Raw genomic sequence first — 46,398 nt, 5'->3', positions numbered from 1 at the left:
CCCGCCAGCCACGGCGGGCTCGACGCGGTCATCTCGGCGGTGACGGCGTCGAGTCCGTCGGCGCGCAGCCGGGACGCCGTGAAAACGGCACTCGCTGCCGCGGGAGCGCCCACGGGCGATCCCGTCCAGGCCGGCAGTGCCGCGAGCACGGCGCGAACCCGGTCGGGATTGTCGGCCACCCATTCGAGTGCGACGGCCGCGCCGATCGACACGCCCGCGACGACGATCGTCCCGTGCTCGTCGGCCGCGCGGTCCATGGCGTCGCGGTAGCTGCCCACCACCCGTCGCGGGTCCGGGTCCACCGCGATCGTCGCGACGCCTACCTGGGACAACGCCGCCCGGAAGGCGCGATCGACGAAGGTCGCGTCGGAGCCCGTTCCGGGGAGTGCGACGGCCACCGGGGGCCACGGCTGCAGCTGCATGGTTCGATCTTGCACTGTCCGTTTCACAGGGGATCAGGACGGCTGTGGTTGTCAGGTCACTTTAGGGTTACAGTGACCCTCATGGACCCCGCTCGGGTCCCTCACGGGACTCGGGCAGGATTCGTGCAAGACAAGCGTTATACCCAGATACAACCCTTCGTGCGACGTTCGGATACGTCGCCATTTGCTCCAGGAGCGCGCTATGGCACCCGCCGCGGCAGGCTACTTTCGCAGGCTGACTCGCCGACTCACCGAGGATCTCGAGCAGCTCGATGCCGAGGAGATGGTCGAGACCGCCCAGGCATCCGGCGCTACCCGCGCTTGCGACTGCACCAGGGGCGAAGAGGTCACCATGTTCGGCCGGCTCCGCAGTGTGGAGGCGTGTCCCAAGTCGGCCAATGCGAGTGTCCGTGCCGAGTTCTTCGACGGCACCGATCCGGTCACCCTGGTGTGGATCGGCCGCCGCCGCATCCCCGGCATCGAACCGGGCAAGACTCTGATGGTTCGCGGCCGGGTGGGTGATCGCGACGGTCAGAAGGTGATCTTCAACCCGTACTACGAGCTCCGTGGCGACTCCTGACCGACGTCGCTCTCCGGGCCCCGTTCTCCGTGCCGACGGCGGCTCGCCGACCGAATGTGGCACTCTCGTCGCGTGACCGAAACGAAGCAGCAGACGATCCTCGAGCAGCTCGGTGGACTCAGCGGGCTGATCTACTCGTCGTTGCCCATCGTCGTCTTCGTGCCGGCGAACAGTCTGTGGGGTCTGGCGCCGGCGGTCTGGACCGCGCTCGGTGTCGCCGCCGCGATCCTCGTGTGGCGCCTGGTCAAGCGGGGTCCGATCCAACCGGCAATCTCCGGCTTCCTCGGGGTCGGTGTCTGCGCCTTCATCGCCTACCGAACCGGGGATGCCAAGGGCTACTTCCTCTTCGGCATCTACACGAGCCTGCTGTACGCGGCTGTGTTCCTGGTCTCGATCCTGGTGCGCTGGCCGCTCGTGGGTGTCGCATGGGGCTATCTGAACGGTCACCGGAACATCTGGAAGGCCCACAAGGGTGCGGTACGCGCCTACGACGTCGCGACGGCGGCGTGGGCGCTGGTGTTCGGGGCGCGGTACCTCGTCCAGTCCGAGTTGTACGACGCGGATCAGACGGGCTGGCTCGCAGCTGCGCGCATCGGCATGGGATGGCCGCTCACCGGACTCGTACTCCTCGTGACGATCTGGGCGGTGCGCCGGGCGGACCGGCTGGTCGAGCCGGCGCCTGAGCAGCCGGACGCGGCCGCCGAACCGGAGGACGGGAAGCCCGCCTCGGCAGGTGAAGCGGGTCCGTCCTCGGGCTCAGATGTCGATCGCGGCGCGTAGCTCGTCCTCGACCTCCACCGCGGCGACGAACAGCAGCTCGTCGCCGCCCTCCACCGGATCGTCCGGCTGCGGGACGATGACCCGGCCGCCGCGCAGAATCGTCACCAGCGCCGCATCGCGCGGGAGCTTGATCTTGCGCACCGGCTTGCCGGCAAGCGGCGTGTCGTCGGGCAGTGTGATCTCGACGAGGTTGGCCTGTCCCTGACGGAACGTCATCAGGCGCACCAGGTCGCCCACCGTCACGGCTTCCTCGACCAGCGAGGCGAGCATGCGCGGCGTCGACACCGCCACGTCCACGCCCCAGGACTCGTCGAACAGCCACTCGTTGCGCGGATCGTTGACGCGGGCGACCACGCGGGGCGCCCCGAACTCCGTCTTCGCGAGCAGACTCACCACGATGTTGGCCTTGTCGTCGCCGGTCGCAGCGATGACGACGTCGTACGTCTCGAGTCGCGCGGCCTCGAGGAGGCTGAGCTCACACGCGTCCGCGTGCACCCACTCGGCTTCCGGGATCACGTCGGGTTCGACGTGCTCGAGCTTGCGTTCGAGCAGCATCACGTGGTGCTTGCTGCGGACGAGTTCACGGGCGATGGAGCGGCCGACAGCGCCGGCCCCTGCGATGGCGACTCTCATCAGGGACATCCAATCGGGTCGAACGGCAAGGGGGTCATGTCCGGGCTCACTCGTCCGACGGGGGCGGGTTGCCGGCCAGCGCGACCGCTTCCGCGACGGTCCCGGACACGGCGGCCACGTACACCTGGTCCTGGGCCTGGATGACGGTCTTGCGGTCCGGAAGGATCCCCGACCCGAATCGGATGATGAACGACACACGCGAACTCGTCGCCGTCTCGAGGTCGGTGATGCTGCGGCCCACCCAGTCCTCGTGCAGCGGCAGTTCGGTGACCACGACCGTGCCCGACGGATCGCGCCACTTCGAGATCTGGTCGTCCTGGGCGAGGGCGAGCATGAAGCGATCGGTGGTCCAGGGGACGGTCGCGATGGTCGGGATGCCGAGACGCTCGTAGACCGCGGCGCGTTTGGCGTCGTAGATGCGTGCGACGACCCGTTCGACACCGAACGTCTCGCGTGCGACGCGCGCGGAAATGATGTTCGAGTTGTCGCCGGAGGAGACCGCGGCGAACGCCTCGGCGCGTTCGATCCCGGCGCGAATCAGCACGTCGCGGTCGAATCCCATGCCGACGACCGTGTGACCCGAGAAGTCGGGCCCGAGGCGGAGGAAGGCGCTCTCGTCGCGGTCGATGACCGCCACTTCGTGGCCGATCCGGCTCAGTGCTGTAGCGAGGGACGAGCCGACCCGGCCACACCCCATGACGACTACGTACACCCGTCCACTCCGTTCATCTCACGTCAGACCCGACGGGTTGCCGCCGGCGTCGAATCGAACCGTACAGCGCGCCTGGGGAAGAGCAAGTATTCGCGGTCGTGCGGGGCGGGAGGGCGAGTGTCACAGCAGTTCGGGCGCAGAGTAATGTCGATGAAACGCCCAGAGCGCCGCCCCCGTGTCACGGAACTGTTCGGACGGCTTACGCTTTGGCGGTGTCGAAGGTTTCCACAGCCGCAAAACGGCTGATCCTGGGGCGGCCGTTCCGAAGCGACAAGCTTGGGCACACGCTACTGCCCAAGCGCATCGCGCTACCGGTTTTCGCCTCGGATGCAATGTCTTCGGTCGCGTACGCGCCCGAGGAGATCTTCCTGGTCCTCTCCGTCGCGGGCATCTCCGCGTACGCCTACACTCCCTGGATCGGTCTGGCCGTCGCAGTGGTGATGGCGGTCGTGGTGGCCAGCTATCGGCAGAACGTGCACGCCTACCCGTCGGGTGGTGGCGACTACGAGGTCGCGACGACCAACCTGGGACCCAATGCGGGCTTGACGGTCGGCAGTGCGCTCATGGTCGACTACGTGCTCACGGTCGCCGTGTCGATCTCGTCCGCGGCGTCGAACATCGGTTCGGCGGTACCGTTCGTCGCGCAGCACAAGGTTCTGTTCGCGATCGCGGCGATCGCGTTGCTGACCGCCGTGAACCTGCGCGGAATCCGCGAGTCGGGTTCCGCCTTCGCGCTTCCCACCTACGCCTTCATCGTCGGCATGCTGATCATGCTCGGATGGGGTTTCGCGCGGATCTACCTCTTCGGCGACGACGTCCACGCCGAGTCGTCGGCCTTCGATCTGCAGGCCGAGGATTCCCATCTGTACGGCATCGCCTTCGCCTTCCTCATCGCGCGCGCCTTCTCGTCCGGTTGCGCCGCGCTGACAGGCGTCGAGGCGATCAGCAACGGCGTGCCGGCGTTCCAGAAGCCCAAGTCGCGCAACGCTGCCACCACGCTGCTCCTGCTCGGCACGTTCGCGATCGTGCTGCTGATGGGCATCATCATGCTGGCCCAGAAGATCGGCATCGTCTACGCGCACGATCCGGACACCCAGCTCGTCGGGGCACCGGAGGGCTATCACCAGAAGACGCTGATCGCGCAGCTGGCCGAGGCAGTGTTCTCCGGGTTCCCGGTCGGCTTCTACTTCATGGCGATCGTCACGGCCCTGATCCTCGTTCTCGCGGCCAACACCGCCTTCAACGGCTTTCCCGTGCTCGGGTCGGTGCTGGCGCAGGACCGCTACCTGCCGCGTCAGCTGCACACCCGTGGCGATCGACTCGCCTTCAGCAACGGCATCCTGTTCCTCTCGGGCGCGGCCATCGCCTTCGTCGTGGTGTTCGGCGCCGAGGTGACCAAGCTCATCCAGCTCTACATCGTCGGCGTGTTCGTCTCGTTCGTGCTCAGCCAGACCGGCATGATCCGGCACTGGACCCGGCACCTGCGGGCCGAGACGGATCCGACGCAGCGTCGGCGCATGCAGCGTTCGCGGGTGATCAACTCGATCGGCCTCGCGATGACGGGTGCCGTGCTGATCATCGTGCTGCTGACGAAGTTCGCCGCCGGCGCCTGGATCGCCATCGTCGCCATGATCCTGATCTTCATCGTGATGAAGTCGATCCGGCGGCACTACGACAGCGTCGCCGCGGAACTCGAGGAACAGGAGTGGGACGGCGTCCTGCCGAGCCGCACCCATTCGATCGTCCTGGTGTCGAAGATGCACATGCCGACGATGCGGGCCCTCGCGTACGCGCGGGCCACTCGGCCCGACACCATCGAGGCGGTCACGGTCAACGTCGACGAGCCCGACACCCGCGCACTGGTGCGAGAGTGGGAGAAGAGCGACATCACGGTGCCGCTCAAGGTGATCGAGTCGCCGTACCGCGAGATCACCAAGCCGGTGCTCGACTATGTGCGCCGGGTCCGCAGGGACTCGCCACGCGACGTCGTGACCGTGTTCATCCCCGAGTACGTCGTCGGCCACTGGTGGGAACAGATCCTGCACAACCAGAGCGCGCTGCGTCTGAAGAGCCGACTGCTGTTCCAGCCGGGCGTGATGGTCACCAGCGTGCCCTGGCAGCTGAGCTCGTCGGAGAAGGTCAAGCGCGAACGGGTGGACAATGCTCCCGGCGCAATTCGGCGTGGATTCGAGACGGAAGACAAGTGATGGGCGGTTCGTGGTGAGTGAGGACTGGACGGGACGTCGACTCGAGGTCGAGTTGGGCAATCCCGGCCACGGCGGGTTCTGCGTCGCCCGGCACGAGGGTCGCGTGCTCTTCGTCAGGCACGGCCTGCCCGGCGAAAAGGTGGTCGCCCTGGTGACGGAGGATCGCGGTGGTTCGTTCTGCCGCGCCGACGCCGTCGAGATCCTCGCGCCGTCCCCGGACCGGATCGAATCGCTGTGCCCCATCGCGGGACCGGGCGGTGCCGGGTGCTGCGACTACTCGCACGCCACGCTCGACGCGGGCCGGTCGATGAAGGCGTTCGTCGTCGCCGAGCAGCTGCGCCGGATCGCGGGCGTCGAGCAGGACGTCGCCGTCGAGCCGCTTCCCGGAACCGGCAACGGAACCGGTTGGCGGTCTCGTGTGCGGCTCGCGGTCGACGCGTCGGGGCGTCCCGGCTTCCATCGCTACCGCAGCCTCGAGATCGAGACGTTCCTGGCGTGCCCGCAGATCGACCTGTCCGCGTACGCGGGACTCTCCGAGCGGTCGTGGCAGCCCGGCGGCGAGGTTCAGGTGGTGCTCGATGCGGACGGCGACCGGCACGTGGTGGAGATCGCTCCGGCCAAGGTGTCGCGCACGGGCCGACGCAGTCCGGGACGGCGCGGTGCGACGGCGCGACGAGCGGCGTCGTCGGGTACCCGGGCCGAGCGGGTCGTCATCGGCTCCGGCCGACCCGTCGAGCGGGTCGGCGACCGGGAGTGGCACCTCGCGGCCACCGGCTTCTGGCAGGCGCACCGCGGTGCGGCCGAGACGTATGCACAGGTCGTGGGGGAGTGGACGCAGCCCTCCGCGGGTGACAACGTGTGGGATCTCTACGGCGGCGTGGGAGTGTTCGCGGCCACCCTCGCCGACCAGGTCGGGGTGACCGGACGTGTCGATTCGGTGGAGTTCTCGAAGCAGGCCGTGGCCGACGGCGGCGAGGCGTTGGCCGACCTTCCGCAGGTCCGTCTGCATGCGGCGCGCGTCGAGCGGGCCCTGCACGATCTGCCCACCCCCGACGTCGTGGTGCTCGACCCGCCGCGGACCGGTGCCGGCCGCGAGGTGGTCGACACGATCGTCGCGGCGGCCCCGCAGCGGATCGTGCACATCGGGTGCGATCCGGCGTCGTTCGCGCGGGACGTCTCCCACTTCCGTGCGGGCGGTTATCGGCTCGAACAGGTTCGCGCTTTCGATGCTTTCCCCCTCACCCATCACGTCGAGAGCCTCGCGCTACTCACTCGATGACGTGGCGCCGGACACGGACCGGCCGCCCTGTTTTTACAAAAGCGCTGGTAGGGACCCTGAAATGCGGTATGTCGCATTTGGGAAGTAATTGCTTGAGGCACGCAACTATGCATATAGTTGCGCTCTGCAAGTAATTATGAGGGATGCGGGGTGTACGGATGGCGGTGCAGGCGGACACAGCGCAGGCCTTGGTCGATGCGATCTTCCTGTTCGGCCGTTCGCTGAAGAACGCGATCGCCGGTACAGCGGACGATCCGATGGCCCCGGCACTGGTCGCCGTGCTCGTCGCGCTGTCGGCCCGGGGACCGTGCCGGCAGAACGAACTGGCGTCGATTCTGTGTCTGAGCCAGTCGGGGCTCAGCCGGCAGATGACCGAACTGGTCGACGCCGGCCTGGTCGAGCGTCACCCGGACCCGGACGACAGGCGGGCTTTCCGCGTCCAGGTCTCCGAAAAGGGCGACGAGGTGTTGCAGACCACCAAGGAACGCAGGTCCGCGCGATTGCGTGCCCTGCTCGGTGAGTGGAGCCAGGAGGAGGCGACGGCGGCGTTGACCGCTGTCGAACGACTCACCGACTCGCTGACCACGCGTCCCGACCCCTCGCCTCTAGTAGCCGATCAATGTGGGAGAGCACTTCGATGACGACACCAGTGGGGGAGAGCCGGGCAGGTACCGGTGAAGAGGCGATGACCCATCGCCAGATTCTCGAGGTCCTGGCAGGCCTCATCGCAGCGCTGTTCACGGCACTGCTCAGTTCGACCATCGTCTCGACGGCGTTGCCGACGATCATCGGTGACCTGAAGGGCAACCAGACCCAGTACGCGTGGGTCATCACCACCGCGCTGCTGGCCAACGCGGCGTCGACCCCGATCTGGGGCAAGCTCGCCGACCTGTTCAACAAGAAGATCCTGGTCCAGACCTCGATCGTGATCTTCGTGATCGGTTCGGTCATCGCCGGCTTCGCGCACAACGTGCCGGTGCTGCTGGCGGCGCGCGTCGTGCAGGGCATCGGCATGGGCGGTCTGACCGCGTTGGTCGTCGCGATCATCGGCAGCATCATTCCGCCCCGCGACCGCGGTCGCTACTCGGGCTACATGGGTGCCGCAATGGCGGTCTCGATGTCCGGTGGCCCGATCCTGGGCGGCGTGATCGTCGACAGCCCGCTCGGCTGGCGCTGGTGCTTCTTCGTCTGTGTGCCGATCGCGGTCGTCGCGCTGTTCCTGCTCCAGCGCACGCTGCACATCGCGACCGAACGCAAGGACGACGTCTCCATCGACTGGTTGGGCGCGACGCTCCTCACCGCCGGCGTCAGCATCCTGCTCATCTGGGTGTCGTTCGCGGGTAAGGCGGACTACTACGCGTGGATCTCGAAGGAGTCGGCGATCTACGTCGGCGTCGGCGTGCTGCTGCTGATCGCGACCGTGATCGTGGAATCGAAGGTCAAGTCGCCGATCATTCCGCTTGCCATCATCACCGAGAAGACCACCGGTCTGGCGATCGTCGCGTCCATCGCGGTCGGTGTCGGGATGTTCGGTGCCACGACGTTCCTCGGCCAGTACTTCCAGACTGCGCGCGGGCACTCCCCGACGATCGCGGGTGTGCTGACCATCCCGATGGTGATGGGCATGCTGATCTCGTCGGTGGTCTCCGGCCAGCTGATCACCCGATTCGGCAAGTGGAAGCCCTTCATCGTGGGCGGCGCGGTGCTGCTGGTGATCGGTTTCGGACTGCTCGGCACGATCGACCACGAGACCAGCCTGTGGCTGATCGGCGTGTACATCGCGATCGTCGGTATCGGCGTCGGCAGCCTGATGCAGAACCTGGTGCTCGCCGTCCAGAACACCGTGAGTGTGCAGAACATCGGCTCCGCCAGCAGTTCGGTGGCGTTCTTCCGGACGTTCGGCGGTGCGATCGGTGTGTCGGTTCTCGGTTCGGTGCTCGCCACCCGCGTGACGACCCTGTCGGCCGACGGATTCGCGAAGCTCGGTATCGACACGCACGCTCCGGGTAGCGGCGGCAATCTGGACCTGAACGCGCTGCCGGGCCCGATCGCGGACATCATCCGCGGCGCCTACGGTGACGCCACCGGACTGCTGTTCCTGATCGCGGCGGCGGTCGCGCTGATCACGCTCGTGTGCGTGATCTTCATCCCGAACACTCCGCTGCGCCGGACCATCGACATCCAGAAGCCTGCCGATGCGGACGAGGCCGCGGAGACCGCGGACATCCGGGCCTGACGCACGCTCCCAGGCGGTCGAGAACAACCGAGAACAACGAAAGAGAGCGGCCCGCAACCGATACCGGTTGCGGGCCGCTCTGTTTCGTGGGTCGAATCCCGGGTCTACGTCTTGCGGTTGTACAGGCGCATCGTCAGCGGTCCGAAGATGACGATGAACCCGGCGCACCAGATCAGCACGCCCGACATCTGGCCGAACTCGAACGAGCCTTCGCACAGCGCGCGAAGAGTCGTGACGAGGTGACTGATCGGGTTGACCTCGACGAACGCCTGCAGCCAGCCGGGCATCGTAGACGGGTCGACGAAGATGTTGCTGGCGAACGTGAGCGGGAACAGGATGAACATCGACACGCCCATGACGGCCTGTTCGGTGCGCAGCAGCATCGCGAACATCGTCCACACCCACGACAGGCTGAACGAGAACAGCAGCAACAGCAGGACCGACAGCACCACTCCGACGACGCCGCCGGCCGGCCGGAACCCGAGGATCAGGCCCAGGATCAGCACGATCACGGATGCGATCGTGTAGCGGACGATGTCGCCGAACAGGGCGCCCACCAGCGGTGACGGCCGCCAGATCGGCAGGGAGCGGAAGCGGTCGAAGACGCCCTTCTCGATGTCCTTGTTGAGCGTGAGACCGGTGTACATCGTGATCATGACGACGGTCTGCACGAGGATGCCCGGAATGAGGAACTGGACGTAGGCCCCGGTCGAACCGGCGAGCGCACCGCCGAACAGGAACGTGAACATCAGCGTGAACATGATCGGGAACATGGTCACGTCGAACAGCTGTTCCGGCACGTGCTTGATCTTGAGCAGGGCGCGCCACCCGAACGACATCGACGTCGACAGCGCGTTCGGCCGTGCCGGGCGCGGCCCGGGCATCTGCAGGACGTTGCCGACCGCCTGCGCAGAGGTGGTGATGGTGTCGGTCATGACGCGGTCCCCTCGAGGGTGTCGGAGTCTGCGGTGGTCTCGGCGCCGTGCCCGGTCAGGGCGAGGAACACCTCGTCGAGGCTGGGCTGGCCGAGCGCGAACGTCGTGACGGCGAGATTCTCGTCGTCGAGTGCGGCGAGAGCGCGAGCCACCCGCTGCGGGTCGTCGATGCGTGCCGTCAGCGCGGCGGGATCGGATTCGAGGTTGACGGGCACGCCGAGCGTGCGTTCGAGTGTCACGGCGGCGTCGGCCCGCCGGGAAGGCTCGGCGACGCGGACGTGCAGGGCTCCGGAGCCCACCGAGGCCTTGAGCTGGCCGGTGGTGCCCTCGGCGATGACCTTGCCGTGGTCGATCACGGCGATCCGGTCGGCCAGCTGGTCCGCCTCGTCCAGGTACTGGGTGGTGAGCAGTACGGTGGTGCCTCCCGCCACCAGGGCGCGGACGATCTCCCACACCTGGTTGCGGCTGCGTGGATCGAGGCCGGTCGTCGGTTCGTCGAGGAAGATCAGTTCGGGGGTCACGATGATGCTGGCAGCGATGTCGATGCGCCTGCGCATGCCACCCGAATAGGTCTTGACCTGACGGCCGCCGGCGTCCTGGAGTCCGAACGCGTCGAGGAGCTGGTCGCAGCGGGAGCGGGCCGCGGCCCGCGAGTACCCGTACAGCCGGCCCAGCAGCATGAGATTCTCGGTGCCGGTCAGATCCTCGTCGAGCGACGCGAACTGCCCCGTCAGGGACACCTTGGCGCGCACCGTCTCGGCCTCTTTCGCGACGTCGTGGCCCAGCACCCGGGCCGAGCCGCCGTCGATCGGCAGCAACGTCGCGAGCATGCGGATCGTCGTCGTCTTCCCGGCGCCGTTCGGACCCAGCACCCCGTACACACCCCCCGTGGGGACAGCGAGGTCGACGCCGTCGACGGCGGTGTTGGAGCCGAAACGTTTGATCAATCCAGTGGTCTCGATGGCCAGTGCGGTGCCGGATCTCATGTGGTCCCCATGGTCTCGTGTGAGCGATGTCGCAACTCGGTCGTCGTCCAGCCTGTCGGATACCGGGTGCCCGCGCAATCGAATTCCGTGGTCTCGCGAGACCGGACGGCCGCGCACGCGCCCACGGTGCCCGGCGCGAATCGGACCAGCCGGTGCGTTCGGTGCGGCGTCAGCTCCGTCCGTGGTGTTCGAACGTTCGCAGCAGCACTTCCAGCTGTCCGTACGCCATGGCGGCAAGGCGCTCGAGAAGGGCCGCCTTGATCTCGGGTGCACTGCCGGTGAGCCGCGCGAACCCGTCCGGAGGCAGGACGGCGAGGGTGAGCGGGGTGTCGGCGCGGACGTCGTTGAGATAGGTGGAACCGAGCAGCGTCGGCATCTCTCCGAACGACATTCCGGCGGACAGCGTGGTGATCGGGTGGATCACGCCGTCCTCGGTCGTCACGGTGGTACTGGCCCGCCCGGACAGGATGAGATGGATGCCCGACGCCGGCTGGCCGCGCCGCGCGACGACCTCGCCGCGTGCGCTGGTCCGCAGTTCCAGTTCGTCGACGAAGCGCTCGAACTGGGCGTCGGTCAGGTCGGCCAGGAGGGGGTGGGCCTCGAGCTCGATCGACTCCGGTTGCCTGCCGACGCCGCAATGCCGGTCCAACAGGACTTCCTCGCACCAACGGGTCGCCGAGTCGAGATCTGCGAACACCCGCCCGCGTGGATCGTCGGGGGTCAGGCTCGACGTGGCATGGCCGAACAGGCCGTCGGGGTCGACGAGGGCCGTGCGGCAATCGCCGGTGGCGAGGTCGGCGCGCAGGGCCTCGATCATCCGGCGGGCGACGCCGCTGACGTCGTCGACCCGGCGCACATCGACCACGACCACCTCGAGGTCCGCCCGTTCGGCCTCGATCTCCCGGACGGCGGTCTCGGCGCCGGCGAACAGCAGGTCGCCGTGCAACTCGTAGATCCGCCCGCGATCGCCGAAGGCCTCCAGCGACTGCTGCTCGGCCTCGGTGCGCCGCGTGCGCGAGGGCGCCTGGGAGACGCTGTACCGCGCCCTGATCGACGACCGGGCCGCGCGGGTGACGTGCAGGAAGTGCAGTTCGAGGTCGGCGGACAGTGCGCGGCAGGCCTGTACGCCCCGCACGCTGTTGCCGTGCCGGTCCAGCCGGGGCGAGTAGACCGCGATCCCCAGTTGGCCGGGCAGCACGGCCAGGACACCGCCCCCGACGCCGCTCTTGGCGGGCATGCCGACCTCCGTCACCCACTCGCCGGCGGCGTCGTACATCCCGCACGTCGTCATGACGCTCAGCACCCGCTCGACCAGCGCGGGGTTGAGCACCCGGTCCCGGGTGAGGGGGTTGACGCCGTTGTTCGCGAGCGTCGCCGCCATCAGTGCCAGATCTCGGCACGTGACCTCGATCGAGCACTGCCGGAAGTACACGTCGACGGCGTCGTCGGGGTCGTCCGTGATGACGCCGAACGACCGAAGCATGTATCCGATCGCCCGGTTGCGGTGCCCGGTGCGGGCCTCGGAGTCGTAGACGGCCTCGTCGAGGGTCAGCGGACGTCCCGCGCAGCGCGAGTACAGCGTGCGGATCCTCTCGAACCGTTCCGCCGGATTCGCGCCCGCGATGAGCGAGGCCGCGGTGATCGCACCGGCGTTGATCATGGGATTGCGCGGACGCTCGGTGTCCGGATCCAGGCTGATCTCGTTGAACGGTTCCCCGGAAGGCTCGACGTCGATCTTCTCGGCGACGGCGTCCACGCCGCGGTCGGCGAGCGCGAGCGCGTACGTGAAGGGTTTCGAGATGGACTGGATGGTGAACGGCACCGACGTGTCGCCGACCTGGTAGACGTGCCCGTCGGCGGTGGCCACGGCGATTCCGAGTCCGTCGGGCGCCACGGCCGCCAGTTCCGGGATGTAGTCGGCGACCTCGCCGCCCCGGTCGGTGCACACGACGTCGTACACGCGGGTGATGAACTCGTCGACCACGTTGCCCATGGAGCAACAGTAGGATGAGCGCACAGTCTTGGTTGTGTCATCCGGCACGGGTCGGCCGCGGCGGTGTCGTGGGAATCGATGCCGGACGTCGTCGTCTCCGGTGGCTCCGTAGACTTGGCGGGCTGTCGCGTGGCAGCCCGTGAACCAGCTGGAGGGAGCGATCTCGTTGGGTGTCCTTGCCCGCATCCAGACGCCTGACGACCTGCGTCGGCTCGACTCGGAGGAGCTCCGTGAGCTCGCCTCGGAGATCCGCGAGTTCCTGGTCCAGAAGGTTTCCGCGACAGGCGGCCATCTCGGCCCCAACCTCGGGGTCGTCGAACTGACGCTCGCGCTGCACCGGGTGTTCGAGTCCCCCTCCGACCCGATCATCTTCGACACCGGCCACCAGGCCTACGTCCACAAGATCCTCACCGGTCGTAAGGACGAGTTCGACTCGCTGCGCAAGCAGGGCGGTCTCTCCGGCTATCCGTCGCGGGCCGAGAGCGAACACGACTGGGTCGAGTCGTCGCACGCGTCGGCGGCGCTGTCCTACGCGGACGGGCTGGCGAAGGCGTTCGAGCTCTCGGCGCAGCGCGACCGGCACGTCGTGGCCGTGGTCGGCGACGGCGCCCTGACCGGCGGTATGTGTTGGGAGGCGCTCAACAACATCGCTGCCGGCAAGGACCGTTCGGTCGTGATCGTCGTCAACGACAACGGCCGCTCGTACGCGCCGACGATCGGTGGTCTCGCCGATCATCTCGCGTCGTTGCGCCTGCAGCCCGGCTACGAGCGGATGCTCGACAACGGCCGCCGGATGGTCAAGAAGATGCCGTGGGTCGGTCGCGCCGCCTACCAGTTGCTGCACGGGATGAAGGCGGGCCTCAAGGACGCCGTCAGCCCGCAGGTGATGTTCACCGATCTCGGGATCAAGTACCTCGGCCCGGTCGACGGGCACGACGAGGCCGCGATGGAGTCGGCGCTGCGCCGCGCGAAGGCGTTCGGTGGACCGGTCATCGTCCACGCGGTCACCCGGAAGGGCATGGGGTACGCGCCCGCCGAGAACCATCTCGCCGACCAGATGCACGCCACCGGCGTCATCGACCCTCTCACCGGCCGCGCTCGCGGCACCTCCGCACCCGACTGGACGTCGGTCTTCTCGTCGGAACTGATCGCGCAGGCGGAGCAACGGGACGACATCGTCGCGATCACCGCGGCGATGCCCGGGCCGACGGGGCTGGCGGGGTTCGGGGAGCGTTTCCCGGAGCGGATGTTCGACGTCGGGATCGCCGAGCAGCATGCGGTCACGTCCGCCGCCGGTCTCGCTCTCGGTGGCATGCATCCCGTCGTCGCGATCTACTCGACGTTTCTCAACCGCGCCTTCGACCAGCTGCTCATGGACGTCGCGCTGCTGAAGCAGCCCGTGACGATCGTCCTCGACCGGTCCGGGGTGACCGGCGCCGACGGTGCCAGCCACAACGGCATGTGGGATCTGTCGCTGCTCGGGATCGTGCCGGGCATCCGGGTGGCGGCCCCGCGTGATGCGGCGACGCTGCGCGAGGAGCTGGACGAGGCGCTGGCCGTGAACGACGGGCCCACCGTCATCCGGTTCCCGAAGGGCGCCGTCGGCGAGGATGTCCCGGCGATCCGTCGGCTGGACGGCGTCGTGGACGTACTGCAGATGCCGGAAGGCGAGCGCGGCGACGTGCTCCTCGTCGCGGTCGGCTCGTTCGCCGGTGTCGCGATCGAGGCGGCCGAACGGCTCGCGCAGCACGGCATCACCGCAGCGGTGATCGATCCGCGCTGGGTGCTGCCGGTGCCCGAGTCCTTGATCAAGCTCGCCGAGAACTTCCGGATGGTCGTGACCATCGAGGACAGCGGTCTGCACGGCGGTATCGGGTCCACGGTGTCGGCGGCGCTCCGCGCCGCCGGGGTCGACGTGCCGTGCCGCGATCTCGGCGTGCCGCAGCAGTTCCTCGACCATGCGTCGCGCGACCAGATCCATCGCGAGCTCGGCCTCACCGCGCAGGATGTCACTCGTCAGGTCACCGGGTGGGTGGTCGGGCTGGACCGGCTACGCACCGGTGGCGGGCTCGACGAGGACGCCGACAAGTCGAACCCGGCCATCGGCTGACGGGACCTACCGGAACGCCGCCTCGAGTGCCCTGACCCCGACCTTGGGGTCGAGCAGGCCGTGGTAGACGGGCGGGATGGGCTTGTCGACGGCGAACAGCGTGTAGACCGCGTGCATCGCGCCGTGCACCGAGTACTCGACGGTGAACACGACGTCCTCGGGTAGGGAGGTGAACTGCCCGAGGAACGCGAAGTTCTGCGCGCCGGCAGGAATCACCTCGGGGCGGTCCTCCGGGACTCGGCGGCTGAAAAGCGCTGAGGCGTACGGCATCATGACGGTCGTGACGTCGGTGGTGGCGAGCACCTCGTCGAGGATGTCCTCGAAGCCGTACTGGTGGATCAGTTCGGTGAGGATCTCCCGCCCGGTGGCCTGCGACATCTTCTTCCTGACGTAGTCGCCCTCGTTGTCGATGTCGAACCCGTACCCCCACAGCGTGTACACGCCCTCGGGTTGCTGCGGAAAGTGCGGCTGGTAGGCGACCACCGTCGACAGGTGCCAGCCGGACTCGAACCACGTGGTCAGGGCGCCGGTTCCGGGTTCGTTGCCGGTGTACTCGGTGATGCGGCGGAGCAGCTTGTTGCCGCGCATCGTGAGGGTGAACGACTCCCACTTGTTCTCGTCGATGTTGCCGTAGAAGGTGTTGGGCCGGCCGAAGTCCGAGGCCTTCTTCGCGATCTCTTCCCACAACGACCAGCTGCGGTCGACGCGGTCGCGGATCAGCGCGGGCACGTCGTCGTTGCCGCCGTAGGTGGTGTCGGCCGTGATCGATCCGAGTGTGGCGAACATGTAGTCGTTCTCGCCCAGTTCGATCGTCGACCGACCGTTCGCATCCTCGATGTGCAGCCGGATCGCGCGCCGCGGCTGTCCGTCCGCTGCGAAGTCGATGTCGACGACGCGGGTCGCGAATCGGACGTCGACCTCACGGGACCACATCCACCGCTGCAGCGGAACGACCATCGAGTCGTACTGGTTGTAGACGGTGCGCCGGACCCCGGACAGCGTGTGGATGCGGGGGAACTCCTGGACGAAGCGCAGGAAGTAGCGTCGCAGCTCGGCGGCGGAGTGCCACTTCTGGAAGGCGAACGTGGTCCGCCACATCTGCCAGAAGTTGGTGGTGAAGAAGTGGTCACCGAACATCTCGTCGATACGGCGGGCGCCGAGGGCGCGTTCGGGCAGGCCCAGCAGCCGCATCATCTCGAGTCGATCCCTGTTGTCGAGACCGAGTTGCGACGCGTCGACGATGTTGTGACGCGAATCGATCAGGCGCGCTTTGTCGTCCGTCCTGACCTTCTCGTTGAAGTCGCGGATTTCCTGCCGGACGCTGATGTCGGGATTCTCGAGTGAGGGGATCGACTCGAACAGATTCCACGTGCATCGGTACGCCTCCTCCTCGAGCATGCGTCCCCCGCGCGTGACCCACCCGTCGGTGACCGCGGGGGAACGGGCGCCGTCGAGCGAGCCGCCCTCGATGTCGAGTTGCTCGAGGATGTGCACGTTCTCGCCGGGCACGCCGGGGTCCCGGATGGCGAAGACTGCCGCTGCCATGCCGGCGATGCCACCGCCGACGATCCAGATGTGGGCCTGTTTCGGGTCGATGCTCATCGGGTTCCTCCCGCCGCGGCACGTCCGGTGGCACGGGCCCCGACGGCGCCGGGTGCCGCTCGGTGCAACGTCGCGGGGAGCCACGACCAGTGTCGGCCGGACCGTTCGCGCCCGTCAACCGGCGGCCGACGACGGAGGGGTCGAGTGACGCTGTCCGGCAAATGATTTGCACGCATGGTTCGGTTCGTGCGGAAATGGTGGTTCCCGATCCGTCAGGAGGTCTCGGTGCCGGAGCCGATCGCGTCGCCCGAGTTGGTCTCGGACTGTTCGAGCTGTTTCGGGCTGTGCTGTGTCGCGTTGCCTTTCGCGGCGTCGAGCGACTTCGCCGTGGACAAGGCCGGGGGAGTGCCGTGCCGCAACCTGCTGGACGACTTCCGCTGCGGTATCCACTCACAGTTGCGGGACAGAGGATTCGCCGGGTGCACCGTGTACGACTGCTTCGGTGCCGGCCAGCAGGTGTCACAGGTGACGTTCGGAGGCGTCGATTGGCGCGACTCGTCCGGCGTCGCGCGTGAGATGTTCGACGTGTTCCCGGTGATGCGCCAGCTGCACGAGCTCCTCTGGTACCTGGAGGAGTCGCTGCGACTGCGCGTTGCCGACCGGCTGCGTCCCGAGCTGACGGCTCTGCGAGACGAGACGCTGCGCCTGACCGAGCGACCGGCCGCCGAGCTGGTGGGCCTCGACGTCGGCGCTCGGCGCGACGCGGTCAACGTCGTGCTGCTGCAGGTGAGTGAACTCGTTCGCAACCAGGCCCCGGGCCGGGGTCTGAGCCGTCGCGGCGCCGATCTGATGGGGGCGAAGCTGGCGGGCCAGGATCTGCGGGGCGCCAACCTGCGTGGTGCCTGGCTGATCGGCGCGAACCTGCGCGGGGCGGACCTGCGGTGGGCTGATCTGATCGGCGCGGATCTGCGCGGTGCGGACCTGCGTGGAGCGAATCTGTCGAGTGCACTGTTCCTCAGCCGGTTCCAGATCAATGCGGCTCGCGGCGATGCCCGCACGATGCTCCCCGATGCGCTGCCCCGGCCGTCGCACTGGGCGTAGCGTCAGCCGGCCTGCTCGAGGGTGCGCCCGCGGGTCTCGGTGACGAACCTGCTCACCACGAAGATCGAGACCACTGCCATCACGGCGTAGCCCCCGTACGTGAGCGAGAGGTTCCAGTCGGCGAGCGACGGGAAGGTCGCGGACACCAGGAAGTTGGCGACCCAGTTGGAAGCGGTGGCGATGCCCACCGCGGCGGCGCGAATGCGGTTGGGGAACAGTTCGCTGATGAGTACCCAGACGACCGGCCCCCAGGACAGCGCGAAGAAGAAGACGAAGGCATTGGCGGCGACCAGCGCGACCGTGCCGGACGCCCCCTCGAGGGTGGCGACGGACTCGCCGATCTCGTTGGTCGTCACTGTTGCCGAATGGAAACACACTGCGGCGGTGCCGAGGGATACGGCCATGCCCACGGAGCCGATCAACAGCAGGGGCTTGCGTCCTATGCGGTCGATCACGGCGATCGCGACGAACGTGCCCACGATGTTGACGAGCGCGCTCACGACGCTGATCAGCAACGAGCGGTCCTCGCCGAAGCCCACTGCCTGCCAGAGGGTGCTCGAGTAGTAGAAGATCACGTTGATGCCGACGAACTGCTGAAGGGCCGCGAGCGCGATTCCGACCCAGACGAGCGCGGACACGCCGGTCGACTTGGCGAACAGGGCGCGCACGCCGACGCGCGCCCGCTCGGCACCGAGTGAGGTGCGGATCTCCTCGATGCGACTGCGGACGGCATCGTCGTCGCCGCCCTCGAGCACTCCGATGATCTTGCGGGCGGCGTTCTCGCGACCGCAGCGCACCAGGTGCCGCGGTGACTCCGGGATCGTGAACGTCATGACGAGATAGAGCAGGGCGGGTACGGATTCGACGGCGAGCATCCACTGCCACGCCTCGACACCGAACAGTTCGCCGCGACCACCGCCGGCGGCGTCGGAGATCGCGTAGTTCACGAGTTGCGAGACCGCGATCCCGAGGACGATGGCGAGTTGGTACATCGAACCGAGCCGGCCCCGGATCGCTGCCGGCGCGATCTCCGCGATGTAGGCGGGGGCGATCACCGAAGCGAAACCGACCGCGATCCCGCCGAGGATCCGCCAGAGCGTCAGGTCCACGATCCCGAACGGGAAGGCCGAGCCGAGGGCGCCGACGACGAACAGCACGGCCGCGATCTGCATGACCCGGATGCGGCCGAGTCGGTCCGCGATGCTCCCGGCCACCCAGGCGCCCAGCGCCGCGCCGAGTAGCGTCAGCGACACCGACAGCCCGGTCGCGCCGGCCCCGATGTCGTAGCGGTCGCGGATCGCGTTGACGGCCCCGTTGATGACGGCGGTGTCGTAACCGAACAGGAAGCCGCCGAGGGCGGCCGCGGCCGAGAACAGAACGGCCAGCCCGACGGCCGCGTGAGCGGCCGGGGGCTGGCCGGTGGTGTCGAGGTTCGACATGGCTCGCCTCCCGCCGAAGGAATCGTTCAGACGGGACGCTACGCCGAATTCGCTTGTCGCGGGGATCAACCGGACCGGGCGCTACGGCAGGTCGTCAGCCGACCTTCTCGGCGGCCTCGGACAGCTGCGGGGTGATCTTGTCGATGACCCACGGCGTCGCCAGGACGCCGGTGCGGCTCAGGCCGGCGACGACCTGGGTGTCGGACAGCGGCACGGCGCTGCCCCGCTGGACGGCACCGAGCGTGTTGTAGCCGGGGTTCTTCGCGGCCTCGGCCTGATCCGGGACGAAGGCGATCACGACGTCGGCGTCGACCTCGTTGATGCGCTCGGCGGAGATGCTGGCGAAGAAGCTGTCGGGGTCGCTCTCGGCGGCGATCTTCTCCACGCCGGGCGAGTTCACGAAACCGAGTTCGGTGAGAACCTGTACGCGCGGGTCGGTGGGCTTGTAGACGTTGACCTGACCGTTGGTGGTGTCGAGGTTGATCACCGAGAGGGTCTTGCCGGCGAACTCGGGATGCGCGGCGGCGGTGTCGGCGAGCATCTTGTCCATGCCGTCGATCAGCGCCGTGGCCTCGTCGGACTTGCCCATCGCCTGACCGACGATGGTGGTCTGGTCCTGCCATGTCGTCTGCCACGCCTTGCCGGGGTACCCGACGGTGGGCGCGAGCGCGGACAGTTGGCCGTAGGTGGCCTGGTCGAAGCCCTCGTAGGGCGCGAGGATCGCATCCGGTGCGAGCGTGGCGATCGCTTCGATCGGCGTCGACGTGGCGGTGTCGAGGAGGGTGGTCCTGCTCGCGTCGAACTTGTCGGACAGCCACGGCATGACGCCGTTCGCGTCGGCGCCGTAGGAGTTCTTCGGCATGCCGACGGGGGTGCCGCCGAGGGCGTACACGATGTCCTCGGCGTTCCAGCCGAGGGTGACGATCCGCTCGGGCGCGGCGTCGATGGTGGTGGAGCCGAACGTGTTCGCGATCGTGACGGGGAAGGCCCCGCCGGACTCCGTGCCGGCGGCGGTCGTGTCGTCGCCGGACGAGCAGCCGGCGACGAGTGTCGCTGCGCCGAGCGCGGCGATGGTGGCGGCGATCCGACGCCGCTTCGTGAACGCGAACACCTGGAGACTCCTTCGTTGGGGTGAAAGGGAGCCTAACCTACTGCCGGACACACGCGAAGGGCGCGCCCCGTATCGGGACGCGCCCTCCGCGCGTGGGTCGATCAGACGCTCGCGACGCCCTTGGCCAGGAACGTCTTGCCGTTCACGGCCTCCGACGTGCCGGTTCGGTCCAGGTACGGCGTGATGCCGCCGTTCCAGAAGCCGAACCCGCCACCGAGGATCAGGCACAGATCGATGTCCTCGGGGGCGGCGACGACGCCTTCCTCGAGCATGATCCGGATCTCCTCGGCGAACGCGCGCCGGGTGCGCTCGAGAACCTCCTCGGACGTCGACGGCTTGTCGCCCTGCTGCCACAGCGCGGCGACCTCCGGGTCGACGACCTGGCCCTTGTCGGTCCAGGTCCACACGCCGGGCTTGCGCGCCTCGACGATCGCCTCGAGTCCGGGCGACGGCTTGAACCGCTCCGGGTAGGCGGCGTTGAGGGTCTCGCCGGTGTGCAGCGCGATGGCCGGCCCGACCAGCGCGAGCAGCGTGAACGGCGTCATGGGCATGCCGAGTTCGGCGATCGCGTTGTCGGCGACATCGAACGGGGTGCCCTCGTCGACGGCGTTCATGACCTCACCGAGCGCCCGGATGAGCAGTCGGTTGAACACGAAGCCGGGCAGATCGGCCGAGCCGACGGCCGACTTCTTCAGCGCCTTCGCGGTAGCGAACGCCGTTGCCAGAGTGGCGTCGTCGGTCTTCTCGCCCTTGATGACCTCGAGCAGCGGAAGCACAGCGACCGGGTTGAAGAAGTGGAAGCCCACGACCCGCTCGGGGTGCTTCAGGTCCGCGGCCATCTCGGTGATCGACAGCGACGAGGTGTTGGTCGCCAGCACGGTCTCGGGGGAGATGTGCTCCTCGAGCTCGGCGAAGACCTTCTTCTTGACGTCCATGTTCTCGAAGACGGCCTCGATGACGAAGTCGGTGTTCGCGAACGCGGCCTTGTCCAGCGAACCCGTCACGAGCGCCTTGAGGCGGTTGGCGCCGTCCGGCGACAGACGGCCCTTGGCGAGCAGTTTGTCGATCTCGCCATGGACGTAGCCGACACCCTTGTCGATGCGCTCCTGATCGATGTCGGTGAGGATCACCGGCACCTTGAGCTGCTTGACGAACAGCATCGCCAGCTGGCTTGCCATCAGGCCGGCTCCGACGATGCCGACACCGGAGATCTTGCGCGCCAACGACTTGTCGGGGGCCCCGGCCGGGCGCTTCGCGCGGCGGTTCACCAGATCGAAGGCGTACAGGCCGGCGCGCAGTTCGTCGGTCATGAGCAGGTCGGCGAGCGCGTCGTCCTCCGCTGCGAACCCGGCGTCGAGCGACTTCGGGTCGGAGAGGTCGGTGGTGCGGGCCAGCTCGAGCAGCTCGACGGTGCGCACCGCGCCCGGCGCGTTGTTCTTGGTCTTGCCTTCGACGATCGCCTTGGCCCGAGCGATGGCCTCGTCCCAGCCTGCGCCGCGGTCGATCTCCGGCCGGGCCGGGGTGACGTCGCCCGCGATCACCTTCGCCGCCCACGCGAGGGACTGCTCGATGAAGTCGGCGGAGCCGAGCACGACGTCGGCGATGCCGAGTTCGAGCGCCTTCTTCGAGTTGATCACCTTGCCGTTGTTGAGCGGGTTCTCGATCGCGACGGTGACGGCGTTCGACGGCCCGATCAGGTTGGGCAGCAACTGGGTTCCGCCCCAGCCGGGAACCAGACCCAGCATGGCCTCGGGCAGGCCGAGTGCGCCGACGTTGTCGGCGTAGGTGCGGTAGTGGCAGTGCAGTCCGACCTCGAGGCCGCCGCCGAGCGCGACCCCGTTGACGAACGCGAACGTCGGCACGTCGGACTCGCGCAGGCGACGGAACACCTTGTGGCCCAAGCGGCCGAGCTCGAGGCCCTGCTCGCGGGAGCTGATGGACGGCACGCCCTTGAGGTCGGCGCCGGCCGCGAAGATGAACGGCTTGCCGGTGACGGCGATCGCGGCGGGCTTCGCCTCGAACGCCTCGTCCAGCGCCTTGTCGAACGAGAGCAGGCCGCGGGGGCCGAACGAGTTGGGCTTGGTGTGGTCGAAGCCGTTGTCGAGGGTGATCAGCGCGACCGGGCCGTCGATGCCCGGGACCGTGATCAGCTTCGTGTACGCCTCGGTCACGACCTCGTCGGCGAAAGCGTTTGCGATGTCGGTCATTTACTTGGCTCCGGCTTCGTAGGCTGCGTAGTCCTTGTGATTGGGGTTCTCCCAGATGACGGTGCCGCCCATGCCGAGCCCGATGCACATGGTCGTCAGGCCGTAGCGGACACCCGGGTTCTGCGCGAACTGCCGCGACAGCTGCGTCATCAGGCGCACACCGGACGATGCGAGCGGGTGGCCGCACGCGATGGCGCCGCCCCACTGGTTGACGCGCGGGTCGTCGTCGGCGATACCGAAGTGCTCGAGGAACGCGAGCACCTGGACGGCGAACGCCTCGTTGATCTCGAAGAGGCCGATGTCCTCGATCTTCAGGCCGGTCCGGGCCAACAGCTTCTCCGTGGCCGGGACGGGGCCGATGCCCATGACGGCCGGGTCGACGCCCTGGAACGCGAAGCCCACCATGCGCATCCCGATCGGCAGGCCCATCTCGGTGGCGGTGTCCTCGCCGGCGAGGATTGCGGCGGTGGCGCCGTCGTTGAGCCCCGCGGCGTTACCGGCGGTGATCCGTCCGGCGGGGCGGAACGGGGTCTTGAGCCTCGCGAGATCCTCGAGCGTGGTGCCCGGGCGCGGGGGCTCGTCCTCGGTGGCCAGGCCCCAGCCCGATGCCGAGCGGGTCGCGACGGGTACCAGCGTGTCGGCGATGTACCCGGCCTTCTTGGCGGCCTCGTACTTGTTCTGCGACGCGACGGCGTAGGCGTCGGTGCGCTCCTTGGTGATCGACGGGAACCGGTCGTGCAGGTTCTCGGCGGTGTTGCCCATGACCAGCGCGCTCGGGTCGACCAGGCGGTCGGCGAGGAAACGCGGGTTCGGGTCTGCGCCCTCGCCCATCGGGTGGCGGCCCATGTGCTCGACGCCGCCGGCGATGACGACGTCGTACTGGCCGAAGCCGATACCCGACGCGGTGGTGGTGACGGCGGTCATCGCGCCGGCACACATGCGATCGATCGCGAAGCCGGGAACCGTCTCGGGCAGGCCCGCGAGGATCGCGGACGTGCGCCCGATGGTCAGGCCCTGGTCGCCGGTCTGCGTGGTCGCGGCGATGGCGACCTCGTCGACCCGAGCGGGGTCGAGCTGAGGGTTGCGGCGCAGCAGTTCGCGGATGGCCTTGACGACCAGGTCGTCGGCGCGGGTCTCGGCGTAGATGCCCTTCGGTCCGGCCTTGCCGAACGGCGTGCGGATGCCGTCGACGAAGACGACGTTTCTGGAGTTGGCGGAAACAACCACGCTGGATTCCTCCTGGCGGGAACGATGCGGTCACGGCGGGTGCAATGACCCGACACGCACCACTGTAGCGCTAATTACCCGCCAGTAACATACGGGGCGGTGGGCGGCCCGTATGTGCTGGTCAGGCCTGTGCGCGGAGGGCCTCGACCAGGATCGGCACCATCAGATCGCGCTGCCACGGGCGGGCGCCGCCCGCCGCGAGCGCGGCGTCGACGGCGGCCGCGGCTTCGGCGTCCGGCGTCGTGGGGGTGGCCGGCGGCTCCCAGCAGACCCGGCGAACGAGGTCCGGGCTCAGCAGGTTCTCGACGGGTACCCCAACGCGTTCGCTCAGTTCGGCGATCCCGGTCTTCGCCGTGGCCAGTCGCGCCGCGGCGTCGGGATCGCGCTTGGCCCAGCGACTCGGTGGCGGCGGTCCGGTGAACGGCTGGTTGACCGGGGGCAGTTCGTTCTGGGGCAGGGCGCGAGCACGCTCGAGCGCGCCCAGCCAGATGCGTGACGACCTGCGCTGGCGGGGCCCGCCGAACACCGGCAAGGCCCGCAGTGTGTCGATGCTCTTGGGGTCGGCGCTCGCGGCGGTGACGATTGCCGAGTCCGGCAGGATGCGGCTGGGGGAGATGTCGCGTTTGCGCGCGATCTCGTCGCGGGTGGTCCACAGTTCCCGGACCGCGGCGAGCTGGCGCGGGCTCTTGAGGCTGTGGATCTGTGACGTCCGGCGCCAGCGGTCCGGCTTGGGTTGAGGCGGTCCGGCCAGCCGGACATGCTCGAATTCCTGTGCGGCCCATTCAGTCTTGCCCTGTGCGGCGAGTTCCGTCGCCATCGCCTCCCGCAGTTCCAGGAGTACCTCGACGTCGAGGGCCGCGTAATTGAGCCACGCATCGGGCAGTGGGCGGGTCGACCAGTCGGCGGCGCCGTGGCCCTTGCGAAGTTCGAGGCCCAGGGTGCGTTCGACGATCGCGGCCAGTCCGACGCGCTCGAAACCGGCCAGGCGTCCGGCCAGTTCGGTGTCGAACAGGGCGGCCGGTTCGAGGCCGAGTTCGGCCAGGCACGGCAGGTCCTGGTCGGCGGAGTGCAGAACCCATTCGAGGCCGTTGATCGCGTCGCGCAGCGGTTCGAGGTCCTCCGCGGTCGGAATCGGGTCGAGCAGGAACGATCCGGCCCCCGCCCGCCGCAGCTGCACGAGGTAGGCGCGCGACGAGTAACGGAAGCCGGAGGCGCGCTCGGCGTCGACGGCCAGCGGGCCCGTGCCGGCCGCGAGACGTTCGGCCGCGTCGCGGACCCCGGCAGCGGTCTCGATCACCGGTGGCACACCGTCGGCCGGAACCAGCAGGGGCACGGGTGTGGTGGGCTCGGTGCTGTCTGGCATAGGCCAGAACTCTACGTGGGCAGGAACGATTTCCACGTCGGCGGACGCGTGTCCGACGGGATTTCGACGCAAAGCTGGACGTGTGACCAAGACCACTACTGCGGGCTGATTGTGCCGGTGGACCCGCCTCCCGGCCGGAGGAAGCTTCGGTCGGAATGCCGGATTGCCCGGCAGCGCCCCCGACCATGAGGTAGAACAAGTTTCAGTTTTTCCGAATCGAGAGGTAGTTCGATGGTCAATCTTGCGGCCGCCGTCGCGCCCGTCGGCGAGATGCCGGTGGGATCGATGGTCGAGTTACCGGGTCGTGGCAGCACGTACGTGATCGACACCGGGACCACCGAACGGGACGCGGACTCGCCGACGCTCGTTCTCCTGCACGCGCTCGCGTGCACCGGCACGCTGACGTGGTACCCCGCGATCGCGAAGCTCGCCGAGAAGGCGCGGGTGGTGGTGCTCGACCAGCGGTGGCACGGCCGAGGCATCCGATCCGAGCGGTTCACCCTCGAGGACTGCGCCGACGACGTCGCGGCACTGGCGGACGTGCTCGCGCTGGATCGCGTCGTCCCGGTCGGGTACTCGATGGGTTCGCTTGTCTCGCAGCTGATGTGGAAGCGGCACCGCGATCGCGTCGCCGGTCTCGTGTTGTGCGCGGGCGCCGCGCATTTCAAGCGCAACTCGCGTGAACGGGTCGCACTCGAGTCCCTGAGCTACGGGCTGGGCGCCCTCAAACCACGCCCCGGCCCGGTGCCCGTCGGCGGGCCGAGGTTCGGTGGTGATCGAGTGTGGGCGTACTCCCAGTTCCGGGAGACGAGCTACGGCGCCATCGGCCGGGCGACCGCCGAGATCGGCAAGTTCGACTCCACGGCCTGGGTGGGCGACATCGACGTCCCGACCGCCGTCGTGGTGCCCACCAAAGACCTGATCATCCCGCCGCGGCGCCAGCGCTGGCTCGCCCGCCAGATCGCCGGCGCCGCGACGTACGAGGTGGACTGCGGTCATTCGTCCTGCGTCATGAACGCGGGTCCGTTCACCGAGGGGCTGCTGGCTGCTTCTTCTTCGGTGCTTGCGCGCGTGCGGCGCTGACCAGTTCGGCCAAGGCCTCGGGGAAGGCGTCCGCGAGGTCCCACAGCCGAGGTGCGAGCTCCTTGCACGAGACGAGACCCACGTCGAGCCGCCCCTCGAGTGACATCACGGTGACGTTCAGGCCGGCGCCGTGGAACACCGGTCCGAGCGGGTACATCTGCTTGATGCGAGCGCCCAGGAAGTAGAGCGGCATCGGCGGACCGGGCACGTTCGACACGACGAGGTTGTGCACGACGGGGTGTCGCTCGGCCAGCTTCAGCTTGGAGTACACGCGCATCGCGCTGCCGAACGTGGCCGGCGCGGCGAACTGCGCCCAGTCCTGCAGCAACGTGGCGCCCAGCGACTCGGCGTGATGGTTCTTGTTGATCTCGTTGTGCTCGGCGATGAAGTGCAGCCGCTCGACCGGGTCGGCGATCTCGGTGCCGAGCTGGGTGAACATCACCGAGATCTGGTTGGTGCCCGGGCGGTCGGACTTGTCGTGCACCGAGACCGGCACCGTCGCGACGAGCGAGGTGTCGGGAAGTTCGTTGCGGTCCTCGAGGTACTTGCGGAGCGCCCCCGCGCACAGCGTCAGCACGACGTCGTTGACCTTCACTCCGAAGGTGTTCTTCACGAGCTTCACGTCGTCGAGGCTCAACTCCTGGTAGGCGAGTGTCCGTCGGCCGGTGATCGCGCCGTTGAACGAGGTGCGGGGCGCGGTGAACGGTGTCGGCATCGCCTCGCCCTTGCGGGCCCGGCCGATCCAGCGGGGCAGCAGGGTGACGCTCTCCGGCAGCAGCTTCACCATCTTGAGGGGGCGGGACGCGAACGACATCAGCCCGCCCACGGCGATGTCGAGCGAGCTCGCGCGGCCGGCGCCCTCGGGGAGCTGATCGAAGTCGGGGCGGGGCGCGTCCGGCTCGAGGCCGCACAGCTGGGACATCAGATTGGAGCCCGTCACGCCGTCGACGTTGGCGTGGTGCATCTTCGACATGACGGCGACGGACCCGTCCTCGAGGCCCTCGATGACGAACATCTCCCACAGCGGCCGGGAACGGTCCATGGGCTGGCTGGCGATCGAACTGCACAGCTCGGACAGCTCGTCGCGGCCTCCGGGTGCGGGCACGGCGATCCGGTGGAAGTGCCGGTCGATGTCGAAGTCCGTGTCGTCGACCCACACCGGATGGTCCAGGTTGAAGCGGCTGTCCGCGAGCCGACGCTTGAAGCTGGGCATCGCCTTCACGCGAATCGCGAGTTCGTCGCGCAGTTTCGCGAAAGAATAGCCACCCGGCACGGTGGACCCGTCCAGAATGATGAGTCCGCACACGTGCAGCATCTGCGTCGGGGTTTCGAGGTAGAGGAAGCTGGCGTCCATTCCACTGAGTCTCTCCATGCATTCAACGGTAGAACCTGTTCCAGTTTCACGGGTGCGTTGTGACAAAGGTCATGGTTGAATGGGGTTTATGAGCATCAGTAACAGGTTCCTGTTGCGGCAGGTTGCAAACGCCGGACTCGCGGCGAATGCGCTTCGTCCGATTCCGGGCATGCCGCTGTCGGTGCCCACCTTTCTCGCCGGCTGGCTCACCGCAGAGCTTGCTCCGCAGTTGCTCGCGGCTGCCGTCGTCGATTCCGCGATCCACGTGGCGCGTCGCGGGGTGCGCACCAAGGCCGACGTGGTGGGACTCGCGGCCGCCGGACTGTCCACCGCGGGCCTGGCGGCCGTGATCGCGGCCGGGCGGGGCGCCCGTGTGGAGGTCGAGGCTGCGCTCACCTCGGCGCTCGGTTCCGACTATCGCTCCGCCGCGGGCGAATCGGTGCCGCCCGTCGGGGTGCCGTGGCGACAGCTGGCGCTGCCGTTCCGGATGCGGCGTGACGACGTGGTCAGGGTGCGCAACCTGGCGTACGCGCCGGGTGGCCGACGCTTCCGGATCGACGTCTACCACCGTCGGGACATTCCCACGGACGCGCCGGTGTTGCTCCAGGTCCACGGCGGCGGATGGGTGATCGGCAGCAAGGACCATCAAGGCGTCCCCCTCATGTTGGAGATGGCCTCGCGCGGGTGGGTGTGTGCGGCGGTCAACTATCCGCTGTCGCCCAGGGCGGTGTGGCCCGCGCACCTCGTCGCCGTCAAGCAGGCGGTGGCGTGGTTACGGGACAACGTGTCGAGCTATGGGGGCGACCCGGGATTCGTGGCCGTGACGGGCGGCTCCGCCGGCGGGCATCTGGCAGCGATGCTGGCGTTGACCGCCAACGAGCCGGGATTGCAACCGGGATTCGAGGATGCCGACACCTCCATCCAGGCGTGCGCCCCGCACTACGGCGTCTACGACTTCACCGGCGAGACCGGGATCAAAGCGACGCGGCTGCGTGTCGAGTCCGGTCTCATGCCGATGGTGCTGGGCAAGAAGGCGCGGTTCCCGGAGGACTACGAGGCCGCGTCACCGCTCGCTCACCTGCGGCCGGACGCCCCGCCGTTCTTCGTCGTGCACGGTGTGAGCGACTCGTTCATCCCGGTCGCCGAGGCGCGGGAGTTCGTCCGCCGGCTGCGCGAGGTGTCGCGCAATCCCGTCGCGTATGCGGAGCTGCGAGGGGCGCAGCACGCGTTCGATATCTTCCCGTCGATCCGGAGCGCTGCGGTCGTGCAGGGTGTTGCCGACTTCCTCGGGTGGGCGCGGGCGGCGCAGCGCGGGGAGGGCGGGCACGTGCGCGAGGACGCGGGTTAACGACTCCGCTTGCCGAGCTTGGTGACTCCGGCGGGAGGCAGGCCCGCCGCATACGCGAGGACGTCGCAGAACGCTTCGACGTGGGAGGCCAGCTGTGTCGAGGTGGCCGTCCAGGACGCACGCAACTCCAACTGGTGGGCCCGCGGCGGACCGGCGATGTCTCCGTACCGAACCGAACTGGTCGCGGTCACCGTCCCGCCCAAGGCGACGATCTCGTCCGCCTTCTCGTCGAGCGCGTCGACCAGCCAACTCCAGGCCACCTCGGGCAGTAGCGGGTCCGCGGCCAACGCGGGTTCGACGTCGGCCTGGATGTACGCGACCAGGCGCATCGTGCCGTTCCACGCCTCGTCACCGTCGGGGTCGTGGAGCAGGATCAGCCGCCCGAAGGCATCCCCCTCGGAGAACACCGGGTGCTCGCCGATCGCCTCGCCGTCGTCGTGTCGCACCTCGGCGCCGATCGCGTAGCTGTACGGGGCGAGGCGCTGCGGGGGGCGGATCGGGCCGAGCTCGATCTCCGGGCGAACCACGGCCGAATTCATCGCGTCGACGGCGGCGCGGAACTGGGCGGGCTCGTTGGGTAATCCCGGGGTCGTCACACCAGCGGACGTTAGACGGCTCACCTGGTAGCACGGTGGAGGCGCGCCGATTCTGCCCCGGCGCCGGGTCATGGCAGCATGGACCCCGATGAGCGGCTTGGAAGATACGAATGCAGGGATGACCGGGCGCGCCGAGTACCCCGCCAGGCGGGTTCTCGACGACGCACCGTTGTTGGCGGCGGCCACGGGCCGTCCGGTGAAGCATCGACCCGTGTGGTTCATGCGTCAGGCCGGACGCTCGTTGCCCGAGTACCGGGAGATCCGGGCAGGAATCGGGATGCTCGAGTCCTGCTTCGATCCGGAGCTGGTCTGCGAGATCACCATGCAGCCGGTCCGCCGGCACAAGGTCGACGCGGCAATCCTGTTCTCCGACATCGTCGTTCCGCTCAAGGCGGCCGGTATCGACCTCGACATCGTCGCCGGTGTCGGTCCCGTCGTCGCGAATCCCGTGCGGACGGTCGCCGACGTCGCCGCCCTGCCGAGGTTGGTGCCCGACGAGGTGGGCGCGGTTGCGCAGGCCGTCCGGCTGCTCACCGCCGAGCTCGGCGAGACGGCGCTGATCGGCTTCGCCGGCGCGCCGTTCACGCTCGCGTCGTACCTCGTCGAGGGTGGTCCCAGCCGTAACCACGAGCGCACCAAGGCGCTCATGCACGCCGATCCCAAGACGTGGCACGCGCTGCTCGGCCGCATCACCGACGTCACCATCGCGTTCCTGCAGGCCCAGTTGCACGCCGGCGTCGACGCGGTCCAGCTCTTCGATTCCTGGGCGGGCGCTCTCTCGCTGGCCGAGTACCGCGAGTTCGTGCTGCCGCACTCCGAGCGGGTGTTCGCCGAGGTCGAGTCCGCGCACGTGCCGCGCATCCACTTCGGTGTCGGCACGGGCGAGTTGCTGGGCGCGATGGGTGAGGCCGGTGCCGACGTCGTCGGCGTCGACTGGCGCATCCCGCTCGATGTGGCCGCACGCCGCGTCGGACCGGGCAAGGCGCTGCAGGGCAACCTGGACCCCGCGGTGTTGTTCGCCGGCTGGGACGCGGTCGAGAGGGAAGTTCGGCGCATCTGCCGCGAGGCGGACGCCGCGCTCGCCGCCGGCGCGACCGGACACATCTTCAACCTCGGTCACGGGGTGCTGCCGGACACCGATCCGGCAGTCCTGACCGATGTGGTGGAGCTGGTGCATTCGCTGTGACCGGAGGGCGAGTCTCGGTTGCGGTCGTCGGTGGCGGCGTCACCGGTCTCGTCGCGGCCTACCGGTTGCGGCAGCAACTCGGCCCCGACGCCGAGATCACCGTTCTGGAGGCGGGATCACGGCTCGGCGGCAAGCTGCGAACAGAGTCTCTCGGTGACGGCCCCGTCGACGTCGGCGCGGAAGCGTTCATCGCCCGCCGGCCCGAGGTGACCGAGCTGATCGTCGAGCTCGGCATCGAGGACCAGCTGGTCCATCCCGCGGGTCGCCAGCCGCTGATCTGGTCGGAGGGTGCGTTGCATCCGCTGCCCACCCGCACGCTCATGGGCATCCCGTCGACCGCGCAGTCCGTGGCCGGGCTCGTCGATGCCGACACCGTCGCGCGCATCGCGGCCGAGCCGACGATGCCGTTCGATTGGGATCGGTCCGCCGACGTCGATGTCGCGTCGCTCGTCGGGAGCCGGTTCGGTGAGCAGGTGGTGCGCCGATCCGTGGACCCGTTGCTCGGTGGGGTCTACTCGGGACTGGCCGACTCGATCGGTGTTCGGGCCGCGCTGCCGGCTCTCGCCGCTGCGCTCGACGCCGGGGCGACGAGCCTCTCGGCCGCCGTGGCGGCTGCTCTGCCGACACCGTCGCCAGGCCCGGTGTTCGGGACCCTGCGCGACGGCTACGGCACCCTGCTCGACGCGCTGCGCGACGCGGCCCGGCCGCACACCGTCCTCGACGCGTCCGTGACCGGCCTGCGCCGGGACGGCGACGGCTGGTGGCTCGACCCGGTCGGCCACGTGGACGGTGTGGTGCTCGCGCTGCCCGCGCCCGACATGGTTCGTCTCGTCGGCGCCTCGGCGCCCGCGCTCGCCGAGGCGGCGCGCGGTATCGAGCTCGCATCGTCCGCGGTCGTCGCGCTGGCGCTGCCGGACGACACCGGGGTCCCCGAGAACTCCGGAATCCTGGTCGCGACGGGGGAGTCGTTGGGCGCCAAGGCCTTCACCCTGTCGAGCCGCAAATGGCCGCACCTGGCCGAGCGGGAGGTCACGCTGGTGCGCGCGTCGTACGGCAGGTTCGGGGACGCCGCCGTCGTCGACAGCAGCGACGAGCAGCTCGTCGCGATGGCCCGCGCCGACCTCGAGACGGTGACAGGGGTCTCGACCGAACCGGTGGATGCGGTCGTCGCCCGCTGGCACAGCGGGCTGCCGCAGCTCGCGCCCGGGCACCTGGACCGGGTCGCCGCGATCGAGACCGCCGCGGCCGACATCGACGGAGTCGAGGTCGCGGGCGCCTACCTGTACGGGGTCGGGGTTCCGGCGTGCGTCGCGTCGGCGACGACGGCCGCGACACGGCTCGCGGCACGAGTGGCAGGATGAGGCCATGGCACGCCTCGATTTCGACAAGCTCAATTCCACCCTTCGCTACGCGATGTTCTCGGTCTTCCAGGTTCAGCCGGGTGTCCTCGGTGAGGACCGCGCCGCCGCGGTGAAGAACGCGCAGGACTTCTTCGCGTCCTACGAGGACACCGAGACCGTCGTGCGCGGCATCTACGACGTCGCGGGCGTCCGCGCCGACGCCGACTACATGATCTGGACGCACGCGGAGCGTCTCGAGGACCTGCAGAAGCTGTACGCCGACTTCCGCCGCACCACCGACCTGGGGCAGTCCAGCGATCCGGTGTGGTCCAACGTCGCGCTGCACCGTCCCGCCGAGTTCAACAAGAGCCACGTCCCGGCGTTCATCGCGGGCGAGGAGCCGGGCGACTACATCTGCGTGTACCCGTTCGTTCGTTCCTACGAGTGGTACCTGCTGCCCGACGCCGACCGCCGCAAGATGCTCGCCGATCACGGCATGGCCGGCCGCACCTACCCCGACGTCCGCGCAAACACGATCCCGGCGTTCGCGCTCGGCGACTACGAGTGGATCCTCGCGTTCGAGGCCCCGAAGCTGGACCGCATCGTCGACCTCATGCGCGACCTGCGCGCCACCGAGGCCCGCATGCACGTGCGCGAGGAGACCCCGTTCTTCACGGGTCCACGCGTCAGCGTCGAGCAGTTGGTCAACTCGCTGCCCTGATCCCACTACGTAAACACCCCGCACCGGACAGGTGCGGGGTGTTCTCGCATTCGGGGCGGTGTGGTGGCGCACGACGAAGTACGGCGTCTTCCTCGTGCCCTGGTTGCCGCTGACATACTGAGGCCCGTGAGTTCGGCGGCGCGGTACCAGCACATGGCGCACTGGGGCATGTTCGATGTCGAGTCCGCGGACGGCGACGTGAGCGCCGTGCACCCGTATGCGGGCGACGCCGATCCGTCCCCGATACTGGGTAACCTGCCCGGGTCGGTGCGGCACCGCGCCCGCATCACCGGGCCGGCGGTTCGGCGGGGCTGGCTCGAGTCGGGTCCCGGCCCGTCCGAGGTCCGCGGCGCCGACGAGTTCGTGGCCGTGTCGTGGGACGAGCTGACGGAACTGCTGGCGCGCGAATTGCGTCGCATCGTCGACCGGCACGGCAACCGGGCGATCTTCGGCGGTTCCTACGGCTGGGCCAGCGCCGGCCGTTTCCACCACGCGCAGAGCCAGGTGCACCGGTTCCTCAACATGCTCGGTGGCTACACCCGCTCGGTACACACCTATTCCCTCGGTGCGACCGGCGTCATCATGCCGCGCGTGGTGGGCACGCACTGGAAGCTGTTCGCCCGCTCCACCAATTGGGACGTCATCGCCGCCAACACCGATCTGATGGTGTGCTTCGGTGGCGTGCCGCTCAAGAACACGGCCGTCAACGGCGGTGGCACCAGCGAACATCCGACCCGCGGTGCCCTCGACCGGTTGCGGGATCGCGGCGGTGAGGTGGTCTCGATCAGCCCACTGCGCGACGATCTGCACGGCCGGTGCGAATGGATCGCGCCCATCCCCGGATCCGACGTCGCGATCATGCTCGGCCTCGCACACGTGCTGGCGTCGGAGGGCCTGCACGACAAGGACTTCCTCGACCGCTACTGCGTGGGTTACGAGCGGTTCGAGAGCTACCTGCTCGGGATCGACGATGGCGTCGCCAAGACGCCGGAGTGGGCGTCGGCGCTGTCGGGGATGCCCGCCGAACAGATTGTCGCGCTGGCCCGCCGGATGGCCGCGGGCCGGACGATGGTCACCGTGACGTGGTCGCTCCAGCGGGTCCGGTATGGCGAGCAGGCCCCGTGGATGGGGGTCACGCTCGCCGCGATGCTCGGCCAGATCGGTCTTCCCGGAGGCGGCTTCGGGCACGGCTACGGGTCCATGAACGAGCCCGGACTCGCCCCGGTCCCGTATCCGCTGCCGACGCTGTTCCAGGGCAGCAACCCGGTCTCGGATCTCATCCCGGTGGCGGCGATCGCGGACCTGCTGCTGCGCCCGGGGGAGGAGTTCGACTTCGACGGCCGACGCCTCACCTTCCCGGACACCCGCCTCGTGTACTGGGCCGGCGGCAATCCGTTCCACCATCACCAGGACCTCGCTCGGTTGCGCCGTGCGCTCGCGCGACCGGACACGATCGTCGTACACGAGCCGTACTGGACGCCGATGGCCCGGCACGCCGACATCGTGGTCCCGTCGACCACGTCGCTCGAACGCAACGATCTCGCCTGCACCCGCAACGATCCGCTGCTGGTCGCGATGCACGCGGCGGCGCCCCGGTACGCCGATGCCCGCGACGACTACGACACGTTCGCGGCGCTCGCGCATCGACTGGGCTTCGGTGAGCGGTTCACCGAGGGCCGCACCGCGCAGCAGTGGATCGAGCATCTGTACGAGCAGTGGCGTGGCTTCGTGCTCACGGACCCGGCGCACGTGGAGGCGCCTGCGTTCGACGAGTTCTGGCGTCGTGGGTTCGTGCGGATGCGCACCGAGGACGGGCTTTCGCTGTTCTCCGATTTCCGCGACGACCCGGAGCGCAACCCGCTCACCACCCCGAGCGGGCGGATCGAGATCTTCTCCGCCGACATCGACGGTTTCGGCTACGACGACTGCGCCGGCCACCCGCGCTGGTTCGAGCCCGACGAGTGGTTGGGCGGGCCACGCGCGCAGCGGTTCCCGTTGCACCTCATCGCGAACCAGCCGCGGACCCGCCTGCACGGGCAACTCGACCACGGCGGCACCAGCCAGGCGTCGAAGATCCGGGGCCGCGAGCCGATACGGCTGCACCCGGCGGACGCCGCGGACCGTGGGCTCGCGGCGGGGGAGGTGGTCCGCGTGTTCAACGACCGCGGAGCCTGTCTCGCCGGTGTCGTGCTCGACGACGGCGTCCGGCGCGGAGTGGTGCAGTTGTCCACCGGCGCCTGGTACGACCCGCTGGATCCGTCCGATCCGAACTCGATGTGCGTGCACGGCAACCCCAACGTCCTCACCGCCGACGTGGGCAGCTCGCGCCTGGCCCACGGGTGTACCGGGCAGCACGTGCTCGTCGAGGTGGAGCGTTTCGACGGCGCGCTTCCGCCGATCAAGGCATTCGAACCACCACTCTGACTTGTTCTATTTGAACTAGAACAATATGGTGAGTGTGTGCTCATCCGTATCGATCAGTCGTCCGCCGTACCGCTGTACGAGCAGTTCGCCGCGTGTGTGCGCGGCGCGATCGCCGACGGTTCCGTCGCGGCGGGGGAGCGGCTGCCCGCAGCCCGCGATCTCGCGGCGTCGCTGGACGTGAACGTCCACACTGTGCTCCGCGGATATCAACAGTTACGCGACGAGGGACTGATCGAACTGCGGCGCGGACGCGGCGCCGTGGTGGCCGCGGAAGCGCCGGCCCGGAGTCGGCTGCTGGACGCGGTGCGCGGGCTGGTCACGGAGGCGCAGCGTCACGGAATGAGTGCAGCCGACCTGCTGGATCTGGTGAAGAAGGAGATGGCATGACCGACTCGATTCAGGCGCAGAAGGTTTCGTGGGTTCGCGGTCTTTCGGGTGCATTGCTCGCGCCTGTCGTGGCGACCGCGACGGCCGTGGGCGTGCTGGCCGGCTGGTCGGACGATCTGCCCGACCCGGTGGCGGTCCACTTCGGGCCCGGTGGAGACGCTGACGGCTTCGCGTCCCGTGCGGCGGCGCTGTGGTCGCCGCTGCTCGGGCTCGCCTTCGCGGTGATCCTCGGCGGCATCCTCCTCCTGCTCACCCGGCGGGACGTCCGGGCTGCTCGCATGGGTGCCGCGACCGCCTCGGGAGTGGGCGCCGCCGTCGCGATTCTCCCGGCCGGACTCCTCGCCGGGCAGCGGGGATTGGACGACGCGACTGCCGCGTCCTTCGGCGGAGGGTGGCTCGCGGTCGCCGCCCTGGTGGGCGTCGTCGCGGCCTTCGTCGGGACGGTACTGGTCGGTCGGCCCCCATCGGCGTCGGCTGCGGCGGTGCCGCCCGCGGATGCGTCCCGCCTCGATCTGGCGGACACCGAGAAGGTGGTGTGGACGGGGACGGCGACGATGCCGCGCTGGCTGGCCGTCGTGCTCGCCTTGGTGCCGCTCGTCATCGTCGTGTCCGTCGTCTGGGCGACATCCGAGAGCGCGGTGCCGATGCTGCTGATCGCGGCGGTCGTCGGTGCGCTCCTGATGGGCCTGACCCTCGCACCGGTGCATGTCGTGGTCGACGACCGCGGGCTCGAGACGCGCTATGTCCTCACCGGAGGCCGCCGCCGGATTCCGCTCGACGAGATCGCTCGCGCCGACACCGTGCACATCGGGTTGATCAACCGGTACGGCGGCATCGGCTACCGGGTCGGCCCCGACGGCGTCGGGCTCCTCGTGCGCCCCGGCGAGGCGCTGCGCGTCACCCGCGGCGACGGCTCCAAGTTCACGGTCACCGTCGACGGTGCGGATCAGGCTGCCGCGGTGCTGAACTCGCTCGCCGCTCGGGGGCGTGTGGCCAGGTAGCGGGCCACGGCAGCCGTCGCGGCGAGTACCACGCAGACGGCCGCGATGACTGCGACGAAGGTCTCCGGTTCGGTAGTGAAACCGAGAATGCGCGCGACCCCGACGCCCACTGCGGTCGCCACCGCGGCGCCGGCGGGCAGGGTGGCAGCAAGCCACCGGGCGGTGCTTCCCGAGCGGGGGTCTCCGGCTTGGCGCAGAGCCGCGAACGTGCCCGTGACTGCGAGCAGGTACGCGAGCAGTCCAGTCATCGCGTACAGCCCGAAAATGAGTTCCATGGGCTCGATCGTGACGGTATCCGGCGAGAAGCCGATGACGAGGATCGGCAGCAGTAGCGCGAAGCCGCCGGCGACGCCCAGGAGGCCGACCGGGACGACGATGCCCAGTCGCAGGGCACGGCCGGAGAGTCCCCGCTCGTCAGCCCACGCCCGCAACGTGTCTTCGGAATCGTCACCCACTATTGCGCTGGGGGTCAGACCGTCCGCGCCGGCCGCGGCGAGTTCGTCCGACAGCTCCGCGAGCAGTGCACGGCGGTCCGAGGGGCGCACCGCAGCGCGGCGCCAGATGCGTTCAGCTTCGCGAAGCGTCGACCGAGCAGTGTCCTGTGGTACTTCCGTGTGCTCCAAGCTGTTCTCGCTCATGCTGTTTCCTCCCCTGATGTGGTTTCCGCGGTCGGCGTCAACAGCGCGGTGACGCTTCTGGCCACCGACGACCATTCGGAAGTGCCTTCCTCGAGGGCGCTCTGTCCGAGCGCCGTCAGCGAGTAGTACTTCCGCGGTGGCCCCGATTCCGATCTGCGGCTCTCGGATTCGACAAGCCCGGCCTTCTCGAGGCGCGCGAGGAGTGGGTACGAGGAACCTCCCGCGACCAGCAAATCTCGCTCGGCCAGTCGTTCGGTGAGTTCGTATCCGTAGACGGGCTGTTCCCGGAGCAGCGAGAGCAGGCAGAGGTCGAGCACTCCCCGCAGGATCAGGCTGCGGCGTTCGACCGACGGACTCATGTAGAGCAAGCTAGCACTATCTTGGTGAGCAAGTTACTGAATCGCGACCGTGTTGTGAGGATGGTGATTCCGCGCGCAGAACGACGCCCCGCGCGCGCAGTAGCGCGCGCGGGGCGTCAATGTTCGCGCGGGAGACTAACCGTTCGGCTCGGTCGGCTGCAGCGTGAGCGAGATGCTGTTGATGCAGTACCGCTGGTCGGTGGGGGTGGGGTAACCCTCGCCCTCGAAGACGTGACCGAGGTGGCTGTGGCAGTTGCTGCACAGCACCTCGACGCGGTGCATGCCGAGTGAGTCGTCGGCACGCAGGATCACTGCGTCCGAGTCGGCCGGGTCGAAGAACGAAGGCCAGCCGCAGTGCGAGTCGAACTTCTCGGTGCTGCGGAACAGCTCTGCTCCGCACGCGCGACAGTTGTAGACGCCCTCGGTCTTGGTGTCGGTGTACTCGCCGACGTGCGGCGGTTCGGTGCCCGCCTGACGAAGCACGCGGTACTCCTCGGGCGTGAGTTGCGCACGCCACTCTCCGTCGTTGCGACGGAACTTCGGTTCGGGCAGGCCGGAATCCTGTGTGGAACTCATGCCACCACGCTAATACGTCCGGCCCGGCGACTCAGACCTTCGCGGGCACCGTCGAGTCGGCGCGGCCGTCGGTTTCGACCAGGAAGTCGGGGTCGATTCCCTTGTCGAGGCGACCCTCGCGCTTCGCGGTGAGGTAGCGATTGACCAGGACGCAGAAGATCACGATGAGCAGCAGGCTCCAGCCGTACGTGGGCTTGAGGTACTCGACGGCCCGGCCTTCCTCGACGAACCGACTCGAGAACCAGGTGTCGGCGCTGAGGAACCCGTAGGCGGCCAGCCACGCCGGCCAGTTCCGCATCACGCTGTTGCGAAGCACCACGGTCATCAGCAGCGGGAACAGCAGCATCGAGTAGTACATCTGCCCCAGCGACAGCAGCAGGAACGAGCCCACCATCAACAGGCCGGCCGTCGTGGTGACGAAGAACAGCTCGTCGTGGCGGTAGTAGCGGTAGAGCAGCCACAGCGACACCGCGCCCATCGCCGCGAACGCGATCCGCAGCGCCCAGATCATGGCGACAGGGAGGCCGAAGTAGGTGCCGTTGCCGACGATCGCGCTGTTGAAGTAGTCGCGCGACTCCATCAGGTACGGGAACGTGTGGTCGATGAAGGCCATCGGGTCCGCGGCCAGTGGCCAGGCCACCGCCATGAGGACCAGGGGGATACCGACTGCGGTGACGAACACCTTCCATTGGCCTCGCACCAGCGGCAGTAGCAGCAGAGGCGCGAGGATCGGCTTGATCGCGAAGGTCAGACCGATCGCTGTCCCGGCCCACAGGTCACGGCGGCGCAGCAGCAGCGCCAGGAAGGCCACCTCGGCGAGCAGGATCAGGCCGTTGATGTTCGAGAAGATCAGGGTGTTCGACACGGTCTCCGTGGAGAAGGCCGCGAAGATGAGGATCGGCGCCGCGATCGAGTTCCATGCGAGGTCGAACATCTTCAACAGCACGAACAGCGCGATGATCACGGCGATCGCGTTGGCCAGGATGAACAGCCAGCGGGACTTTTCGGGATCGAGAATCGCGATGGGCGCCAGCAGCATGGTGCCGCTCGGTGGGTACAGATAGTGCGGATCCACCGAGTTGAAGTTGGCGGTGTAGACGTCCTGACGATTGAGGAACGCCAACGCTGCGTTGTAGACCGGCGCGTAGTCGTCGGTGATCGAACCATTGACAGCCTTCACGACTATCCGGTGGATCACGGTCATGACGGCCAGCGGCCACATGACGAAATTGATGACCTCGGCGGTGGTGCGGCCCGTACGCGGCTCGAATCGTCGAAGGAACACTACGGCACGGTACACCGCCGCCGTGATTGTCGGGGTCGGCCACCCCGCACGCTCACGCCGGGCACACACCCGCGTTCGGGGGAAGGACGCCCGATTCGAGGTAGCGCGAGAGGAATTGGCGTGCGCACTCGGAGTGCGTCGTCACCGGGTGGCCGTAGCCCTCCCACGTGAGTCCGGACCACTTCGCGCCCGCGCTCGTGAGCGAGCCGGTCACGGTCGGAAGACCGGCATCACCGACAACCGGGTCCGCGGCGCCGGACAGCACCAGCACCGGGACCGGGATGCTGCTCGGGAGTGCCGGTGGCGGCATCGTCGGCCACGCCGAACAGCGCAACAGTCCGAGGGCCGCGTCGGATCCGAAGGTGGGGTAGCGAGCTCCCCACTCGGTCTGCAGTTCGCGGGCACGGCCGGGCCCGGGCCACTGCTGGCCGTCGCTGCACCTGGCGACGAATTGGCCGTCGGTGTCGATCGCGGCCTCCGTCGACGCCACCAGGCCCGACAACGGAGCCACGTCGCCGCGTCCCGCGGCGCTGAGGACGTCGGCCAGCTCTCGCACCCGGTCCGGTTGATCGCTGCGCGGCGAGCCGAGGAACGCCGCGACGGTCGCGAGCAACGCGCTCGCCGACACCGTCCCCAGATCACCGGCGGCAGCCTTGTCCCGCAGCCCGATCACGGCCGCGGTCGGGTCGGGGCCGAGCGAGCAGTTCAGGAGGGCGCAGCGGCGTGCGAACGCCGCGAGCGCGGCTTCCTGCCCCTGTACGCGCTGCTCCGCGACCGTGGGCGCATCCGCCGTCGTTGCGGGTGGGGAGTCGAGCGCGAGACGCCCGGTCCGCTCGGGGTAGCGCGCGGCGTACGCCAACGCGATCGACGCCCCGTTCCCGGTGCCGATCAGCCCCAGCCGGTCCACCTGCCAGGTACGGCGGAGCTGCTCGAGGTCCTCGGCGGCGTGCACGGTGTCGAACGCGAGTTCCGCGGGCTGCAACGTGTCGGTGCAGGCCGTGGTGGCCTGACGACTCGCCTCCGCGATTCGGTCCGCGTCCGCGGGGACGCCGGCAGACTGCCCGAGGTCGGCGAGCGCCCGGCGATCGAAGGTGCGCCCACAGTCGATCGGAGTCGAGGACCCGGTGCCGCGCCGGTCCACCGCGACGATCGGATGGCGCTCGAGCAGCGTGGATGCGGGACCGGCCGCGAGTGCGGCGAGCGTCGTCGCCGACGCGACGTCGGAGCCCGAGGTCAGAACGAGCGGTGCGGCGTCGGCGGGCGTCGCGGCGAGGCGGGCACGTAGTGCACCGACCTCGATCGAGCCGGACGCCGGGCCGTTGGCGTCGACAGGTGCGGTGTAGCTGCCGCATTCGAGCACCAGCCCGGCCGGGGCAGCCCCGAGCCCGAGGCGTGTGAGAGTGGCCTCGGTGCAGTCGGACCACGCCAGATCGCGGGTCGGTGCCGCGAGAGGCGGCGCGTCCGTCGTCGAAGCGGTTGTCGGAGCCGACCCGCTGTCGCGTTCGACAACGGCGACGTCCGGGCGGATGGACGGTCCAGCCCCGCACGCGGTGCACACGGCCAGGACGATCGCGACGATCCCGATTCTCCGCATGCCGGACAGCCTGCCAGGTCGGCGATCTCTCACGCCCGCACCCATCGGGTCAGCAGCGTGCCGTCGTCGTCGGCCAGCACGTGCGCGCGCGACATCGCGGTGGGCGACGCGATGGACGAGTGCGCGATCCGGCCGGCGGCCCCGCTGACCAGGACCGGCGACGTCGTCAGGCACAGCTCGTCGACGACGCCGTCCGCGATCAGGGTTCCGAACAGGCCGGGCCCGCCCTCGCACAGGACCCGGCGCAGCCCGCGAAGGCCCAGTGCGGCCACGACATCCGTTCCGCCGATCTCCCGTTCCGCGACGATCTCGACGTCGGCCCCGGCGTCCCGCAGGCGCTGCACGCGTGAGGCGTCCGCGGCCGCGGAGGTCAGGACCAGCGGCGGGACGGTGGTGTCGGTGAACAGCCTCGACGCCGGATCCAGCCGGGCACTGGCGGTGACCACCGCGATAGGGGGGACCGCGGCCAGACCCGATCGCTCCCGGCGCGCGGCCGAGTCGGCATCGGTGCGGGCGCCGCCGTAGTTCTCGCTGCGCACCGTCCCGGCGCCGACCACGACGACGTCCGCGAGCTCGCGCAGCACCGCGAAGACGCGCTTGTCGGCGGGGGTTCCGAGTCCGGCGCTGACGCCGTCGACAGTCACGGCACCGTCGATGCTCGACACGAAATTGGTGCGGATCCACGGTCTGTCGAGTCGGTCCGGGTATCCGTACAGTGAACGGAGGTGGTCGTCGCTCAGCTGCGCCGGCTGCCCGGCGTTGCCTTCGTCCCGTGTGAGGTAGGTCGCAAAATCCAGACGGTGCACGTGTTCGATCACAGCACGTCGATACGCTCAGTGCATGCATGCACGTCTTGTCGATCGCAATCCGGTGGTGCCGGCCGATCAATTGGTTGCTCAAATGGTGCCGCCGGCGATGTTCGACGACGTCAGTTTCGCGTCCTACATCCCGGATCCGAAGGAGCCGAGCCAGGCCGCCGCGGTCCGCAAGGCCGAGGAATTCGCCGGCAAGGTCGCCAAGATCCGCGGCGGCGGACGCCGTGGGCTGTTCGGTAAGAAGGCGCCGTCCACCGGTGCCGGTCTGTACCTCGACGGCGGGTTCGGCGTCGGCAAGACCCACCTGCTCGCGTCGATCTTCCACAGCTCGCCGTCGCCCAAGGCGTTCGGAACGTTCGTCGAGCTGACGCACGTCGTCGGCGCGCTCGGGTTCAACCGCGCGGTCGAGGAACTGTCCTCGCACAGCGTGCTGTGCATCGACGAGTTCGAGCTCGACGATCCGGGCGACACGATGCTGGTCTCGCGGCTGCTCACCGAGCTGTCCGCGCGCGGCGTCTCCATCGTCGCGACGTCGAACACCCTTCCGGGACAGCTCGGCGAGGGCCGCTTCGCCGCGCAGGACTTCCTGCGTGAGATCAAGAAGCTCGGCTCGATCTTCGAGACGATCCGCGTCGACGGCCCGGACTACCGGCACCGCGACCTGCCGCCGGCCCCCGAGCCGACCGACGATGCCGACCTGCTCGAGCGCGCGGACGCGATCGAGGGCGCCACGCTCGACGACTTCGACGAGCTGTGCGCGCACCTCAGTACGCTGCACCCGTCGCGTTACGGCAAGCTCGTCGAGGGCGTGCCCGCGGTGTTCATCAAGGGAGTGCACCCGGCCGCCGACCAGTCCGTCGCGCTGCGCCTGGTGGTCCTCGCGGACCGTCTGTACGACGCGAGCATCCCGGTGACGGTGTCCGGCGCCAAGCTCGACGAGATCTTCACGCCCGAGATGGTCGCCGGCGGCTACCGCAAGAAGTACCTGCGCGCGACCTCGCGTCTGCTCGCGCTCTCGCGTTTCGAGGTCGCCGCCTAGAACGAACCTTCGTGATGCAGTGCGCCGTTCAGAGGCTGCGCTGCATCACGAAGTCGTGGTGGGTCTGGGCGCCCACCCGAAACGTCTTGGTTCCGACCTTCTCGAAGCCGTTCTTGACGTAGAACCGCTGCGCCCGCTCGTTCTCCTGGTTGACGCCGAGCCACACGCCGGCGCAGTTCGCGTTGCGGGCATGATCGACCGCGGCGTCCATCAGTGCCGCCGACACACCCGATCCGTGCCGGTCCGGCAGCACGTACAGCTTGCTGATCTCCGTCGTCGGGAGCAGCGACAGCGCGGCCCGGATGTCGTCGTCCTCGGGTGTTCCGTCGACCAGCATCACGTAGCCGACGATTTCCCCGCCCGTGGTCGCCTTGAGCACCGTGCGCGTCGGATCGGTCAGGTACTCGCTGAACTTCTCGGCGGAGAGCACCTCGTCGATGAAAGCGGCAATGTCTTCCTTGGTGGCGTGCGGGGGGCACGCGAGCGGGAAGGTCACCGCGGCGACGTCGGCGAGTGCCTCGGCGTCCCACAGTCCGGCACGGTCCACGGAAATCGTCACAGCCTCACCTCGCGTACGTCGGGTCCGTCCCGGTAAGTACACCACTTTCCGGGACGGCCCCGGTCACGCGCCGGTGGGAGCGGACTCGCTCTCGGCGTCCCCGGATCGTGCCCGGGTGGGCGCGAAAGCGGGCGCGAGCAGGAACAACACCACCGCGAACAGCAGAGGAGCGACGAATCCGATCCGGAGGTCGGACAGCGCCGCGATGCCGCCGATTACACCACCGGCGATCACCGTGCCCGCGTAGTTGAACAGGTTGATCCGTGCGATCACGGCGTCGGTCTGATCCGGTGGCGCCAGCCGCCCCGCAGCACTGAAGCTGAGCGGAGCGATCACGGGGGCGCCGAGGCCGACGATGAAGAATCCGGCGATGGCGACCACGGGGGAGGGTGCCAGGACCGCGATGAGCAGACCCGCCACACTGATCGCGGCACCGACCCGGACGACCGCGATCTCACCGAACCGGCGCACCCAGTGGTCGCCCGTGAGACGCGAGATCAGCGCGGTCACCTGGTAGGCGCCCATAGCGAGGGCCGCCGTCCCGGCGTCGGAGAGCAGGACCTCCTTGAGGTACAGCGGCGAGTAGGTGCCGATGCCGAAGTCGATGGCATAGAAGAGCATCATGGCGACGCCGAGCGCGAGGAACGGGCGCAGCGGCACCGTCAGTGGAGCGGTCACCGACGTCGCAGCGCGCTCGTGCCCGGTGCGCAGCAGGCGCGGCCCGATCCCCGCGCAGAGCGCCGCCACCGCGGCCGCCGCGACCAGAACCGACAACTCGACCGACAGGTCGAGCGCCGAGCACGCTGCGACATAGCCGGCGCCGATGATCGCACCGACACTCCACGAGGCATGGAACGACGAGAGGATCACCCGGCCGTAGGCGTGCTGGATCGACACCGCCTGCATGTTTGCGGCCGCGTCGACGATGCCCAGCCCGATCCCGTACAACGCGAACGCGGCGAGGAATGCCGGCGTCGACGTCGCGAGCGCGATGACAGCCGCGCCGACCGCGATGACGAACAACCCGGTGCGCAGCGTGGTCCGGCTCGACGTGGCCTTCGCGAGTTGTTCGGCGAGGACACTGCCCACACCGGCGACGATCGAAATTCCGACGACGGTGGCAGCGACAAGGGAGTCGCTGAATCCGAGATCGTCCTTGAACTGTGGAAGCTGGGTGAGGAGCACCGCCAGCAGGAACCCCTGTAAGCCGAACGCGACAGCCGTCGAGACGCGCGCACCACTAAGGGTTTTCGTGTTTCGAATCACTGAACGAGTGTCCAACAATCAGCTCCGTTTCGTGGCGTTCTCTGCTTCACTGCTCATCATGGCGGCAGAGCATTCGATTCCAGAGTTCCCCCACGACTTCGTTTTCGGTGTCGCGGCGGCGGCCTATCAGGTCGAGGGGGCGGTCGCCGAGGACGGCAGAGGCCGGTCGATCTGGGACGAGTTCTGTTCGATCCCCGGGAAAATCGTCCGAGGTGAAACCGGCGACGTCGCGATCGACCACTATCACCGGTACCGCGAGGACGTCTCGCTCATGCGTGACCTCGGCGTGGACTCGTACCGATTGTCGGTGGCGTGGCCGCGGATCCAGCCCCACGGCAAGGGTGCTGTCAACGTGGCCGGACTCGACTTCTACGACCGCCTGATCGACGAGTTGTGCACTGCCGGCATCACTCCGGCGGTCACTCTGTTCCACTGGGATCTCCCGCAGGCGCTGCAGGACGACGGCGGCTGGCTGAACCGGGAGACCGCGCATCGGCTCGCTGAGTACGCGGCGGTGGTGGGGGCGCGGCTCGGCGACCGGGTGGGAATGTGGATGCCGCTCAACGAACCCGTGGTCCACACCCTCTACGGGCACGCGCTCGGGGTTCACGCACCGGGACTCGAACTCGGATTCGGGGCACTGCAGGCCGCGCACCACCAACTGCTCGGACACGGATTGTCGGTGCAGGCGCTCCGCTCCGCAGGCTGCACGAACATCGGGATCGCATCGAATCATGCGCCGGTGCACGCCGCGACCGACGCCGATGCGGACGTCGAGGCGGCGGACGTCTACGACCACATCGTCAACTGGACGTTCGCCGACCCGGTGCTTCTCGGCAAGTACCCCGCGGACGAACTCGCCGCGCTGCTCACCGGACCGGTCGACGACGACCTCGCGGTCATCGCGCAACCGCTGGACTGGTTCGGGATCAATTACTACGAGCCGACACTGATCGCCGCCCCGCGCGAGGGCGAAGGCTCCGAGGGCGTGCTCGAGGTGGACCTGCCGCCGGGCATGCCGTTCGCGCCGGTCGCACTCGACGGTTACCCGCGAACCGATTTCGGCTGGCCGATCGTCCCCGAAGGGCTCACGGAGATCCTGACCATCTTCCGGGACCGGTTCGGCGCGGCCCTTCCTCCCGTGTACATCACCGAGAGTGGATGCTCGTTCCACGATCCGGACCCGGACGCGGCGGGCCGCGTCCGGGACGAGCGCCGCATCGCCTATCACGCCGACCATCTCACCGCGGTCCGCGCAGCGATGGACGCCGGGGTCGACGTCCGCGGCTATTTCGTATGGTCGATCCTCGACAACTTCGAGTGGGCCGCCGGATACCGCGAGCGGTTCGGCCTGGTGCACGTGGACTACGACACACTGGCGCGGACGCCGAAGGATTCGTACCGCTGGTTCCAGTCGATGCTGGCGGCGCGGAAGGGCGCCTGACGCCCGAAGGTGTTTCGAGTGTGAACGAGCCCCAGCCGTGGATGGGGGGTCATGGCTGGGGCTCCGCACCATCGGGGGATGGCACGTTCGACGATACCTGAGGGATTCCTCATGTTCGAGTCGGACTCAACCGGCATCCGGGACCCGGATACGAAAAGAGGCACCTCGTCGCGAGGTGCCTCTTTTCGGGTGGTGCGCGATACTGGGATTGAACCAGTGACCTCTTCCGTGTCAGGGAAGCGCTCTCCCGCTGAGCTAATCGCGCGGGTCTTGATCGAACACTCCGAAGGATCGGAGTCTCCGGACCGGCACGAGGCCGATCTTGGAGCGGATGACGGGATTCGAACCCGCGACCCTCACCTTGGCAAGGTGATGCGCTACCAGCTGCGCTACATCCGCATGTTGTTTCACTCAAGTCTGTCAGCAGCATACTGCCTCGAAACTTGGTGCGCGATACTGGGATTGAACCAGTGACCTCTTCCGTGTCAGGGAAGCGCTCTCCCGCTGAGCTAATCGCGCG

40 protein-coding genes and 3 tRNA genes are annotated in these 46,398 nt (G+C 68.6%); 18 read left to right on the top strand and 25 right to left on the bottom strand.

The features are described 5' to 3' along the window. On the bottom strand, window positions 1-422 hold a 422-nt coding region (locus A6I89_RS23615), incomplete at its 3' end, for an alpha/beta fold hydrolase (protein WP_419178896.1). A gap of 202 nt (window positions 423-624) precedes the next feature. Between A6I89_RS23615 and A6I89_RS23610 the strand changes: the two genes are divergently transcribed. Together A6I89_RS23610 and A6I89_RS23605 are read left to right on the top strand one after the other, a co-directional pair. Beyond that, entirely contained in the window at window positions 625-1,002 is a 378-nt protein-coding gene (locus tag A6I89_RS23610; protein WP_013415819.1) for an OB-fold nucleic acid binding domain-containing protein, read from the top strand. A gap of 72 nt (window positions 1,003-1,074) precedes the next feature. After that, on the top strand, window positions 1,075-1,782 hold the full coding sequence (locus tag A6I89_RS23605) for a DUF3159 domain-containing protein (protein WP_022595569.1): 708 nt from the start codon (window positions 1,075-1,077) through the stop codon (window positions 1,780-1,782). On the opposite strand, the gene A6I89_RS23600 is transcribed toward A6I89_RS23605, so the two are convergent. Next, the gene (locus A6I89_RS23600) at window positions 1,759-2,415 is read right to left on the bottom strand and encodes a potassium channel family protein (protein WP_022595570.1); all 657 of its coding nucleotides are present in this window, start codon (window positions 2,413-2,415) and stop codon (window positions 1,759-1,761) included. The two genes, A6I89_RS23605 and A6I89_RS23600, sit on opposite strands and share 24 nt — an antisense overlap. A 46-nt stretch (window positions 2,416-2,461) precedes the next feature. Further along, on the bottom strand, window positions 2,462-3,127 hold the full coding sequence (locus tag A6I89_RS23595) for a potassium channel family protein (RefSeq protein WP_013415821.1): 666 nt from the start codon (window positions 3,125-3,127) through the stop codon (window positions 2,462-2,464). A 212-nt stretch (window positions 3,128-3,339) separates the two neighbouring features. Here A6I89_RS23595 and A6I89_RS23590 point away from each other — a divergent pair, with 212 nt between their 5' ends. From A6I89_RS23590 to A6I89_RS23575, 4 genes are all read left to right on the top strand, one after another. Continuing rightward, window positions 3,340-5,334, top strand: coding sequence for an APC family permease (locus A6I89_RS23590; protein ID WP_013415822.1), 1,995 nt, complete (start codon window positions 3,340-3,342; stop codon window positions 5,332-5,334). A gap of 13 nt (window positions 5,335-5,347) precedes the next feature. Continuing rightward, window positions 5,348-6,613, top strand: a complete 1,266-nt coding sequence (locus tag A6I89_RS23585) for a class I SAM-dependent RNA methyltransferase (protein WP_044990901.1) — start codon at window positions 5,348-5,350, stop codon at window positions 6,611-6,613. A 158-nt stretch (window positions 6,614-6,771) separates the two neighbouring features. After that, complete coding sequence (locus A6I89_RS23580) at window positions 6,772-7,254, top strand: MarR family winged helix-turn-helix transcriptional regulator (RefSeq protein ID WP_022595572.1); 483 nt, start codon at window positions 6,772-6,774, stop codon at window positions 7,252-7,254. Further along, on the top strand, window positions 7,251-8,849 hold the full coding sequence (locus tag A6I89_RS23575) for an MDR family MFS transporter (protein WP_064067027.1): 1,599 nt from the start codon (window positions 7,251-7,253) through the stop codon (window positions 8,847-8,849). Before A6I89_RS23580 ends, A6I89_RS23575 begins: the two co-directional genes overlap by 4 nt. 104 nt (window positions 8,850-8,953) lie before the next feature. On the opposite strand, the gene A6I89_RS23570 is transcribed toward A6I89_RS23575, so the two are convergent. From A6I89_RS23570 to glsA, 3 genes are all read right to left on the bottom strand, one after another. Beyond that, a complete protein-coding gene (locus tag A6I89_RS23570) occupies window positions 8,954-9,784 on the bottom strand; it encodes an ABC transporter permease (protein WP_005513604.1) in 831 nt (276 codons plus the stop codon). Further along, a complete protein-coding gene (locus tag A6I89_RS23565; protein WP_022595575.1) occupies window positions 9,781-10,770 on the bottom strand; it encodes a daunorubicin resistance protein DrrA family ABC transporter ATP-binding protein in 990 nt (329 codons plus the stop codon). Before A6I89_RS23565 ends, A6I89_RS23570 begins: the two co-directional genes overlap by 4 nt. A 169-nt stretch (window positions 10,771-10,939) precedes the next feature. Further along, window positions 10,940-12,763: a glutaminase A gene (glsA, locus tag A6I89_RS23560; RefSeq protein WP_022595576.1), complete on the bottom strand. Its 1,824-nt coding sequence runs from the start codon at window positions 12,761-12,763 to the stop codon at window positions 10,940-10,942. A 166-nt stretch (window positions 12,764-12,929) separates the two neighbouring features. Here glsA and dxs point away from each other — a divergent pair, with 166 nt between their 5' ends. Continuing rightward, window positions 12,930-14,873: a 1-deoxy-D-xylulose-5-phosphate synthase gene (dxs, locus tag A6I89_RS23555; RefSeq protein ID WP_013415828.1), complete on the top strand. Its 1,944-nt coding sequence runs from the start codon at window positions 12,930-12,932 to the stop codon at window positions 14,871-14,873. Window positions 14,874-14,879: 6 nt separating this feature from the next. Here the strand turns inward: dxs and A6I89_RS23550 are convergent, their stop codons facing one another. Next, window positions 14,880-16,475 carry an oleate hydratase gene (locus A6I89_RS23550; protein ID WP_022595580.1) on the bottom strand — a complete coding sequence of 532 codons (1,596 nt, stop codon included), beginning with the start codon at window positions 16,473-16,475 and terminating at the stop codon, window positions 14,880-14,882. Window positions 16,476-16,649: 174 nt separating this feature from the next. Between A6I89_RS23550 and A6I89_RS23545 the strand changes: the two genes are divergently transcribed. Beyond that, on the top strand, window positions 16,650-17,516 hold the full coding sequence (locus A6I89_RS23545) for a pentapeptide repeat-containing protein (RefSeq protein WP_013415830.1): 867 nt from the start codon (window positions 16,650-16,652) through the stop codon (window positions 17,514-17,516). A 2-nt stretch (window positions 17,517-17,518) separates the two neighbouring features. On the opposite strand, the gene A6I89_RS23540 is transcribed toward A6I89_RS23545, so the two are convergent. From A6I89_RS23540 to A6I89_RS23520, 5 genes are all read right to left on the bottom strand, one after another. Next, window positions 17,519-18,955 carry a sugar porter family MFS transporter gene (locus A6I89_RS23540; protein ID WP_022595582.1) on the bottom strand — a complete coding sequence of 479 codons (1,437 nt, stop codon included), beginning with the start codon at window positions 18,953-18,955 and terminating at the stop codon, window positions 17,519-17,521. A gap of 94 nt (window positions 18,956-19,049) precedes the next feature. After that, window positions 19,050-20,066, bottom strand: a complete 1,017-nt coding sequence (locus A6I89_RS23535) for an iron-siderophore ABC transporter substrate-binding protein (protein WP_013415831.1) — start codon at window positions 20,064-20,066, stop codon at window positions 19,050-19,052. 101 nt (window positions 20,067-20,167) lie between these two features. Next, window positions 20,168-22,273, bottom strand: a complete 2,106-nt coding sequence (locus A6I89_RS23530) for a 3-hydroxyacyl-CoA dehydrogenase NAD-binding domain-containing protein (RefSeq protein WP_005513589.1) — start codon at window positions 22,271-22,273, stop codon at window positions 20,168-20,170. Next, window positions 22,274-23,500 carry a thiolase family protein gene (locus A6I89_RS23525; RefSeq protein ID WP_005513587.1) on the bottom strand — a complete coding sequence of 409 codons (1,227 nt, stop codon included), beginning with the start codon at window positions 23,498-23,500 and terminating at the stop codon, window positions 22,274-22,276. It abuts the gene before it with no gap. A gap of 121 nt (window positions 23,501-23,621) precedes the next feature. Further along, window positions 23,622-24,863: an HRDC domain-containing protein gene (locus A6I89_RS23520; RefSeq protein ID WP_022595585.1), complete on the bottom strand. Its 1,242-nt coding sequence runs from the start codon at window positions 24,861-24,863 to the stop codon at window positions 23,622-23,624. A gap of 231 nt (window positions 24,864-25,094) precedes the next feature. Between A6I89_RS23520 and A6I89_RS23515 the strand changes: the two genes are divergently transcribed. Continuing rightward, window positions 25,095-25,946, top strand: coding sequence for an alpha/beta fold hydrolase (locus tag A6I89_RS23515; RefSeq protein ID WP_005513585.1), 852 nt, complete (start codon window positions 25,095-25,097; stop codon window positions 25,944-25,946). On the opposite strand, the gene A6I89_RS23510 is transcribed toward A6I89_RS23515, so the two are convergent. Beyond that, the gene (locus A6I89_RS23510; RefSeq protein ID WP_037084328.1) at window positions 25,891-27,318 is read right to left on the bottom strand and encodes a WS/DGAT/MGAT family O-acyltransferase; all 1,428 of its coding nucleotides are present in this window, start codon (window positions 27,316-27,318) and stop codon (window positions 25,891-25,893) included. The genes A6I89_RS23515 and A6I89_RS23510 overlap by 56 nt on opposite strands. Before the next feature lie 70 nt (window positions 27,319-27,388). Here A6I89_RS23510 and A6I89_RS23505 point away from each other — a divergent pair, with 70 nt between their 5' ends. After that, window positions 27,389-28,648 carry an alpha/beta hydrolase gene (locus A6I89_RS23505; protein WP_022595587.1) on the top strand — a complete coding sequence of 420 codons (1,260 nt, stop codon included), beginning with the start codon at window positions 27,389-27,391 and terminating at the stop codon, window positions 28,646-28,648. On the opposite strand, the gene A6I89_RS23500 is transcribed toward A6I89_RS23505, so the two are convergent. Next, entirely contained in the window at window positions 28,645-29,244 is a 600-nt protein-coding gene (locus A6I89_RS23500; protein WP_005513582.1) for a DUF3000 domain-containing protein, read from the bottom strand. The genes A6I89_RS23505 and A6I89_RS23500 overlap by 4 nt on opposite strands. Before the next feature lie 118 nt (window positions 29,245-29,362). On the opposite strand from A6I89_RS23500, the gene hemE reads away from it, so the two are divergent. The 6 genes from hemE (at window position 29,363) to A6I89_RS23470 (ending at window position 36,303) form a co-directional block, all read left to right on the top strand. Beyond that, entirely contained in the window at window positions 29,363-30,430 is a 1,068-nt protein-coding gene (gene hemE, locus A6I89_RS23495; RefSeq protein ID WP_013415835.1) for a uroporphyrinogen decarboxylase, read from the top strand. Then, window positions 30,427-31,791: a protoporphyrinogen oxidase gene (locus A6I89_RS23490; RefSeq protein WP_022595589.1), complete on the top strand. Its 1,365-nt coding sequence runs from the start codon at window positions 30,427-30,429 to the stop codon at window positions 31,789-31,791. Before hemE ends, A6I89_RS23490 begins: the two co-directional genes overlap by 4 nt. Before the next feature lie 4 nt (window positions 31,792-31,795). Then, window positions 31,796-32,491: a hydrogen peroxide-dependent heme synthase gene (gene hemQ / locus A6I89_RS23485; protein ID WP_005513577.1), complete on the top strand. Its 696-nt coding sequence runs from the start codon at window positions 31,796-31,798 to the stop codon at window positions 32,489-32,491. A gap of 153 nt (window positions 32,492-32,644) precedes the next feature. Beyond that, window positions 32,645-34,915, top strand: a complete 2,271-nt coding sequence (locus A6I89_RS23480; protein ID WP_022595591.1) for a molybdopterin-dependent oxidoreductase — start codon at window positions 32,645-32,647, stop codon at window positions 34,913-34,915. A gap of 36 nt (window positions 34,916-34,951) precedes the next feature. Further along, entirely contained in the window at window positions 34,952-35,302 is a 351-nt protein-coding gene (locus A6I89_RS23475) for a GntR family transcriptional regulator (protein WP_013415838.1), read from the top strand. Further along, window positions 35,299-36,303, top strand: a complete 1,005-nt coding sequence (locus A6I89_RS23470) for a DUF1648 domain-containing protein (RefSeq protein ID WP_013415839.1) — start codon at window positions 35,299-35,301, stop codon at window positions 36,301-36,303. Before A6I89_RS23475 ends, A6I89_RS23470 begins: the two co-directional genes overlap by 4 nt. Here the strand turns inward: A6I89_RS23470 and A6I89_RS23465 are convergent. From A6I89_RS23465 to A6I89_RS23440, 6 genes are all read right to left on the bottom strand, one after another. After that, window positions 36,249-36,941 (bottom strand): hypothetical protein, encoded by a 693-nt coding sequence (locus tag A6I89_RS23465; RefSeq protein ID WP_005513570.1) that lies wholly within the window; start codon window positions 36,939-36,941, stop codon window positions 36,249-36,251. The genes A6I89_RS23470 and A6I89_RS23465 overlap by 55 nt on opposite strands. Further along, entirely contained in the window at window positions 36,938-37,300 is a 363-nt protein-coding gene (locus tag A6I89_RS23460; RefSeq protein WP_022595593.1) for a PadR family transcriptional regulator, read from the bottom strand. Before A6I89_RS23460 ends, A6I89_RS23465 begins: the two co-directional genes overlap by 4 nt. A 135-nt stretch (window positions 37,301-37,435) precedes the next feature. Beyond that, window positions 37,436-37,876: a peptide-methionine (R)-S-oxide reductase MsrB gene (msrB, locus tag A6I89_RS23455; protein ID WP_005513566.1), complete on the bottom strand. Its 441-nt coding sequence runs from the start codon at window positions 37,874-37,876 to the stop codon at window positions 37,436-37,438. A 31-nt stretch (window positions 37,877-37,907) separates the two neighbouring features. After that, window positions 37,908-39,161, bottom strand: a complete 1,254-nt coding sequence (locus A6I89_RS23450) for a glycosyltransferase family 87 protein (RefSeq protein ID WP_005513564.1) — start codon at window positions 39,159-39,161, stop codon at window positions 37,908-37,910. 52 nt (window positions 39,162-39,213) lie between these two features. Next, a complete protein-coding gene (locus tag A6I89_RS23445) occupies window positions 39,214-40,755 on the bottom strand; it encodes an alpha/beta hydrolase (protein WP_013415842.1) in 1,542 nt (513 codons plus the stop codon). 29 nt (window positions 40,756-40,784) lie between these two features. After that, window positions 40,785-41,573, bottom strand: a complete 789-nt coding sequence (locus tag A6I89_RS23440) for a pyrimidine reductase family protein (protein ID WP_022595596.1) — start codon at window positions 41,571-41,573, stop codon at window positions 40,785-40,787. Between the two features lie 22 nt (window positions 41,574-41,595). Here A6I89_RS23440 and zapE point away from each other — a divergent pair, with 22 nt between their 5' ends. Further along, window positions 41,596-42,609: a cell division protein ZapE gene (gene zapE / locus A6I89_RS23435; protein WP_013415843.1), complete on the top strand. Its 1,014-nt coding sequence runs from the start codon at window positions 41,596-41,598 to the stop codon at window positions 42,607-42,609. Window positions 42,610-42,637: 28 nt separating this feature from the next. On the opposite strand, the gene A6I89_RS23430 is transcribed toward zapE, so the two are convergent. Further along, window positions 42,638-43,168 (bottom strand): GNAT family N-acetyltransferase, encoded by a 531-nt coding sequence (locus tag A6I89_RS23430; protein WP_013415844.1) that lies wholly within the window; start codon window positions 43,166-43,168, stop codon window positions 42,638-42,640. 63 nt (window positions 43,169-43,231) lie between these two features. Then, a complete protein-coding gene (locus tag A6I89_RS23425; RefSeq protein WP_044990903.1) occupies window positions 43,232-44,434 on the bottom strand; it encodes an MFS transporter in 1,203 nt (400 codons plus the stop codon). 7 nt (window positions 44,435-44,441) lie between these two features. Between A6I89_RS23425 and A6I89_RS23420 the strand changes: the two genes are divergently transcribed. Next, window positions 44,442-45,878: a GH1 family beta-glucosidase gene (locus tag A6I89_RS23420; protein ID WP_022595601.1), complete on the top strand. Its 1,437-nt coding sequence runs from the start codon at window positions 44,442-44,444 to the stop codon at window positions 45,876-45,878. Between the two features lie 190 nt (window positions 45,879-46,068). Here the strand turns inward: A6I89_RS23420 and A6I89_RS23415 are convergent. The 3 genes from A6I89_RS23415 to A6I89_RS23405 all read right to left on the bottom strand — a co-directional run bounded on the left by A6I89_RS23415 (window position 46,069) and on the right by A6I89_RS23405 (window position 46,397). Next, window positions 46,069-46,143, bottom strand: a tRNA-Val gene (locus A6I89_RS23415). Between the two features lie 58 nt (window positions 46,144-46,201). Continuing rightward, window positions 46,202-46,277, bottom strand: a tRNA-Gly gene (locus A6I89_RS23410). A 45-nt stretch (window positions 46,278-46,322) separates the two neighbouring features. Then, window positions 46,323-46,397 (bottom strand) — tRNA-Val (locus A6I89_RS23405). Window position 46,398: the final 1 nt, after the last annotated feature.

It is taken from the genome of Prescottella equi (assembly GCF_002094305.1).
In the GTDB taxonomy this organism is placed as follows: domain Bacteria; phylum Actinomycetota; class Actinomycetes; order Mycobacteriales; family Mycobacteriaceae; genus Prescottella; species Prescottella equi.
Note: the sequence above shows the minus strand (reverse complement) of the source record. Positions and strands in the feature narration are given on the sequence as shown.

Excerpts from the sequence above, each read along its gene's own strand:
- hemQ (WP_005513577.1), top strand. The coding sequence starts at position 31,796 with ATGGCACGCCTCGATTTCGACAAGCTCAATTCCACCCTTCGCTACGCG.
- msrB (WP_005513566.1), bottom strand. The coding sequence starts at position 37,876 with ATGAGTTCCACACAGGATTCCGGCCTGCCCGAACCGAAGTTCCGTCGC.
- A6I89_RS23580 (WP_022595572.1), top strand. The coding sequence starts at position 6,772 with ATGGCGGTGCAGGCGGACACAGCGCAGGCCTTGGTCGATGCGATCTTC.
- A6I89_RS23465 (WP_005513570.1), bottom strand. The coding sequence starts at position 36,941 with ATGAGCGAGAACAGCTTGGAGCACACGGAAGTACCACAGGACACTGCT.
- A6I89_RS23480 (WP_022595591.1), top strand. The coding sequence starts at position 32,645 with ATGGCGCACTGGGGCATGTTCGATGTCGAGTCCGCGGACGGCGACGTG.
- zapE (WP_013415843.1), top strand. The coding sequence starts at position 41,596 with ATGCATGCACGTCTTGTCGATCGCAATCCGGTGGTGCCGGCCGATCAA.
- A6I89_RS23520 (WP_022595585.1), bottom strand. The coding sequence starts at position 24,863 with ATGCCAGACAGCACCGAGCCCACCACACCCGTGCCCCTGCTGGTTCCG.
- A6I89_RS23445 (WP_013415842.1), bottom strand. The coding sequence starts at position 40,755 with ATGCGGAGAATCGGGATCGTCGCGATCGTCCTGGCCGTGTGCACCGCG.
- A6I89_RS23505 (WP_022595587.1), top strand. The coding sequence starts at position 27,389 with ATGAGCATCAGTAACAGGTTCCTGTTGCGGCAGGTTGCAAACGCCGGA.
- A6I89_RS23470 (WP_013415839.1), top strand. The coding sequence starts at position 35,299 with ATGACCGACTCGATTCAGGCGCAGAAGGTTTCGTGGGTTCGCGGTCTT.
- A6I89_RS23540 (WP_022595582.1), bottom strand. The coding sequence starts at position 18,955 with ATGTCGAACCTCGACACCACCGGCCAGCCCCCGGCCGCTCACGCGGCC.
- A6I89_RS23530 (WP_005513589.1), bottom strand. The coding sequence starts at position 22,273 with ATGACCGACATCGCAAACGCTTTCGCCGACGAGGTCGTGACCGAGGCG.
- A6I89_RS23510 (WP_037084328.1), bottom strand. The coding sequence starts at position 27,318 with ATGGAGAGACTCAGTGGAATGGACGCCAGCTTCCTCTACCTCGAAACC.
- hemE (WP_013415835.1), top strand. The coding sequence starts at position 29,363 with ATGACCGGGCGCGCCGAGTACCCCGCCAGGCGGGTTCTCGACGACGCA.
- A6I89_RS23545 (WP_013415830.1), top strand. The coding sequence starts at position 16,650 with ATGGTTCGGTTCGTGCGGAAATGGTGGTTCCCGATCCGTCAGGAGGTC.
- A6I89_RS23565 (WP_022595575.1), bottom strand. The coding sequence starts at position 10,770 with ATGAGATCCGGCACCGCACTGGCCATCGAGACCACTGGATTGATCAAA.
- A6I89_RS23460 (WP_022595593.1), bottom strand. The coding sequence starts at position 37,300 with ATGAGTCCGTCGGTCGAACGCCGCAGCCTGATCCTGCGGGGAGTGCTC.
- A6I89_RS23570 (WP_005513604.1), bottom strand. The coding sequence starts at position 9,784 with ATGACCGACACCATCACCACCTCTGCGCAGGCGGTCGGCAACGTCCTG.
- A6I89_RS23515 (WP_005513585.1), top strand. The coding sequence starts at position 25,095 with ATGGTCAATCTTGCGGCCGCCGTCGCGCCCGTCGGCGAGATGCCGGTG.
- A6I89_RS23610 (WP_013415819.1), top strand. The coding sequence starts at position 625 with ATGGCACCCGCCGCGGCAGGCTACTTTCGCAGGCTGACTCGCCGACTC.
- glsA (WP_022595576.1), bottom strand. The coding sequence starts at position 12,763 with ATGGGCAACGTGGTCGACGAGTTCATCACCCGCGTGTACGACGTCGTG.
- A6I89_RS23575 (WP_064067027.1), top strand. The coding sequence starts at position 7,251 with ATGACGACACCAGTGGGGGAGAGCCGGGCAGGTACCGGTGAAGAGGCG.
- A6I89_RS23600 (WP_022595570.1), bottom strand. The coding sequence starts at position 2,415 with ATGAGAGTCGCCATCGCAGGGGCCGGCGCTGTCGGCCGCTCCATCGCC.
- A6I89_RS23550 (WP_022595580.1), bottom strand. The coding sequence starts at position 16,475 with ATGAGCATCGACCCGAAACAGGCCCACATCTGGATCGTCGGCGGTGGC.